The 57671-nt window shown below is 38.1% G+C and carries 53 protein-coding genes, 1 tRNA gene and 1 riboswitch (1 of these 55 running past the window's edge); of the genes, 23 read left to right on the plus strand and 31 right to left on the minus strand.

What is annotated here, in order from left to right:
* Nucleotides 1-299 precede the first annotated feature (299 nt).
* Nucleotides 300-839, minus strand: coding sequence for a chromate transporter (locus FCI53_RS15145; protein ID WP_138419898.1), 540 nt, complete (start codon nucleotides 837-839; stop codon nucleotides 300-302).
* Between the two features lie 15 nt (nucleotides 840-854).
* On the minus strand, nucleotides 855-1508 hold the full coding sequence (locus tag FCI53_RS15150; RefSeq protein ID WP_138419899.1) for a chromate transporter: 654 nt from the start codon (nucleotides 1506-1508) through the stop codon (nucleotides 855-857).
* A gap of 279 nt (nucleotides 1509-1787) precedes the next feature.
* Between FCI53_RS15150 and FCI53_RS15155 the strand changes: the two genes are divergently transcribed.
* On the plus strand, nucleotides 1788-3035 hold the full coding sequence (locus FCI53_RS15155; RefSeq protein WP_138419900.1) for an anaerobic sulfatase maturase: 1248 nt from the start codon (nucleotides 1788-1790) through the stop codon (nucleotides 3033-3035).
* A gap of 57 nt (nucleotides 3036-3092) precedes the next feature.
* Here the strand turns inward: FCI53_RS15155 and FCI53_RS15160 are convergent, their stop codons facing one another.
* Nucleotides 3093-3434: a cupin domain-containing protein gene (locus tag FCI53_RS15160; RefSeq protein ID WP_138419901.1), complete on the minus strand. Its 342-nt coding sequence runs from the start codon at nucleotides 3432-3434 to the stop codon at nucleotides 3093-3095.
* A 191-nt stretch (nucleotides 3435-3625) separates the two neighbouring features.
* Here FCI53_RS15160 and FCI53_RS15165 point away from each other — a divergent pair, with 191 nt between their 5' ends.
* Entirely contained in the window at nucleotides 3626-4825 is a 1200-nt protein-coding gene (locus FCI53_RS15165; RefSeq protein WP_138419902.1) for an MFS transporter, read from the plus strand.
* 29 nt (nucleotides 4826-4854) lie between these two features.
* On the opposite strand, the gene FCI53_RS15170 is transcribed toward FCI53_RS15165, so the two are convergent.
* The 3 genes from FCI53_RS15170 to FCI53_RS15185 form a co-directional block, all read right to left on the minus strand.
* The gene (locus tag FCI53_RS15170; protein ID WP_138419903.1) at nucleotides 4855-5178 is read right to left on the minus strand and encodes a DUF4870 domain-containing protein; all 324 of its coding nucleotides are present in this window, start codon (nucleotides 5176-5178) and stop codon (nucleotides 4855-4857) included.
* 787 nt (nucleotides 5179-5965) lie between these two features.
* A complete protein-coding gene (gene cyoE / locus FCI53_RS15180) occupies nucleotides 5966-6886 on the minus strand; it encodes a heme o synthase (protein WP_138419963.1) in 921 nt (306 codons plus the stop codon).
* Between the two features lie 89 nt (nucleotides 6887-6975).
* A tRNA-Ser gene (locus FCI53_RS15185) sits at nucleotides 6976-7066 on the minus strand.
* A 278-nt stretch (nucleotides 7067-7344) separates the two neighbouring features.
* On the opposite strand from FCI53_RS15185, the gene FCI53_RS15190 reads away from it, so the two are divergent.
* Both FCI53_RS15190 and FCI53_RS15195 read left to right on the plus strand, forming a co-directional pair.
* A complete protein-coding gene (locus tag FCI53_RS15190; RefSeq protein ID WP_138419905.1) occupies nucleotides 7345-8247 on the plus strand; it encodes a nuclease-related domain-containing protein in 903 nt (300 codons plus the stop codon).
* An 830-nt stretch (nucleotides 8248-9077) separates the two neighbouring features.
* Entirely contained in the window at nucleotides 9078-9797 is a 720-nt protein-coding gene (locus tag FCI53_RS15195; RefSeq protein ID WP_138419906.1) for a metallophosphoesterase family protein, read from the plus strand.
* Nucleotides 9798-9955: 158 nt separating this feature from the next.
* Here FCI53_RS15195 and ddpX read toward each other — a convergent pair whose 3' ends face one another.
* On the minus strand, nucleotides 9956-10771 hold the full coding sequence (gene ddpX / locus FCI53_RS15200) for a D-alanyl-D-alanine dipeptidase (protein WP_171038205.1): 816 nt from the start codon (nucleotides 10769-10771) through the stop codon (nucleotides 9956-9958).
* A 177-nt stretch (nucleotides 10772-10948) separates the two neighbouring features.
* Here ddpX and FCI53_RS15205 point away from each other — a divergent pair, with 177 nt between their 5' ends.
* Nucleotides 10949-11179: an excisionase family DNA-binding protein gene (locus FCI53_RS15205; RefSeq protein WP_138419908.1), complete on the plus strand. Its 231-nt coding sequence runs from the start codon at nucleotides 10949-10951 to the stop codon at nucleotides 11177-11179.
* Nucleotides 11180-11438: 259 nt separating this feature from the next.
* On the opposite strand, the gene FCI53_RS15210 is transcribed toward FCI53_RS15205, so the two are convergent.
* From FCI53_RS15210 to pxpB, 3 genes are read right to left on the minus strand one after another with little or no spacing between them, the layout of a single operon-like run.
* Nucleotides 11439-12200: a LamB/YcsF family protein gene (locus FCI53_RS15210; protein WP_138419909.1), complete on the minus strand. Its 762-nt coding sequence runs from the start codon at nucleotides 12198-12200 to the stop codon at nucleotides 11439-11441.
* Nucleotides 12201-12210: 10 nt separating this feature from the next.
* Nucleotides 12211-13209 (minus strand): 5-oxoprolinase subunit C family protein, encoded by a 999-nt coding sequence (locus tag FCI53_RS15215; RefSeq protein ID WP_138419910.1) that lies wholly within the window; start codon nucleotides 13207-13209, stop codon nucleotides 12211-12213.
* Nucleotides 13206-13910, minus strand: coding sequence for a 5-oxoprolinase subunit PxpB (gene pxpB, locus FCI53_RS15220; protein WP_138419911.1), 705 nt, complete (start codon nucleotides 13908-13910; stop codon nucleotides 13206-13208). The genes FCI53_RS15215 and pxpB overlap by 4 nt, the downstream gene beginning before the upstream one ends.
* A 432-nt stretch (nucleotides 13911-14342) precedes the next feature.
* On the opposite strand from pxpB, the gene FCI53_RS15225 reads away from it, so the two are divergent.
* A complete protein-coding gene (locus FCI53_RS15225) occupies nucleotides 14343-15608 on the plus strand; it encodes an L-lactate MFS transporter (protein WP_138419912.1) in 1266 nt (421 codons plus the stop codon).
* A gap of 256 nt (nucleotides 15609-15864) precedes the next feature.
* Here the strand turns inward: FCI53_RS15225 and FCI53_RS15230 are convergent, their stop codons facing one another.
* From FCI53_RS15230 to FCI53_RS15240, 3 genes are read right to left on the minus strand one after another with little or no spacing between them, the layout of a single operon-like run.
* A complete protein-coding gene (locus FCI53_RS15230; RefSeq protein ID WP_138419913.1) occupies nucleotides 15865-16968 on the minus strand; it encodes a 5-methyltetrahydropteroyltriglutamate--homocysteine S-methyltransferase in 1104 nt (367 codons plus the stop codon).
* A gap of 42 nt (nucleotides 16969-17010) precedes the next feature.
* A complete protein-coding gene (metC, locus tag FCI53_RS15235; RefSeq protein ID WP_138419914.1) occupies nucleotides 17011-18207 on the minus strand; it encodes a cystathionine beta-lyase in 1197 nt (398 codons plus the stop codon).
* Complete coding sequence (locus tag FCI53_RS15240) at nucleotides 18204-19325, minus strand: methionine biosynthesis PLP-dependent protein (RefSeq protein ID WP_138419915.1); 1122 nt, start codon at nucleotides 19323-19325, stop codon at nucleotides 18204-18206. Before FCI53_RS15240 ends, metC begins: the two co-directional genes overlap by 4 nt.
* Nucleotides 19326-19588: 263 nt before the next feature.
* Nucleotides 19589-19706: riboswitch (SAM riboswitch) on the minus strand.
* A 578-nt stretch (nucleotides 19707-20284) separates the two neighbouring features.
* On the opposite strand from FCI53_RS15240, the gene FCI53_RS15245 reads away from it, so the two are divergent.
* The 3 genes from FCI53_RS15245 to FCI53_RS15255 all read left to right on the plus strand — a co-directional run bounded on the left by FCI53_RS15245 (nucleotide 20285) and on the right by FCI53_RS15255 (nucleotide 22861).
* Complete coding sequence (locus FCI53_RS15245) at nucleotides 20285-21073, plus strand: ABC transporter ATP-binding protein (protein ID WP_138419916.1); 789 nt, start codon at nucleotides 20285-20287, stop codon at nucleotides 21071-21073.
* Nucleotides 21057-21806 carry an ABC transporter permease gene (locus FCI53_RS15250; protein ID WP_138419917.1) on the plus strand — a complete coding sequence of 250 codons (750 nt, stop codon included), beginning with the start codon at nucleotides 21057-21059 and terminating at the stop codon, nucleotides 21804-21806. Before FCI53_RS15245 ends, FCI53_RS15250 begins: the two co-directional genes overlap by 17 nt.
* 62 nt (nucleotides 21807-21868) lie before the next feature.
* Nucleotides 21869-22861 (plus strand): aliphatic sulfonate ABC transporter substrate-binding protein, encoded by a 993-nt coding sequence (locus tag FCI53_RS15255; protein WP_138419918.1) that lies wholly within the window; start codon nucleotides 21869-21871, stop codon nucleotides 22859-22861.
* 78 nt (nucleotides 22862-22939) lie between these two features.
* Here FCI53_RS15255 and cysK read toward each other — a convergent pair whose 3' ends face one another.
* On the minus strand, nucleotides 22940-23857 hold the full coding sequence (gene cysK, locus FCI53_RS15260) for a cysteine synthase A (protein ID WP_138419919.1): 918 nt from the start codon (nucleotides 23855-23857) through the stop codon (nucleotides 22940-22942).
* Between the two features lie 114 nt (nucleotides 23858-23971).
* Nucleotides 23972-25003: a YeiH family protein gene (locus FCI53_RS15265; protein ID WP_171038206.1), complete on the minus strand. Its 1032-nt coding sequence runs from the start codon at nucleotides 25001-25003 to the stop codon at nucleotides 23972-23974.
* A gap of 403 nt (nucleotides 25004-25406) precedes the next feature.
* On the opposite strand from FCI53_RS15265, the gene FCI53_RS15270 reads away from it, so the two are divergent.
* Together FCI53_RS15270 and FCI53_RS21545 are read left to right on the plus strand one after the other, a co-directional pair.
* Entirely contained in the window at nucleotides 25407-25907 is a 501-nt protein-coding gene (locus FCI53_RS15270) for a hypothetical protein (protein ID WP_138419920.1), read from the plus strand.
* A gap of 9 nt (nucleotides 25908-25916) precedes the next feature.
* Nucleotides 25917-26279 carry a hypothetical protein gene (locus FCI53_RS21545; protein ID WP_171038207.1) on the plus strand — a complete coding sequence of 121 codons (363 nt, stop codon included), beginning with the start codon at nucleotides 25917-25919 and terminating at the stop codon, nucleotides 26277-26279.
* Between the two features lie 117 nt (nucleotides 26280-26396).
* Here the strand turns inward: FCI53_RS21545 and FCI53_RS15285 are convergent, their stop codons facing one another.
* Both FCI53_RS15285 and FCI53_RS15290 read right to left on the minus strand, forming a co-directional pair.
* Nucleotides 26397-27266 (minus strand): aldose epimerase family protein, encoded by an 870-nt coding sequence (locus tag FCI53_RS15285; RefSeq protein ID WP_138419921.1) that lies wholly within the window; start codon nucleotides 27264-27266, stop codon nucleotides 26397-26399.
* 134 nt (nucleotides 27267-27400) lie between these two features.
* Nucleotides 27401-29092: a formate--tetrahydrofolate ligase gene (locus FCI53_RS15290; RefSeq protein WP_138419922.1), complete on the minus strand. Its 1692-nt coding sequence runs from the start codon at nucleotides 29090-29092 to the stop codon at nucleotides 27401-27403.
* A 439-nt stretch (nucleotides 29093-29531) separates the two neighbouring features.
* Between FCI53_RS15290 and FCI53_RS15295 the strand changes: the two genes are divergently transcribed.
* Complete coding sequence (locus FCI53_RS15295; protein ID WP_138419923.1) at nucleotides 29532-30044, plus strand: sigma-70 family RNA polymerase sigma factor; 513 nt, start codon at nucleotides 29532-29534, stop codon at nucleotides 30042-30044.
* 225 nt (nucleotides 30045-30269) lie between these two features.
* Nucleotides 30270-31796, plus strand: a complete 1527-nt coding sequence (locus FCI53_RS15300) for an AbgT family transporter (RefSeq protein WP_138419924.1) — start codon at nucleotides 30270-30272, stop codon at nucleotides 31794-31796.
* A 54-nt stretch (nucleotides 31797-31850) separates the two neighbouring features.
* Here FCI53_RS15300 and FCI53_RS15305 read toward each other — a convergent pair whose 3' ends face one another.
* A complete protein-coding gene (locus tag FCI53_RS15305) occupies nucleotides 31851-32969 on the minus strand; it encodes a glycerate kinase (RefSeq protein ID WP_138419925.1) in 1119 nt (372 codons plus the stop codon).
* Nucleotides 32970-33217: 248 nt separating this feature from the next.
* On the opposite strand from FCI53_RS15305, the gene FCI53_RS15310 reads away from it, so the two are divergent.
* Both FCI53_RS15310 and FCI53_RS15315 read left to right on the plus strand, forming a co-directional pair.
* On the plus strand, nucleotides 33218-33715 hold the full coding sequence (locus FCI53_RS15310; RefSeq protein ID WP_138419926.1) for a PTS sugar transporter subunit IIA: 498 nt from the start codon (nucleotides 33218-33220) through the stop codon (nucleotides 33713-33715).
* Nucleotides 33716-34218: 503 nt separating this feature from the next.
* Nucleotides 34219-34758: an HD domain-containing protein gene (locus FCI53_RS15315; protein WP_138419927.1), complete on the plus strand. Its 540-nt coding sequence runs from the start codon at nucleotides 34219-34221 to the stop codon at nucleotides 34756-34758.
* Nucleotides 34759-34919: 161 nt separating this feature from the next.
* Here the strand turns inward: FCI53_RS15315 and FCI53_RS15320 are convergent, their stop codons facing one another.
* Nucleotides 34920-37559, minus strand: a complete 2640-nt coding sequence (locus FCI53_RS15320; protein WP_138419928.1) for a cation-translocating P-type ATPase — start codon at nucleotides 37557-37559, stop codon at nucleotides 34920-34922.
* Between the two features lie 1208 nt (nucleotides 37560-38767).
* Here FCI53_RS15320 and FCI53_RS15325 point away from each other — a divergent pair.
* From FCI53_RS15325 to FCI53_RS22065, 4 genes are all read left to right on the plus strand, one after another.
* On the plus strand, nucleotides 38768-39292 hold the full coding sequence (locus FCI53_RS15325; protein ID WP_138419929.1) for an RNA polymerase sigma factor: 525 nt from the start codon (nucleotides 38768-38770) through the stop codon (nucleotides 39290-39292).
* Complete coding sequence (locus tag FCI53_RS15330; RefSeq protein WP_138419930.1) at nucleotides 39289-40521, plus strand: hypothetical protein; 1233 nt, start codon at nucleotides 39289-39291, stop codon at nucleotides 40519-40521. Before FCI53_RS15325 ends, FCI53_RS15330 begins: the two co-directional genes overlap by 4 nt.
* A 227-nt stretch (nucleotides 40522-40748) precedes the next feature.
* On the plus strand, nucleotides 40749-41396 hold the full coding sequence (trhA, locus tag FCI53_RS15335; RefSeq protein WP_138419931.1) for a PAQR family membrane homeostasis protein TrhA: 648 nt from the start codon (nucleotides 40749-40751) through the stop codon (nucleotides 41394-41396).
* A gap of 66 nt (nucleotides 41397-41462) precedes the next feature.
* Nucleotides 41463-42644, plus strand: coding sequence for an SEC-C metal-binding domain-containing protein (locus FCI53_RS22065; protein ID WP_281279545.1), 1182 nt, complete (start codon nucleotides 41463-41465; stop codon nucleotides 42642-42644).
* A 496-nt stretch (nucleotides 42645-43140) separates the two neighbouring features.
* Here FCI53_RS22065 and FCI53_RS15345 read toward each other — a convergent pair whose 3' ends face one another.
* The 8 genes from FCI53_RS15345 to FCI53_RS15380 form a co-directional block, all read right to left on the minus strand.
* Complete coding sequence (locus tag FCI53_RS15345) at nucleotides 43141-43392, minus strand: beta-galactosidase trimerization domain-containing protein (RefSeq protein WP_246050127.1); 252 nt, start codon at nucleotides 43390-43392, stop codon at nucleotides 43141-43143.
* 476 nt (nucleotides 43393-43868) lie between these two features.
* Nucleotides 43869-45092 (minus strand): NAD(P)/FAD-dependent oxidoreductase, encoded by a 1224-nt coding sequence (locus tag FCI53_RS15350; protein WP_138419932.1) that lies wholly within the window; start codon nucleotides 45090-45092, stop codon nucleotides 43869-43871.
* A gap of 329 nt (nucleotides 45093-45421) precedes the next feature.
* Nucleotides 45422-46213 carry an SDR family oxidoreductase gene (locus tag FCI53_RS15355; RefSeq protein WP_138419933.1) on the minus strand — a complete coding sequence of 264 codons (792 nt, stop codon included), beginning with the start codon at nucleotides 46211-46213 and terminating at the stop codon, nucleotides 45422-45424.
* Between the two features lie 361 nt (nucleotides 46214-46574).
* Nucleotides 46575-47549, minus strand: coding sequence for an N-acetylglucosamine kinase (locus tag FCI53_RS15360; RefSeq protein ID WP_171038208.1), 975 nt, complete (start codon nucleotides 47547-47549; stop codon nucleotides 46575-46577).
* A gap of 300 nt (nucleotides 47550-47849) precedes the next feature.
* A complete protein-coding gene (locus FCI53_RS15365; RefSeq protein ID WP_342774222.1) occupies nucleotides 47850-49289 on the minus strand; it encodes a PTS transporter subunit EIIC in 1440 nt (479 codons plus the stop codon).
* Nucleotides 49290-49307: 18 nt separating this feature from the next.
* Nucleotides 49308-50216 carry an N-acetylmuramic acid 6-phosphate etherase gene (gene murQ, locus FCI53_RS15370; RefSeq protein ID WP_138419936.1) on the minus strand — a complete coding sequence of 303 codons (909 nt, stop codon included), beginning with the start codon at nucleotides 50214-50216 and terminating at the stop codon, nucleotides 49308-49310.
* Nucleotides 50217-50218: 2 nt separating this feature from the next.
* Nucleotides 50219-51076 (minus strand): MurR/RpiR family transcriptional regulator, encoded by an 858-nt coding sequence (locus tag FCI53_RS15375; RefSeq protein WP_138419937.1) that lies wholly within the window; start codon nucleotides 51074-51076, stop codon nucleotides 50219-50221.
* Nucleotides 51077-51324: 248 nt separating this feature from the next.
* Nucleotides 51325-51762: an Rrf2 family transcriptional regulator gene (locus FCI53_RS15380; RefSeq protein ID WP_138419938.1), complete on the minus strand. Its 438-nt coding sequence runs from the start codon at nucleotides 51760-51762 to the stop codon at nucleotides 51325-51327.
* Nucleotides 51763-51992: 230 nt separating this feature from the next.
* On the opposite strand from FCI53_RS15380, the gene hmpA reads away from it, so the two are divergent.
* Nucleotides 51993-53219 (plus strand): NO-inducible flavohemoprotein, encoded by a 1227-nt coding sequence (gene hmpA / locus FCI53_RS15385; protein WP_138419939.1) that lies wholly within the window; start codon nucleotides 51993-51995, stop codon nucleotides 53217-53219.
* Between the two features lie 160 nt (nucleotides 53220-53379).
* Here the strand turns inward: hmpA and FCI53_RS15390 are convergent, their stop codons facing one another.
* The 3 genes from FCI53_RS15390 to FCI53_RS15400 form a co-directional block, all read right to left on the minus strand.
* A complete protein-coding gene (locus FCI53_RS15390; protein WP_138419940.1) occupies nucleotides 53380-53832 on the minus strand; it encodes a hypothetical protein in 453 nt (150 codons plus the stop codon).
* A 44-nt stretch (nucleotides 53833-53876) separates the two neighbouring features.
* A complete protein-coding gene (locus tag FCI53_RS15395; RefSeq protein ID WP_138419941.1) occupies nucleotides 53877-54446 on the minus strand; it encodes a nitroreductase family protein in 570 nt (189 codons plus the stop codon).
* Between the two features lie 150 nt (nucleotides 54447-54596).
* Complete coding sequence (locus FCI53_RS15400; RefSeq protein ID WP_138419942.1) at nucleotides 54597-55058, minus strand: chemotaxis protein CheW; 462 nt, start codon at nucleotides 55056-55058, stop codon at nucleotides 54597-54599.
* 486 nt (nucleotides 55059-55544) lie between these two features.
* On the opposite strand from FCI53_RS15400, the gene FCI53_RS15405 reads away from it, so the two are divergent.
* Entirely contained in the window at nucleotides 55545-55700 is a 156-nt protein-coding gene (locus tag FCI53_RS15405; protein ID WP_138419943.1) for a DUF1540 domain-containing protein, read from the plus strand.
* Between the two features lie 200 nt (nucleotides 55701-55900).
* A complete protein-coding gene (gene corA, locus FCI53_RS15410; RefSeq protein WP_138419944.1) occupies nucleotides 55901-56845 on the plus strand; it encodes a magnesium/cobalt transporter CorA in 945 nt (314 codons plus the stop codon).
* A gap of 141 nt (nucleotides 56846-56986) precedes the next feature.
* Here corA and FCI53_RS21550 read toward each other — a convergent pair whose 3' ends face one another.
* Nucleotides 56987-57136: a hypothetical protein gene (locus FCI53_RS21550; RefSeq protein ID WP_171038209.1), complete on the minus strand. Its 150-nt coding sequence runs from the start codon at nucleotides 57134-57136 to the stop codon at nucleotides 56987-56989.
* 381 nt (nucleotides 57137-57517) lie between these two features.
* Here FCI53_RS21550 and FCI53_RS15415 point away from each other — a divergent pair, with 381 nt between their 5' ends.
* A protein-coding gene (locus tag FCI53_RS15415) for an LCP family protein (RefSeq protein ID WP_138419945.1) crosses the window boundary here: on the plus strand, nucleotides 57518-57671 show its start. The gene runs 887 nt beyond the window's last position; the window shows 154 of its 1041 coding nt (coding positions 1-154); the start codon lies at nucleotides 57518-57520; its stop codon lies off the right edge, out of view.

The raw sequence follows: 57671 nt of genomic DNA on the forward strand, positions 1-57671 counted from the left end.
AGCTGATCCAGGGCACGTTTAGCCCGTAATCGTGTACTGGTTTTATGCTTTTGAGCTGATCCAGGGCACGTTAGATCGTAATCGTGTACTGGTTTTATGCTTTTGAGCTGATCCAGGGCACGTTTAGCTCGTAATCGTGTAATGTTTTTATGCTTTTGAGCAGATACAGGGGCTTAGACCTTGGTCCATACGAGACGGATTATTCTATTGAAGCGACCTCATAGTGTTTTTTTCAATAGCGTAAACAACGCAGTATACAACTTTTATTCCTAATAACTTTTCCATTAAACCAGTCTTTCTTAATACAATAATACACCACAAATTCCTGCTAGCATAATCACAAAGATTGGGTGCATGCGCAGTTTGATTAGGGAAAACAATGAAATACTAAAAATGGCAAGTAAACTAATCATCTGCCAAGAGATAGTACCACCTAGCACATTATTTGTAATCGCAAATCGCAATGCTGCATAGATAATTAAACCTGTTATAATTGGACGTAATCCGTAAAAGGCCGATTTCACAATCCGATTTTCATTAAATTTAAAAAAGAATGTCGCAATCATTAAAATAATCAGTAACGATGGGATCACCATGCCCAACGCAGATACAATCGCACCAGGTAGTGCTGCCGTTTTATAACCAACAAAAATAGCACTGTTGGTTGCAATCGGTCCGGGTGACATCCCGGCAATCGCTATCACATCCGTGAATTCTTGTGTTGTCATCCACCCATGTGCAGAAACTTCCCGTTCAATAACTGGAATCATCGCATACCCACCGCCAAAGGATACAAAACCAATCATTAAAAATGTCCAAAACAACTCAACTAATACCATCTCAGCAGCTCCCCCTTATCCCTCTGACACTTGTTTACTTGTTCGTTGTTCATTATCACTCTGTTGATCGTGTATTTCCTGTTCCAATGGTTCGCCCTTTTCTAATTTAGTCGTAATCCCCATCCAGTCGCGAATTTTCACAACGGTAATGCCAACAACGATTCCACTGAAAATAATGAACACTGGATGAACATGTAATACGAGCAAAATGCCTGCTGTAATCCCTGCAATCACCAAAGTTGTTTTGTCATAAACAGCTGTTAAGCCAATTTTATAAGCTGCATAGGCAATAAGCGCAACGATAGCTGCTCGTATGCCAACAAATGCTGACTCGATGATTGGATTATCTTGAATGAACAAAAATAAAATGCTTAACACAACGACGATTAAAAAAGTAGGAAGTAATACACCAAACATCGCTGCAACAGCACCTTTAACTTTAGCAAGTCGATAGCCAATAAACGTTGCAGAATTAATCGCAATTGCACCTGGTACCGATTCAGCAACTGCAAAAACTTCTGTAACATCCTTCGTTTTTACCCACTTTTTTCGCTCGACCACTTCTCTTTCGATCATCGGAATCATCGCATACCCACCACCAAATGTGACCGGACCAATTTTTAAAAACGTCAAAAAGATTTGCACAATAAACTTCCAGTCTGTTTTCATCAACAAACTCTCCTTCGCTTTTCCATTTATCTCCAAGTATAACACACTTTCATCCTTTTTGGATAAAAGTTATCGACCAAATTTTAATTGGGGGGGATTAGGTACTTTCTAATTCTTTGCGTTAGGAAACAAACGCGAATCATCAACCAAATGTCACATGAACAGTTGATAACACCCTTTACAATCAAATGAATCCCACCACCTATGTGACTTTCATCATAGACACATTTCGTCTACTATTCTACGATTTTGTTAAATGAACGAAGAGGAGTTGTAATGATGGCAGCGTGTGGAACAACGACAGCAACGACGGGATTTTCAGGTGTTATGTGGAAAACAGTTTCAGAAGCATGTAACCTTGCTTGTGATTATTGCTACTACAGCCGATGTAACGGGCGACCTGGAAGAGTGAATCGAATTGAAGATAGACTGTTAGAAGCATTCATCAAACAATATATGGCGATGTCAACAGGAGTTGTATCGTTTGTTTGGCAAGGTGGTGAACCATTATTAGCAGGAATGGATTTTTTCAAAAAGGTTGTACAACTTCAGGCGAAGCATGCACCTCCAAATACCATCATTAGTAATTCCATTCAGACCAATGGTACGATGATCAACAAGGAATGGGCAACCTTCTTTAAAACATATAATTTCTTTGTCGGTGTAAGTATCGATGGTCCAGAATATATAAATGATGCAAGAAGAGTAACTGGAACAGGAAAAGGTAGCTACAAGGCCATTATGAAAGGTATTCACCATTTAAAAGAAGCTGGTGTGCAGTTTAATATATTGACCGTGTTACATGAAAACAATGTAACCAAAGCAGCAGAGTTGATGGAATTTTATAAACAAGAGGAATTACACTATGTACAATTTATTCCTTGCATGGATTTCCAATCACAAAATGTGAATCAACCTGGTGCGTTTTTAATCACACCTAAACAATATGGTGATTTCTTATGCGAGGCTTTTGATAGCTGGTATAACGATGGACAACCTCAAATTTCGATACGTTTTTTTGATAATTTGGTAGCAATGAATCTACATCAAACAGCTGAGCTATGTATTCATCAAGAAACATGTCCAAAAACACTCATTTTAGAACAAAATGGTGATGCCTATCCTTGTGATTTTTTCATACATGAAGATTATCGTTTAGGTAATGTAGGGACAGATTCACTTGAAAGTATTTTAAACAATGAAAAATGGGATCAATTTTTAACGATGAAACCCAATCTCCCTGAGCAGTGTAAAAGTTGTGAGTTTTTGCATTTGTGTCATGGAGGATGTCCAAGAAATCGCCTAAGAACTAATAATCAAGTGGATGTAGAATATTTTTGTGAAAGTTATAAACAGATTTATCGGTACGCTGAAAGACGAATTAATGAAGTAACAACAAAGATTAAGCGGAGAAATATTAAGGAGTATCAACTGGCAGGCCATTCGTTACCAGCTAGAAATGATGCTTGTATTTGTGGAAGTGGTAAAAAGTTTAAAAAATGTTGCGGTACTTTAGTAGAAGCATAAATATGAACCCCGAAAAAACAGGTAATAATTGTTGTCCTTCGGGGTTCATTAATTCTCTTAAATCTCTTGCACATACTTTTCACTTGGGATTTTACTTAATGTTACATAAAGACTTACATTTTCATTGCCGTTATTAGTAAATGCCAGTTCTTCATCACCTTCCACCGTGATGGCATCACCTTTTACAACAGATACTTCCTCTCCATCAATTGTAAACATTCCCTCGCCTGTTAGTACAAGTAAGTACACATTTGCACCTGGGTGTTTGTGTGCTGGTAAGGTCTGTCCTGGTTGAAAGTTTAATACAAAGGTTGAGCTATTTTTATCTTTAAAGATAATCCTTTTCGTTAATTTCTCATCACTATATTCGATAAAATCATGTACATGCTGTTTTTGCATTGTTAAAACTCCTTTTTTCTAGGTTATCTAAAGTATAATTGATAACCTTTCTCATCTAAGTGATTGTTATCACAGTTTATAAATCTTCAAAAAACCGCCACTAATTCTTACCAGTATTCGTTATCGTGTTTTCAAATCCTCGCAACTCCTGTATAATGTACTTCGATTGTCAACAGAAAGAAGGATCACTTATGAACAATGAAGGCCTAGCAAGAGCATCATCAAAAAAAGAACCAATATGGACAAAGGATTTTGCACTTATTTGTGTTGCGAACTTCTTTATCTTTTTAGGATTCCAAATGACACTTCCTACTATTCCATTGTTTGTCCAACATTTAGGTGGGAATGACCAATTAATTGGAATCATCACTGGTATTTTTACTTTTTCCGCACTAGTATTTCGGCCATATGCTGGGCATTCGCTAGAATCAAAGGGTAGACAATTTGTCTATATGCTAGGATTAGGGATTTTTGTCCTTTCCGTTGGCTCTTATGCGATTATTCCAAGTATTGCGTTTCTAGTTATTATGCGCATGGTTCAAGGGATTGGCTGGGGTTTTTCTACAACGGCAACAGGTACGATTGCGACCGATTTAATTCCGCCAAAGCGTCGAGGCGAAGGAATGGGTTATTTCGGCTTATCAGGAAATATTGCGTTAGCATTTGGTCCTGCATTAGGATTAACCTTAGTAGGTCATATTTCTTTTACTAGTTTATTCTTGATCTGTGCTGCATTAGGATTGACAGCACTAATTTTGTCCACACAGATCACCTATAAAAAAGTGGAAGCACCCAAACATAGGTCCACTACTGTAAAATTCGATATTTTTGAAAAAACTGCCATCCAACCAGCCCTGTTACTCTTTTTCATTACAACTGGATTTGGTGGGATTGCCTCTTTCCTTCCGTTATATACAGCCCAAGAAGGCATCGGTGGAATTGAGACCTATTTTCTCATCTATGCGTTATTTCTAATGATTTCACGAACCTTTGCTGGAAGAGTCTATGATAGGAAAGGGCACATTTTTGTGTTTTTACCTGGTACCACAATGATCCTAAGTGCCATGATATTGTTAGTATGGTTACCAAACTCTTTCGTACTATTTACAGCAGCTGCTTTGTATGGCCTCGGATTTGGTAGTGTCCAACCAGCCCTACAAGCGTGGGCCGTTGATCAAGCACCAGCGCACCGTAAAGGAATGGCAAACGCAACCTTTTTCTCTTTCTTTGATTTAGGTGTCGGAATCGGGGCAATGACATTTGGCCTCATTGCTGCTTGGTTCGGCTATAGTGCCATCTATATGACTTCCGCTAGCTTTGTCTCATTATCAATGATATTGTATCTATTTTTACTTATCCGTACTCATAAAATAAAAAAGTCGGAAACCTAGTCATGCTAGTGTTTTCCGACTTTTTTTGTCTATTTAATAAAATGAATAATCAAAGGAATCCGATAGCGGTCCCCATTATAGGATTTCACCGCAGCAACAATCGTAAAGATCGTTAATAACAACCCGACAATTGGTAATAATATCAGTCCTATTAATACTAGTGATAAAATACCGCTCACAATAAAATAAATCGTATAAGAAATTAAAAAATTAAAGTATTCTTTGCCATGATAATCTACAAACTCTGAATTTTCTCTCTTAAGCAACCAAATGATCAATGGAGCTAGAACAGGGAATGGAAAGCTTAGTAAGTAGATCAACATCGCATACAGTCTTTCATCTTTATCGCTCATTTTGACACCTCCTTCTTTCATTATACGTTTTTTTCTTTATATGATACGAATGAAATGACACTGTGGTTCCGTTCGTTAAAGATTGTTACAGAAAAAACATAAAATCCGACGTAACCCAATCGGAATTCCTATCATTTTAAGAGTGAGTGCTAAATTACCGCTGCGGAAATACACTACGCTTTCCTGTGGGGGGCTGGTGAGCCTCCTCATTCGCACCTCACTGCGGGGTCTCACCGATGATTCTTAAGGATTACAGGCTAAAAACGTCCTTGTCGGACAACGCCTGCATAACCCTTGCCGGGCCTCGGGAGTCTCCGTGTATTTCCTTCGCTGGTATCATGCTTGGAGAAATTTGGGAAAAATGAAAATAAAAATATTAATTTAAGGGTTATAACAATCTTAAAATCAAAACTTCACTAATAGCGTAGGTAGAATACGGAGATCCTCGAAAATAAAGCCCAATTTTCTTCGTGCGATGTAACGCTGCCGAAGCCTTCCTTGTCCTATGGGAACAGCACGAGGTGAAGATCCCATGAATTAAGGAACGTAGGCTAAAATCGCCACGTCCTGTGGCAACGCCTGCGTGACCAACATCCTGTTGGCCCGAAGCCGTGCCCATGGAAAGCGGAGTATTCTACCGAAGCGACCGTTTAGCACTCAATTTAAATCAGGAAAAAGTAATTTTACAAAATCAGTTACGTCGGAGTTTCCATCAACTACGAAATTTGAAAGTAACAAAAGTTTCAAAATAATGCTCGCACCCTCAGTTAGATGCGAGCATCATATGTTAAAAAGTTGTTACCACAATCATTAATAGGAACACGAGCATTAAATAATTTAATGAATACAAAAACATCCGTTGTATCCACTGTTGATTCTTTTTTGTATATAAACCTGTAATTGCAAGGACAAGCCAGCCGATTGTCAGGACTAATGCGATCAAAACAAATGAAATTCCTAAGTCAATAAGGAAAAATGGTAACGGGAGTAAACAAGCTATATACAGCACCATTTGTCTTTTAGCAACATCAATGCCACGGACAACGGGTAACATAGCCACTTTTGCAGCTTTATATTCGTCATATTTTTTTATGGCAATCGCATAGGTATGTGGCATTTGCCAAACAAATAGAATCAAAAACAATATGATTGGAACAATATGGGACGCCGGTTCAACAGCAGCCCAACCAATTAATGGTGTAACAGCGCCTGATACACTACCAACCAATGTATTCCATGTATATCGACGTTTCGTCCACATCGTATAAAACACTACGTAGGTAATCCAACCAATAAAACCATAAACAGCCGCTTCTACAGTAGTAAACAATAATAGCAATTGGCCAATTACACTTAAACTAATACCTAGCCACAACACAACTCGAAGCGAGATATTACCTGTAACGGTCGGTCGGTGTTGGGTGCGCTTCATCACCGTATCAATATCAACATCATACCAGTTGTTCAAAATCAAAGCACCACCCATAAGAAGTGTGCTTCCAACGATGGTAATCAATAATAATTGCCACTGATCTGCTAACGACGTATTCGTAAAGTAGAGTGCCAGCCAAAAGCCTGTAAATACTGGTAAAACATTGGATATTAAGACAAGCCCTTTAAACAACGCTTTCAAATCAGCAAAAATACTGGTATCCTGCTGCCCAACTCCAACTGATTTATTTAACTGTAAGGATGCCTTCCTCACTATATTCACCTCTACCTCTCAAATAAGTAAAAAAACTTTGGTATACATACCAAAGCTCATTCATAATTTAACCACTCATAAATATTTTCATATGGCGGAGAAGGTGGGATTCGAACCCACGCGGGCGTTAACCCCTAACGCATTTCGAGTGCGTCCCCTTCAGCCGGACTTGGGTACTTCTCCAAATCGTTCGGTGCCGATGATACCCTTCATTACGAATGAAGTGCACTACCAACTGTACAACACCTACAAAATTATTAAACTAATGACAAACATTATGATAATATATTTTCATTAAATCTTCAAGTAGTACAGCATGTTTTTCGACAAAATCAGCATGAAGACTTAGTTTCTCCCACCTTGCATCAATGGGACCACATTCGTTAAAATTTTTTAAAACTATTAAGAATTCGATTATAATAGAATCGTATTCTAATTTGAAAAGGATGTGGAAAATGTAAATGATTAGCAAAATTCGCAAAAAATCAAAGGAATTAATAATCCTTGAATCATTAAACGATCGAATGAGTTTGCCCAGTAAGGATAAGCAACACTTTCATAGTTTAAAAAAAGGCTATGAAGGCGAGGTCAAATTTGACACGCTAACTGAAAAACTTCAATGTGACTGCATTATACTAAACGATTTGTTACTTGAAATAAATAACACTACTTTCCAAATTGACACGCTCATTATTTTTCAAGAACATGTTCATTTGTATGAAGTGAAAAACTATGATGGAGAATATTTTTTTGAACAAGAGAAACTTTATAAGAAACCCAACTTAGAAATCATTAACCCGCTACACCAATTGAGTAGAAGCGAATCCTTACTACGACAATTACTCCTTAGCCTCGGCTTCAACCCTCAAATCAATGGGTCTGTTGTTTTCATTAATCCTAACTTCAATTTATATCAATCACCACTAGACCAACCGATCCTATTCCAAAATCAAGTGAAGAAACATCTAGGTACATTAAGTGTCCAGCCGTTTAAACTAACAGCAAAACATAAAAACCTTGCTAGAAAATTAGCATCCATGCACATTACCAATCCAAAATTTGAGAAATTACCAACCTATGATTATGACGAATTGCGCAAAGGGATTACCTGTTTGAAGTGTCATTCTTTTTTTGTACTGGTTGGAAAAAACTCATGTAGTTGTGAAAATTGTGGTTTTATAGAACCATCTACCAATGCTATTAAGCGAAGTATTGAAGAGTTTAGAATACTCTTCCCTAATAAAAAAATCACAACTAAAATTATACAAGATTGGTGCCGAGTTAATTCAGAAAGAAAAATAAGAGCCGTTCTTTTAAAAAACTATTCTAAAATAGGAGAGCATCGATGGACTTATTACAAATAATGTGAAACTTCATGTTTTGAAGTGCGATTCTTTTATTAATTGAACAGATCGGACATTTGCTGGCAGTTATCTATCATCTTCAATTTTAAGTCGTAGATTGAAGTGGGGGGTTACTGCCAGTTACATACAAAAAAGTCCTTCAACTTTGGAGGACTTTTTGTTTTAACGACCTGTAAACACTTTTATCAGCTAATTCACCTTCTGAGTCTGTCCTGATCAAACCCTCTCGACACTTTCTTCCACTTTTTCTTTCCGGCACTGCCGTGACAACACTTCTCTCGACACTTTCTCCCCCTATTTCTTTCCGCAACTGTCGTGACAACACTTCTCTCGACACTTTCTACCTCTTTTTCTTTCCGCAACTGTCGTGACAGCACTTCTCTCGACACTTTCTACCTCTTTTTCTTTCCGCAACTGTCGTGACAGCACTTCTCTCGACACTTTCTCTCCCTTTTTCCTTCCACAACTGTCGTGACAACACTTCTCTCGACACTTTCTCTCCCTTTTTCCTTCCGCAACTACCGTGACAACACTTCTCTCGACACTTTCTACCTCTTTTTCTCTCCGCAACTGCCGTGGCAGCACTTCTCTCGACACTTTCTATCCCTTTTTCTTTCCGCAACTGTCGTGACAGCACTTCTCTCGACACTTTCTCCCCCTATCTCTTTACGCAACTGCCGTGACAGCACTTCTCTCGACACTTTCTCCCTCTATTCCTTTCCGCAACTGCCGTGACACACGCTCTCCCTGTCCAATCAGCTTGGGCGCCAACATTTTCACCCCAAACCCTCTACATGATATGATAGAGATAAACTAGAAGGAGTGATTGTATGAGGATTGCTTTCCTATCCGATATACACGGGAACGCTACTGCATTAGATGCCGTGCTACAGGATATTAAAACAAAACAAGTAGACAAAACAGTTGTTTTAGGCGACATCGCGTATCGAGGGCCGGAACCAAAACGGTCGATTGAGCTAGTACAGCAACTAGATGCGACAGTGATAAAAGGAAATGCGGATGAATGGATTGTTCGTGGAGTGAAACAAGGTGAGGTGCCTGAGCAAGCATTGGAATTAATGACAAAAGAGCGTGATTGGGCGGTTGCGCAGTTAGAGCAATCTGAAATGGATTACTTAGCCAACTTGCCTACCGAAACATATTTTACAGAACAAGGCGTCAACTTCCATGGCTTTCACGCGACACCGACGAGTTTGTTTGCAAATGTCCTTCCAGATGCAAAAGATGAAGAAATCGAATCAACCCTAATGGGAAACAACGATGCTGATGTCTATTTATATGGACATATTCATAAACCCTATATCCGCTATATTAATGGAAAAACCATTATGAATCTTGGTAGTGTTGGGCTTCCGTTTGATGGACTTGCCAAAGCTTCATATGCTCTAGTCGATGTAAATGATGGTAATGTTACAACTTCCATTCAACGAGTGGATTATGATCTACATAAAACGATTGAACTTTACGAACAAGTTGGCTATCCAAATACAGAAATGATGCAAAACGTTATCCGTAACGGTCATCTATAAAAAGAAGCTAAAAGAAAACGCCCAGTTAAACTGAGCGTTTTCTTTATGATCAACTTATCTTACCAAGATGAGGCACAAACTCTTTCAGCTCTTCTACATCAAACGACGCATCTATAAAAGCAAATCTTTGATAGATCCTCGATAAAATTAACCTCCAATCATTTAGAAGGGCTTTCCATCACAAAGTTTTCCAATGGCTCATTTAAAACCGGGTAACTTTTTGCTTGGCTATCATTATAATGCCACCATTCGATACTGATTGTTGAAAAACCACTATCCACCATTACTTCAGTAAGATATTCCATATTTTTCTGCGCTTGTTCAGAATTCCCTTGATAACTACGCCACGCTCGCTCGGAAAATTCATCAAAACCCGTCGGCATCTCAACTTCATTCCCTTGTTCATCTACCAACGTAACATCGACTGCCGCTCCACGGTTGTGATGGGAACCATGGCTTGGATCTGCTAAATAATCTTTATCAGGGGTAAGGTCCCAAAACACTTGTTGTACATCAAATGGACGATATCCATCCCAAACTTTAATGCGATAACCATCTTGTTTCACCCGCTGATTGGCTTCTTTTAACTTTTGTGCTGTATCTTTTTGCAACAGTGCAACTTCGACAGGGTACACTTGTTGATTCACAAAATTGTTATCCGTCGCATAACGCAAATCAATGATAATGGACTCATCCACATCCTTAATATTCACCAATCCTGTTTCTTCTTTTAGTTTCGATATTCTTTCCCGATGGAATTGTTCAAGTTTCTGCGTTAATTGGTTATTTTCATCATTTAATCGTTGTACCTCTTGCTCTAAGTGCTCGTTTTCTTGTTTAAGTGTTTCATTCTCTTGTTCCTGTTGACTATTCTGCTCTTGTAATTGATCTAATTGCTGTTGTAGTGTTTCTTGATTGGTTTGACACCCTGTTAGTAGGAATAAAGTACAGATGATTGCAATATAGTTTCTCATCATTTCCCTCCGACTTCATACTTTTCTCTATTATTAGCATACAACGAATGAAATAAGATATGTTGGAGATAGCCAATTTTTATTTTTTTTCAAACTTATGCTTTAGCAATTGCTATAATGTGTATAGTAAGTAGTAGAGAAACATTACATATAAGTTAGATGAAGGGGATGAAATAAGTGTATCTTACAATTGAAGAGACAGCTGAATTCCTAGAAATGCCTGAAACACAAATCACTCGCCTAGTTCAACAAGGTCGAATTCGCGCCCTTTATGATGGGGAACAATATGTGATTAACAAAGATCAATTTAATACACATTTAGAACAAATGGAGAAAATCAAAACACTTTTCGAAGAATTTTGGAGCGAGCCCATCCCTGAAGATATCGATGTGAAGGATGAAGATTAAATAATCATAATCAAACGGGGTACGAATCATGATTTGTACCCCATTTGATCATTACACGGACTTCTTATTCCTACAATAAATAGAAATAAAGAGTTGTTCGTCCATAGGCATTTCCATTAAATAGAATTGATTATTATCGATAAGTAACCGTTATATATTATCCACCAAATTGAGTTTGTTTCTTAGATCATAAATTATTGACTAACATTTTGTGGGCTCCACAAAAAAATTGTAGCCAACAAATACAATTCTACTATTTTCAATTAACCATTTTTTTAACTTCAATTCCAGCTTCCTGCAGTGCTTCTCGTATATAGGCTGCAAATTTTAAAGCATTTCTTCCATCCCCATGAATACAAATCGTCTCTGCTTTTATGGAGATATCGTTGTTCTGCACTGTGTTTACTTGTTGCGCTATTACCATACGGGTAACTTGCTTTACTGCCTCTGTTGCATTCGTAATAAGTGCACGCCCATCGCTTCTATCCGTTAAACTTCCATCTTCTTGATAGGTTCGATCCGCAAATACTTCACTCGCTGTACGCAAACCTATTCGCTCCCCCGCTTCAATCAATTCTCCTCCAGATAATCCATACAATATTAACTCAGGATTGACTTTATAAACTGCCTCAGCTATGGCTTCCGAAAGAACGGAGTCTTTGGCTGCCATATTATACAAGGCACCATGTGGCTTGACATGTTGTAACTTACCACCTTCAGCATGTACAAAGGCTTGTAATGCCCCGATTTGATAAACCATGATGTCATACGCTTCCTTTGGAGTAATCTCAATCTTCCTTCGACCAAATCCAACTAAATCTTGTAAACCAGGATGCGCCCCCACCGCTACATTTTTATCAAGTGCCATTTGAACAGTTTCCCTTATTGTAGATGGATCACCAGCATGAAAACCACAAGCGACATTTGCAGATGTTACATATTCTAGGAGTTCTTCATCCAATCCTTTCTTATATGGACCAAAACTTTCCCCCATATCACAGTTTAAATCAACGACATACATCTCCCTAACACTACCTCCTTGTTTTTAACAAAATGCCATTCGCAAGTTGTTGCATGTACGCTTCCCTAGCTAAATAGAGTTGTTGTGCTTCTTGGTAGGAAATCCACTCAAATCTCAATCGTTCCCCCGGTTTGGACTGAGAGACATGAGACAAGTCAACAGTAGCTATTTGCGCTATTATCGGATAACCACCTATTGTTTGTCGATCAGCCATTAAAATAATTGGTTTTCCATCAGCAGGAACTTGAATTGAACCAAAAGTAACCGCCTCCGAAACCATTTGTTGTTTATTTTCTAACTGTAAATGGGGGCCATTTAAACGATATCCCATTCGATCGGATTGAGGAGTCACCTTAAAATCTTCATTCGCAAAAAGTTGTTTTGTTTCATTGGTGAACCAATCAAATTGTCGCCCCTTCATCACTCGTATTGTTGAAGTTTGATACATATTCGCCAGGTCAGAAGAGGCAATTGACCAACTTGCTTCCTTTACACCATTAGCATGTTTAGTTAATTGTTCTGATAATCTCATAGAGTTCAAGCTTTTTTCTCCAATTGATACTTGATCTTCTTCTCGCAACGCTCGTCCATTATAGCCGCCCATTCCCGCTCGTAGATAGGTTGATTTGCTAGCCATTTGTCGAGAAACTTGAAACCCTCCTGCAATAGCAAGATATGCACGACATCCACTTTTTGCTGAACCAAACCTTAAAATACTACCTTTTGTAACATAAATAGGTCGCCACATATGAATCGGTTGGTCATTAATAATTGGAGAAAGGTCACCACCACAAATTGCTATAAGTACATCCTGCTCGAACACCATTTCCGGTCCGATTAACGTTATTTCTAATGTGGACTCCTTTTCTTCATTTCCAACTAACAAATTAGCAATTCGATGTGCATAAGGATCCATCACACCACTGGCAATCACTCCGTATTTTTGAAAGCCGTATCGGCCTAAATCCTGTATACTAGATAACAGTCCTGGTTTCTTGATTTTGATCATTCTTCTTTCCCCCACCGCTCATACTCGTCTTTTGTGATCGCATAAAACTTGATCTGATCACCTGCTTGAAGCAAACTTGGAGGTTGTTGATTGGGTTGGAACAGTTTCATTGGTGTATTGCCAATTAACTGCCAGCCACCAGGAGTATCAACAGGATACACCCCTGTTTGTTCACCTGCTATTCCAACAGACCCTGCAGGTATCGTAACACGAGGGGATTGACGTCGTGGGGTCGCTATTTCAGCTGACATTCCACCAATGTATGGAAAGCCAGGAGCAAAGCCAATTGCGTAAACTACATACTCCCCACCTGTATGAATGTCGATGACTTCCTGTTTTGTTAATTGATTATATTTGGCAACGTCGTCTAAATCAGGACCAAGCTCTCCACCATAACATACCGGTATATCAATAACTCTTTGCTCTTCAAATGTTACAGTTGTTTGATCTTTCATCACGTTATTAATTTGTTGACAAACAAGCTCATAGGGAAGCCTATTTGTGTCTTGGTACACTTTAACGGGATCATAATAAACTGTTACTGTTGTAAAAGAAGGTACATACTCAACCATCCAATCAAATGGATCATTGTCTAACAAAGTAGTAACAGTTTTGACTTTTTTATGAACTTCAAGATTGATTTCGTTTCCAAGTTCAATAATCACGGCATGATCATTTAGAGGAAATACATCAAAATCCATTACTTCACCTCTTACCTCGCAAAAATAGTTTCATTTTTTCCTACTTTACAAGAACAAATATCACTTGTCACACTTTTTCTTAAAATTCAGTATAGTCCAATCCACACTTGAAAGCTGTACATTTCTTAACAATAGTGAAACTTCGATCAGGAGGAGCTTTTTCCCCATCGACAGATTACTAGTATCACGAGCAGATCCCCGCCTCCCCCCAACTTAACTTGATTAACTTTTTCCTCATAAATCAAGGCGAAGTCTCACTGCCAGATACATTCGGAATAACAAACTACTAGGTTTAAAAAAGTTTATACAATAACAAACATCACAAATTCAAAATAAGTTCATCCACTTTGTTAAAACATTCACAGAAGTGTCAACCAATACAACTTATATGTATGATATATTTTTTATACAAACTACTTTTGAGGTGATTGAATGAAAAAAAATCGTTGGCTTATAGCGTTATCCGCCATAGCCATCCATTTATCGATTGGGTCCGTTTACGCTTACAGTGTTTTTAAAAACCCTCTCTCAGATTTATTAGGTTGGAACAGCAAGGAAGTAACGATGTCCTTTACGATCGCCATATTGTTCCTAGGACTATCTGCCGCAACTTTTGGAAAGTTTGTTGAAAAGTGGGGACCGCGTAAGTCTGCCACGATTGCCGCTATATTGTTCTCTGTTGGTACGATGGGGGCCGGTTTAGCTATTCAGCTAGAATCGTTAATCATGTATTACTTATCTTATGGCGTACTTGGTGGTATTGGACTAGGGCTAGGATACATCTCACCTGTCTCCACTTTAGTAAAATGGTTCCCTGATCGAAGAGGCCTTGCAACTGGAATGGCTGTAATGGGATTTGGTGCGGGTTCAATTATAACTAGTCCCGTTGCAGCGTCTTTAATACAGTCTGTAGGTATATCAACAACCTTTTATGTTTTAGGTGTTTGCTTTTTGGTGTTAATGCTTTCGGGAGCTTCTTATATTGTAAAACCACCTGAAGGATGGGTTCCAAAATCAATGGAAACAACTTCAAGAACAACTACGAATCAATCAAAAGCTAAGACTGACTTAGCGCAATTGACAGCACCAGAAGCGGCTAACACAAAAAGATTTTGGTTGTTATGGATTATGATGTTTATTAATATCTCATGTGGAATCATGTTAATCTCTGTTGCATCTCCAATGGCACAGCAAAAAGTTGGTATGAGTGTAGCAGCTGCAGCGACAATGGTGGCTGTAATGGGCTTCTTTAATGGATTAGGTCGTATTGCTTGGTCTTCAATTTCTGATTATATTGGGAGAAAGAATATATTCGTACTTTTCTTCTCTGTTCAATTAGTATTATTCCTATTACTTCCGAACGTTAACAATGCAATTTTATTCCAGGTCTTTATCTTTGTTATTTTATCGATGTACGGTGGCGGTTTTTCATCACTACCTGCATTTATTGGTGACCTATTTGGGACAAAACAACTGGGTGCGATTCATGGATACCTGTTAACTGCTTGGTCTGCTGCAGGAGTATTTGGACCGATGATCGTTGCTGCAATTCAAGATGCAACGCAAAGTTATAATGCTACCTTTTACATTTTTGCAGGTTTATTAGTCATCGCATTGATCACATCCATTGTCATGATCTTAAATATTAAACAAATCACTGCGACAATAACCCCTAGTCCGAAAAAAACAATTGCTTAACATAGCAATGAAACTAGTATATAAAGTGAGAAATTACAACAATGACTATTTTTCTACATCCCCACTTATCTTTTTGGTTACACATCATGAAAAGTGAAAAAACAACCCTCTTCTATTATCGGAAGAGGGTTGCTTTCTAATTCACACTCCTCTTATCTTGACCCTGACACTACTGGAATAAGCACAGATGATCCAGAGGGGGGCATGTGGCCAGTCCCCCATCTCTTTAGATAAGAAAATTTGCTATTTAATTTGCTTATTTCCAAATTTCTTTCGATGTATCTACAATGTATCGTAGCTTTTCCCATTGTTCTTCTTCAGTTAATATATTTCCATGATGAGTAGACGCAAAGCCACATTGTGGGCTAATGCAAAGGTTCTCCAATGGAACATAGTTTGCTGCGTCTTGCACTCGTGCTTTAATTGCTTCTTTATCTTCTAATTCACCGGTTTTTGATGTGAACACACCCAATACGACTCTCGGTCCATCATTTGGGATATGCTCTAAAGGTTTGAAGTCACCAGAACGTTCGTCATCATATTCAAGGAAAAAGCCGTTTACTTTTTCTTTTGCGAATAAGGTTGGTGCAATCAATGCATAACTTCCTTCAAATGCCCAATCGGATTGGTAGTTACCACGGCATAAGTGTGTCGTTACCGTTAAATCTTCTGGTTTATCTTCTAACACACCATTAATCACACGCAATGCTAAATCAATTAAATATTCTCTTGATAAGACGCCATCATTAAATGGAATATCTGGTGAAGATAGTCCGGCAATGTAAACATCATCAAATTGTAAGTAACGGACACCAGCATCATAAAATGCCTTGATGGCATCACGATACGTTTGAATCACATCTTGCGCATACTCTTCAATATCTGGATAGATGGTTTCATCACGAATTCCTCGATTAAATAATTGGTTCGGACTTGGGATCGTTTGTTTTGCGACCGCTCGACCACCAACAATTTCATTAAATTCTTTGAAGTCTTCGATAAAAGGATGATCTTGGTTAAAGGAAACTTTTCCAGTAATACGAACATCATACTTTTCCGTTTCGACATTATTAAATTTAAAACCAGTATCAGGAACATAACCCTCAACACCGTTTAAGTGTTCTAAGAAATCTGTATGCCAAAACCTACGTCTGAACTCCCCGTCTGTTACAGCTTCTAAGCCTACCTCAATTTGCTTATCAACAATTCGTTTAATTTCTTTTGTTTCTACTTCACGCAATTGCTCTGCAGAAATTGTTCCTTCTTGAAAATCTTTTCGTGCTTGATGAATTGATTCTGGACGCAATAAACTCCCAACGTGATCTGCTCTGAATGGTGCTTTTGTTGCTGTTACTGCCATTTTTTTATATCCCCTTTTTTTATAAATTTTATTGTAATCTAGTTATCTAGAAGAACCTACAGATGCTACTTGTTTACTAGCAACTTGCAATGCTTGCTCCAAATCAGCAATGAGGTCATCCACATGTTCAAGACCAACAGAGAGTCGTAACAAACCATCGGAAATACCTCGTTTTTCCCTTTCTTCTGGCGGCATCGCTGCATGGGACATGGTCGCAGGATACGATAGAATAGACTCAACCGCACCAAGACTTACCGCAAAAACAGGTAGTCGAGTTTGTTCCACCAACGCTTTCGCCGCACCTTTTGTTGGCAAACGGAAAGAAAGGACAGCTCCATGACCAGATGTTTGGTTGACATGTGTTTCATATCCTTGATGTGTGGTTAACCCTGGGTAAAAAACTTCTTCAATTAGTGGATGTCCATTCAGAAAATTCGCTATTTTTTCAGCAGATTCTGTCGATTGTTTTAAGCGTGCCCCTAATGTTTTCATGCCTTGAATCAGAACATAGGAATCCTGTGCTCCCAAAATCGAACCAAACGTATTTTGAATAAATTTTAATTGATCACCTAATGCTTCATCTTTGGTCACCGCTAAACCAGCAATCACATCACTATGCCCTGATAGGAATTTCGTTGCACTATGTAAGACAATATCTACTCCAAGTCCTAGTGGCTGCTGATAAAGTGGTGTCATAAATGTATTATCCAAGAATGTTAAGGCATCATTTGCTTTCGCGATTTCCACAACACCTTGAATATCCGTAATGTTCAAACAAGGATTCGAGGGTGTCTCGATATAGATGACTTTTGTGTTTGGTTGGACTGCATCCTTAATCGCAGCAAGGTCCGTCATATCAACAAACGTGTACTCAATATGAAACTTGTTTAAAATGTTCGTTACAAAACGATAGGTACCACCATAGACATCTTCTGTTACAACTACGTGATCACCAGCTGATAACAGCATAAAAGCGGACGTGATCGCGGACATCCCCGAAGCAAAGGCAAAACCGCGTGTACCACCTTCTAGCTGAGCAATTGTCTGTTCCAATGCTTCACGAGTCGGATTACCAGAACGACTATAGTCAAATGGACCAAATGCATCAAATTTATCTTGATGATAGGTAGAAGATAAATAGATTGGTACGTTTACCGCACCTGTTTTTTGCTCGTAAGGTCCACTCGTTGCACCGTGAATAAATTTTGTTTCTAATTGATCATCTTTGTTTAGACTCATGAATTCGTCTCCTCCCCTTCTAACCTTGCAAATGCTTGTTTCAGGTCTGCAATTAAGTCGTCCACATTTTCAATCCCAACGGAAAAGCGTAATAAATGATCGTCAACACCACGTCTCATCCGTTCTTCTACTGGAATATCTGCATGTGTTTGTGTTGCTGGATAGGTAATAAAACTTTCTGCACCACCTAAACTTTCTGCAAAGGTAATTACTTGTAAGTTTTGCAGGAACGGATCAACCCAGTCACTATGTTTGATGCGGAATGATAACATCCCACCTGTTCCTGAATACAAGACATCTGTTACCTTAGGTTCATGTTTTAGATATTCCACAATGTGTTTGGCATTGTTGTCATGTTGTCTCATTCTTAATGACAATGTTTTTAACCCGCGAATGAGCAACCATGAATCAAATGGAGATAACACAGCACCAGAAGCGTTATGGAAACTTCCTAACCTTTCAGAAATTTCCTCTCCCTTGGAAACAACTAGCCCTGCCAACACATCATTATGACCACCTATGTATTTCGTAGCACTATGAATCACAATATCTGCACCTTGCTTAATCGGTTGCTGGAAATATGGCGTTAAAAATGTGTTATCTACAATTAGTAGTAATTGATGTTTTTTAGCAAGTGCTGCATAGTCTTCAATACTGATTTCCTGCATTTGCGGATTCGTCGGTGTTTCAATAAAAATTGCTTTTGTTTGCTTATCAATTAGTTGCTCTGTTTCCTGCACACTTGAAAAAGTGGAATAGTTTGTTTGTACATCATAGACACCTGCGTAATGTTCGAATAAGCGATAAGTTCCACCATATATATCTTCTGGAGCAATTAAGTTATCGCCAGAACGGAATAAGGAAAGGACTAATTGAATGGCTGCCATGCCCGAACTACAGGCAAATGCTTGATCGCCATCTTCTAAATCCGCAATCCCCTCTTCTAATACTGCTCGGGTTGGATTTTTTGTACGTGTATAATCATACCCCGTTGATTGACCTAACCCTTTATGTTGATAGGCCGTAGAAAAATATACTGGTGGATTAACAGCACCAGTAGCTGGATCACTATGGTTTCCAATCTGTGCTAATTTGGTTTCAATATTTCTCTCTGTCATGTTAATCATCCTCCTGCGTTGTAAGTCAAACGTCCATCAGTAAAATACTGGCTACATGTTGTAAGTCACTCAGAACTTCTCCTTGGAAGTGGCTGTTCTCTTTATCCTTTGATAGAACGTTGAAATCAGTTAGCGTGTTACGTCCATCCCCCACATCCCTGTCCACCTTCTTTTTGTCATATAAATGAGAATATTCCAACTATAACACTAGAAAAATAAAGGACCTTCTCATAAGAAGAAGGTCCTGATAATCAAAAACAATCCTCTTATCTTCTAGGTTTCGAATAACACCTATTTGGAATTAGCACCGTACCTACATACTTCATAGGTTGGTTGCTGAGACATCAATGGGCCAAATCCCTCCGTCTCTCTTGATAAGAAACACTATTCACTTTTTCTGATAATTTATAACTTTTTTAAATCTTAATATAGATTCCCCAAAAATGCAATAGGATTTGTACAATCTTTTGTTAAATAAGTGAAAGTTCACTCAGTGGGGTTATCTATTTATTTCGTTATCGTCTATATCTAGAGCAAATTCCACTCTTAATGTACACGTTTCTCGCATTATCGTCTATATTTGGAGCAAAATCCGCTCTTAATGTGCATGTTTTTCACATTAACGTCTATATCTGGAGCATATTCCGCTCTTAACGTGCACGTTTCCCGCATTAACGGCTATATTAGCGGCTGAATTCCAGCCGAATGTGCATGTTTTTTTCGTTATCATCTATATCTAAAGCGACAACACTTGTTCAAATGCTACTTTCTAGAGTTTTTCCTCAATCCCCAGCTAAATCACGTTGGAGTTTCCATCAACGATGACAGACAAAACACCTTAAAATTAGGATAGTCATCTATTTTTCTGTCATGATATTGACAATTATTACATTATACTTTATTGTAATAATTAAATTCCGACTAACTTTATAAGAATTATTTGGATAGGTGTGAAAACGATGTTTATTTCAATTAATCAATTAAACAAACAATTTTTAGATAAAAATGATCAACCTACAACCGTACTAAAAGATATTGAATTAGATATTGAAAAAGGTGAATTTGTTTCCATCCTCGGTCCATCCGGATGTGGAAAGTCAACATTACTTTCAATTGTAGCAGGGTTAACGAGTGCAACAAATGGAGAAATCTTAGTAGAAGATAAAAAGATTACGAAACCCGGGAAAGACCGCGGCATGGTGTTTCAAGAGGCTGCCTTATTTCCATGGATCAATGTCATTGAAAATGTCATGTTCCCATTGAAAAAGGAAATGTCAAAACAGGAAGCAACCGCACAAGCTAAAAAGTATTTACAAATGGTTCAATTAAGCAATTACTTGGAGCACTATCCACATGAATTATCAGGTGGTATGCAACAGCGTGTATCGATTGCTCGCGCGTTGGCAATGGATCCAGAAATCTTATTAATGGATGAACCATTTGGTGCCTTAGACGAACAAACAAGAACAAGATTACATGGACAATTAGAAGAAATTTGGATCAAAACCAAGAAAACGGTCCTTTTCGTTACCCATAGTATCTCTGAATCTATTAAATTATCAGATCGCATTATTGTGATGGGAACGAGACCTGGAACCATTTTAACAGATATTAAAGTTGATATTCCGCGACCAAGAAGAGAACACAAAGAAGACATGTTGGAATTGGAAGAACATGTGATGAGTTACTTGAAAAAGGAAATCGATAAAGTTGTAAGTGAGGAATTAAATCATGAAACCAGCCATTAAACGAATCATATTTATTGTCATTTTAGTTGGATTATGGGAATTGGGTTCACGATTAGGGTTATGGACAGAATTAATCCTTCCATCACCAACAAGTGTATTTACGGCACTTTACCATGGATTTGCAGACAAAACATTAATTTGGGATTTAATTGCAAGTTTCAGACGTCTAGCAATCGGGTTAACATTAGCTTTAATAATTGGTACTAGTATTGGCATATTGATTGCGAAATCCAAAACAGCAGACGATACGATTGGGTCCATGCTACTAGCGTTACAAAGTGTTCCAAGTATTGTTTGGTTACCACTAGCAATTATGTGGTTTGGTTTAAATGATAAAGCTGTTATTTTTGTCGTTATACTTGGTGGAACGTTCGTTATGGCCCTTAACATTCGTACAGGAATTAAAAACGTTTCCCCACTTTATATCCGGGCAGCTCAGACGATGGGTTCTAAAGGAATTGATTTGTTCATTCGCGTTATTTTCCCTGCATCTATTCCCTATGTTGTTACGGGATCACGTCTAGCTTGGGCATTTGCATGGCGGGCATTGATGGCCGGGGAATTGCTAAGTACTGGACCAGGACTTGGTTACACACTAAGTTACGCTTCTGACTTTGGTAACATGAGCTTAGTGATTGGTGTCATTATTATTATTGGTATTATTGGTTCCATTGTCGATCAACTTATCTTCCAACGAATTGAAAAATCAGTAGCTAATCGTTGGGGGCTATAAGTTTAAAAAATAACATGTTAACTCCTCTAATGAGGTAAAAAAATATACAGGAGGTCATCCCAATGAAAAAAAGGTTATTATTTATTAGTATGATTATTGCTATAGCAGGTTTTCTAGCTGGTTGCGGAAGTTCATCCTCTGCAGCTGATGAAACCAAAACAATTACGCTTGGTTATTTCCCTAACATTAATCACGTCCCAGCAATGGTGGCAAAATCTGAAGGTTATTATCAAGACCAGTTTGGTGAGGATGTAGAAATCGAGTACCAAACATTCGCTGATGGTTCAGATTTCATGACTGCACTAAAAACTGGGGAAATTGAAGGTGGTTTAGTTGGACCTGGACCTGCAATGAACAACTATACAACTGGTACAGATGTGAAAATTATTGGTGCTGGTTCTACTGGTGGAACTGTTATCCTTGCTCGAGAAGGTAGTGGAATCGAAACAGTTGAGGATATCGACGGTAAAACGTTTATTACGCCACGAATTGGTTGCACACACGACGTTCAATTTGAAACGTATATGAAAGAACAAGGCATCACTTCCGAACGAATTGGTGGCGACATGACGCACCAAACAGGAAAGCCTGCAACGTATGAAGCAATGTTCGCAGATGGAAAAATTGACGTAGCCGTTGCTCCAGAACCATGGGCTGCCGTACTTCAGCAAGAAGCGAATGCAGAAGTGATTATCCCAACAAGCGAGATTTCTTTTGGAGAAACATTACCTGCATCTGTATTAGTATCATCTGGTGAATTAGTTGACGAAAATCCAGAAATGGTACAACAAATCGTTAATGCACACAAAGATGCAACAACTTTCATTAATGAAAACCCTGAAGAAGCAAAAACGATTGCGATCAATGATATTAAGGAAGTAACAGGCCAAGAATTAAGCAAAGAAGTTATCGATGGTGCATGGGAAAACATTGACTTTACAATTGAGGTTGATGCAGATGTTATCCAAGAATTTGGTGACTCTTCTTACGACCTAGATTTCTTAAAAGAACAACCAGACTTCTCCGATTTAATTGATACGCAATTCTTAGACTAAACTTATTAAAAAAGTGTCAGAGTTTGAAACTCTGACACTTTTTCATTGTTATAAATTTATTCGCACGCAGGACAAAACTTAGTCAAACAAGTTCATGCTCAAGTAACGCTCACCAGTATCAGGAGCAACGCAAAGTACCTTTTTGCCTTTTCCTAATCGCTTGGCAACATCGATCGCCGCATAAACTGCTGCACCACCGGATAACCCTACAAAAATCCCTTCCTTAGCCGCTAAGTCTTTAAAGGAATTCACGGCATCATCATCCGCAATTTGAATAATTTCATCATAGATATCTGTATTTAAAATATCAGGTACAAAACCAGGGCTTGTGCCAACCAATTTATGCTTCCCTGGTTTTCCACCAGATAACACTGGTGACCCTTGTGGTTCGACAACCGCTATAAATAACTCAGGAAGCCATTCTTTTAACATTTCGCCAGTGCCTGTCACTGTTCCACCAGTACCTGCTGTTGCAACAAATGCGTCTAGTTCCCCGTCCATTTGCTCATAGATCTCACGGGCTGTTGTGGTGCGGTGAATATCAGGGTTGGCACTATTTTCAAACTGTTGTGGGATAAAACTACCCGGAGTTTCTTTTTGTAATTCTAATGCTTTTTCAATTGCTCCTGGCATTTTTTTATCACTAGGGGTCAGTGTTACTTCTGCTCCAAATGCTTTTAAAATATTAATTCGTTCTTGTGTCATATTATCTGGCATAACAATGATCGCTTTATACCCACGAGCTGCTGCCGTCATTGCAATCCCAATCCCTGTGTTTCCACTTGTAGGTTCAATAATAGTGCCACCTGGTTTAAGGATCCCTTCTTCTTCCGCTACTTTAATCATATTAAAAGCAGCACGGTCTTTTACACTTTTCGATGGGTTAAACATTTCTAGTTTGACATAAACATCGGCGGCATCTTCTGGTACAAGTCGATTTAGCTTCACAACCGGCGTATCACCGATCAAGTCTGTAATATTATTTACAACCTTCATAGTAACCTCCACATGAATGTATTTAGTATCATTATACTCCTGTAAAGTATAATCCATAGTTAACTTATTTGAATTCTACCCTTATTTTATCAATTTCTATTCTTTTTTACCATCCTATAGTATTGCCAACATGTAGCCAACCATCGCTAGTAAGATCGAGCCGACCACACCAACAACAACTGCTTTAACCCCTACTTTTTTAAAATCCCGAAAATGAATGCTTAATCCTAAGCCAGCCATTGCCATCGATAGAAATAAAATACTTGTATCTATTAAAAAGTCAATCAACATGGTGGGTAGTATACCGGTTGAGTTGATTATACTCATAGCTAAGAAGCCAAAAATAAACCACGGTACAGGGAAATCACTAAACTTTTTCCCTGTTTCATTCGATTGGTTTTTCCTACTAAATATAGTTCCTAAAATAATCGCAACAGGTATAAGCAATGCAACCCGGCCCATTTTCACTAAAATAGCGATATCACTACTTACCGGTCCTCCTGGTAATGCAGCCGCCACCACATGCGCTAACTCATGGAGAGTAGAGCCAACGAGTAGGCCATAGACCTCAGAATCAAAATCAAGTCCAGCATATAAAATAGTATAAAAAATCGTTCCGATCGTACCAAGGATTGCAATAAAAGCAACGGCAATCGCAACATGTTCTTTCTTCGCTTTGATTAATGGAGCAACGGCGACAATTGCGGCAGCACCACACACCGCTGTTCCTACCGCTAACAAAGCAGAAAATTTTTCATCCAAATGAAAGAGTTTGCCGAGAACAATCATGACAATTAATGTAAATGTAACAACGATAATATCTATTAAAATGACAGTTGAACCCATTTCAATAATTTGATGCAGGTTAAGTCGAACTCCCATCAAAATAATACCTATGCGTAATAGTATTTTTGAACTAAAGTTTATTCCGCTCGTAGAAGAAACAGGAATCCCTAAGAGCTGTTTCCAACCAATCCCTAAAAAGATAGAAAGAATCATCACACCCATAATCGACAAAATTGGCAGTTTAGCCATACTCCCAGCTAAAATAGCTAATACAAGTGTTAGCAACAATCCTTTAACAAAATCTGACGTTACCTTTTGAGATATACGTTTCAACCAGTTATTATTTTCTTGTTGTGACATCCTGAACCTCCAAGTGTACAATTCAACCATTAATCTTAAAGCAAGAAGCAGGATAAGTAAAACGATTATTTCCATATTTTCTTGTTAGAAATAAGAAAAGCGCCCTATTATGTCAGCATTATCTAGCTTTTGTACGTGTTATTTCTTTTAGTGCATATTGCTATATGATGTGCAACCAATCATTAACTAATTTAACTACTGAAGTACAGTGATTTTCCAAAATACACGGAATTAAGGGGAAAAGCGCTGGATGATGTATGAAAAATCTGTAAATGCGCAAGATCTAGAGAAAAAGCGCTGGATGATGTATGAAAAAGCTGTAAATACGCAGGATCTTGAGTGAAAGCGCTGGATGATGTTAGAAAAAGCCGTAAATGCGCAGGATCTTGAGTGAAAGCGCTGGATGATGCGTGAAAAAGCTGTAATTGGGCAAGATCTAGAGAAAAAGCGCTGGATGATGTTAGAAAAAGCTGTAAATGCGCAGGATCTTGAGAAAAAGCGCTGGATGATGTTAGAAAAAGCTGTAAATACGCAGGATCTTGAGAAAAAGCGCTGGATGATGCGTGAAAAAGCTGTAAATACGCAGGATCTTGAGAAAAAGCGCTGGATGATGTTAGAAAAAGCTGTAAATGCGCAGGATCTTGAGAAAAAGCGCTGGATGATGTTAGAAAAAGCTCTAAATACGCAGGATCTTGAGAAAAAGCGCTGGATGATGTTAGAAAAAGCTGTAAATGCGCAGGATCTTGAGAAAAAGCGCTGGATGATGTTAGAAAAAGCTGTAAATACGCAGGATCTTGAGAAAAAGCGCTGGATGATGTTAGAAAAAGCTGTAAATGCGCAAGATCTAGAGAAAAAGCGCTGGATGATGTATGAAAAAGCTGTAAATACGCAGGATCTTGAGTGAAAGCGCTGGATGATGTTAGAAAAAGCCGTAAATACGCAAGATCTTGAGAAAAAGCGCTGGATGATGTTAGAAAGAGCTGTAAATACGCAGGATCTTGAGAGAAAGCGCTGGATGATGCGTGAAAAAGCTGTAAATGCGCAAGATCTAGAGAAAAAGCGCTGGATGATGTTAGAAAAAGCCGTAAATACGCTGGATCTTGAGAGAAAGCGCTGGATGATGTTAGAAAAAGCCGTAAATACGCTGGATCTTGAGAGAAAGCGCTGGATGATGTTAGAAAAAGCCGTAAATGCGCAAGATCTTGAGAAAAAGCGCTGGATGATGTTAGAAAAAGCTGTAAATGCGCAGAATCTAGATATAGCTAATACACAATAATAAATTCATTTTTAAATCAACCTTATCAAAATGAAAATGAGCGGGTTCACTCATTCGAGTGTTCCGCTCATTTTTCATTCAAACGATCGCAGTATAATACAATTAACTAGAGCAATCTTATTTATAGACAACTTGGAAAATCACGCCAGTATCCAATGTTTGTTTTGGTTCAATCATTAATAATTCCTGTTTCCTATTTAACTCACCTGTCAAAGCTGTCCAAGGTTCGATACAAACGAAATCCTTCCCTTGTTCCGTCCATAATACCGTATAGTTAAACTCTTGTTCTGTTTTTATTTTTATCTCCTTAGATGGGTCCATCTGGGCTGTTAGTTGTTTGTCCTCAGCATCAAGTAAAGCAACAGCCTCAATCATATTCTCCATATCGATCTCACCAGTAAAGTCACGAACTTCTCCATCATTATAGTCGATATATTTAGTTGCATCAGTTTGTAAAGTAACTTTTTTAGACTCTGTATAAAAATAAGGATGGAATCCAGGGTAAATCGGCATCGCTTTTTCTGAAGCATTATAATAGGATTGATCAATCAATAGACGATTACCTTTGACGGTATATGTAAATAATACCTCGAAGTCAAACGGGAAAACACTCTTTGTACCTATGCTACTTGCAAATCGGATTGTGATCGATGCTTGTTCTTCATCACATGTACTTTCAACAACTTCCCATGGCGTAATACGTGCCAAACCATGGTTGGGCATCTCATACGTTTTTCCTTCCCATTCATATTGTCCGTGTTTTAATTGACCTGAAATTGGGAAAAGAATAGGGATACCACCACGAACATTTTGCTTACGATCAAACAAGGTTTCTTTATTCAAATAGAGTTGCTGCTTCCCCTCTACTCCAAATTCCGTAATAATTCCACCTCGTTCTGGACATACGGTAATCCATGTTGATTCATCCGCATTACTTAGTTGATACATGGTAAATGATTGTTCTTCATATGATTCCATCTTGTACATAAAGAATGCTCCTTTACTAAAAGGTTAGTTTAATGAAAAAGAAAAGGATGACTCTTTTTATCTATTCTTCATTTATCACTAGATACGATTACAATGTTGGGATTGTGGGACAACAAACCTGTCCCCATGTCCCACTAAAATAATCCGGTTGCTCGTCCTTGTTTGTCTACGTCCATTTGTAGTGCTGCTGGTTGTTTTGGTAGGCCTGGCATCGTTAATACAGTTCCAGTTAAGGCAACGAGGAATCCAGCACCCACTGATGGGCGTACTTCTCGAACTGTAATATCAAAGTCATTTGGTCGACCAACGAGTGTCGGATCATCAGATAGAGAGTATTGTGTTTTTGCCATGCAAATCGGTAAATCACTCCATCCGTTATTCGTAATTTCTGCGATTTCTACTTTTGCTTGCTTCGTAAACTGAACAGATCTAGCACCATATACTTTTTGGGCAATGGTAGTGATTTTGTCTTCTATCGGCTGCTCCAAATCATATAACGGTTGGAATCGGGGTTGCTCCTCTTTAAGCAACTGTACTAATTTATTTGCTAAATCAGTCCCACCTTCACCGCCATGTTCCCAAACTTCTGTCAAAGCAACTTCCACATGATGTTCCCGGCACCAAGATTCAATAAAAGCTATTTCCGCATCACTATCTGTTACAAACTTGTTAATCGCAACAATAAATGGCAGGCCAAAAGCTTGAATCGTTTCGAGATGTTTCTTCAAATTACTGATTCCCGCTTTCAGTGCTTCCACATTTTCTGCTTTTAATTCGTCTTTGGAGACCCCACCATGCATTTTCAAAGCACGTACTGTCGCGACTACCACTACTGCTTGTGGATCAATCCCCCCCATGCGTGCTTTGATATTCAAAAATTTCTCAGCTCCAAGATCTGCACCAAATCCAGCTTCTGTAACCACATAATCTGCTAATTTACTGGCTACTTTTGTGGCAACTAAACTATTACATCCATGTGCAATATTCGCAAATGGCCCCCCATGGATAATTGCTGGTGTATTTTCTAATGTTTGTACTAAATTTGGTTTTAGTGCATCTTTCAACAACAACGTCAATGCACCTTCCACCCCAATGTCTGCTACTGTTACAGGTGTGCCATTCGCTTGATAACCAACCACAATTCGCCCTAGACGCTGGCGTAAATCCGTTAAATCCTCTGCAAGACAAAGAATTGCCATGATTTCAGAGGCAACTGTGATCATAAATCCATCTTCTCGTGGGACACCTTGTTTCACACCACCAAGTCCGACCATTACCTGCCTTAATGCTCGATCATTTAAGTCTACGACACGCTTCCATACCACACGCCTTGTGTCAATTTCACACGTGTTTCCTTGGTAAATATGATTATCAATAAAAGAGGACAACGCATTATTAGCAGTCGTTATCGCATGAATATCGCCTGTGAAATGAAGGTTGATTTCCTCCATTGGCATAACTTGAGCGTGTCCTCCACCACTTGCACCACCTTTTAGCCCCATCGTTGGGCCTAATGATGGCTCACGTAAAGCAACAATCGCTTGCTCTCCTATTTTATGTAAAGCTTGTCCTAACCCAACCGTTACTGTTGACTTCCCTTCACCAGCCGGAGTAGGGTTAATCGATGTAACTAAAATAACTTTTCCGTTTGGTTGATCTTGCAACCGTTCCAGTACTTCAAGCGAAATTTTCGCTTTGTACTTACCGTGTGGCTCCCATTCCTCTGCTTGCAAATCTGTCATGTTCACAATGTCTTCTATTGGTTTCATGTTTGCAAGATTTGCAATGTCAATATCTGATTGTACTCGTTTATTATTCGACTTCATATTAATCGCCTCATTTCGAGTAAAAATCTCAAATTTTGTCAAAATGAAATCAACATTGTCCATTATATCATGGATTGCTTCTTTTTAAGAAGTTGCGAACAAAAATAACCCGAATTTCACTAGTTCGTTCATTTTTAAATCTATTATTAATAGTATGAAAGAGATAGAATATTTACCACTTCAAACGCTTCTCTCCGTATATTCGAGCTGCCCCCTTCTTCACTTTTGAAACAACGACTTAATCAAACCTTATATGATTTTCCTAACTATTAGCTTCAAACCTTCCTCTACTGCTTAGAAACTTCCATTATCTCGAGAAAATTAAAGATATAACCGAAGAAACTTACATTTTCTCTATTCGAGTAACTGTCTAAAAATGATTATGCTTCAGTTACCGCGGAATTCCATTTAAAGGTGCCTTTAATGAAAGAGGCAAATTATGGTTGAACGGAACATGAATAATTTTGAAACGATTGTCAAAGATTATGAAAAAATGATCTATCGGATCATTCACAAACTAGGGATTCGTGATACTGATCATGCATTTTATCAAGAAGGACTGATTGCGCTGTGGAAGGCTGTTGAGAAGTATGATCCAGCTCGAGGGGCATTTTCAAGTTATGCTTACTTTTTAATCGAGAAAGCTATGATTAGTCTGATTCGTAAAAATAACCATCAAATCCAACAACAACATGACTATGTTACGAACCTACTTGTAAATAATGAGGATTATTGTACGTATGCTGAAATGGGGATGGATCCTTATCTCTTACAATCTATTCGTCAGCAATTAACCAAAAAACAGTGGTACTGGTTTTCATTATTCATACTAAAAGATTTATCCATTTATGAGATTGCTATCCAGGAAGACGTCACAATTGATGCCGTTAAAAACTGGGCACGTCTTGCAAAACCAAAACTTAGGAACCTATTAAAAGACTACCACGATTAATGTCTAGCGCTTTTCTATTTTTAAAAAATAACAAATTCAAAAAACATATGTGCGAACAGTCATAATCTTTACAATAATTTCACTATTCCTACTTATTGTACAGGTGTTTAAATTATCGCTGATGCCCTTTATAATGTATCTTGTTCTAAAAACACTTGTCTTACAATTCGAATTGTCAGAACATTTTTTATTCGATTTCCCCAAAGGACGAAAGGAGCTAGACCAATGAAAAATAAACGACCCGGATTTTTTCAGCGTTCATTAGACCGCGTTGAATATATTGGGAACAAACTTCCCCATCCAATTACATTGTTCGCCTTATTGGCAATTGCTGTTGTTGTGATTTCAGCGATCGTTTCCGCCACAGGGGTTCGTGTGGAACACCCTGGAGAGGAAGGAACGTTCGTTGAAGTCACAAACTTAATGAGCGCAGAAGGAATAAAATATATTTTCACGAGCATGGTGGATAACTTTATTAACTTCGCACCACTGGGCGTTGTATTAGCGACCATGCTAGGGATTGGTGTTGCTGAACGAACAGGGCTGATCAGTGCCTGTTTACGCGGATTTGTATTATCCATTCCGAAGAGTTTAATTACAGCAGGCTTAGTATTTGCTGGTGTTATGTCAAGTGTAGCATCTGACGCTGGTTATGTCGTGTTACCACCACTTGGAGCGGTAATCTTTGCGGCATTAGGTAGACATCCGCTTGCCGGACTTGCTGCTGCCTTTGCTGGGGTTTCTGCAGGATTTAGTGCCAACCTTCTATTATCTGCAACAGACGCGATGTTAGGAGAAATGACAATTGATGCTGCCGCTATTTGGGATCCAGCTTATGCAGAAACAATGAACATTGCAATGAACTATTACTTTATTATTGTATCTGTTTTCTTACTTACTCTTGTCGGTGCATGGGTAACAGAAAAGGTTATCGAGCCTCGATTAGGAGAGTATAAAGGCGAATATAAAGAAGACCTTAAAGGGCTTGATGGGATCGAGAAAAAAGGGCTATTGTTTGCAGCTCTATCCCTTTTAGTTGGATTAGTTCTAACTGCATTGTTAATTGTGCCAGAAGGTGCTCCATTACGTGGTGATAATGGCGAAATTATTCAATCACCATTTATGAGTTCGTTAGTACCTGTGATTATGTTCTTATTCTTTATTCCTGGTGTGGTATACGGAATTGTAACCAAGAATATTAAAAATGATAAAGATGTAGCAAATCAGTTAAGTGATACAATGGCATCGATGGGCATGTTTATTGTCTTAGCATTCACGGCTGGACAATTTGTTGCCTACTTCGCGGAATCAAACATGGGACTTGTCATTGGAGTTTATGGTGCTGAATTTTTACAAAGTATTAATCTTTCAGGAATTCCACTCATCATTTTATTCATTGTTATAGCCGGAATCATCAACTTATTCATTGGTAGTGCTTCGGCAAAATGGGCAATGATGGCACCTGTATTCGTACCAATCATGATGCAACTTGGGTATTCACCTGAAATGACGCAAATGGCTTATCGGATTGCCGATTCAACAACCAATATTATTTCGCCATTAATGACGTATTTTGCCATCATTATTGCATTTGCGCAAAAGTATGATAAAAATATGGGAATTGGTACATTAATTTCTGTTATGTTCCCATACTCTATCTTCTTTATGATATCTTGGACGTTAATGCTAATTGTTTGGATGTTATTTGGTGTTGACCTTGGACCAGGATCTGGAATTTTATATAATAATTAACTCTTTAAACACCCAAAACCGAGTTTGGTTATGGGTGTTTTTTTTATCGCCCATTTAACAATCTTCTAACGATCGAACCAGATACATCACATGCTTGGTTTGTTCGTATAATAGTTCCCCGGCATGTTCTATACACGCTTCTAATGTCATTGGTCTGTTCATAATGGAGAAACAACCTGTGAATTTATCATGTAAAGCCTCTGCCCCATTTCCAAGGCTGCCAGAAATTAACAGAACTTTCTTATTATGCTTTTTAGCTAAATCAGCAATATGAGCGGGCGCCTTTCCGTACAGTGTTTGTTCATCACTTTGGCCTTCTCCAGTAATGATGAGATCTGCTTGTCGGATCGCTTGTTCTACTTTGCCAATTTCGGCTATTACGTTTGCACCTGGTTTTAACGTAGCCCCTAAGGTTAACAACGCAAAACCTAACCCACCAGCCGCACCAGCACCAGGCAAATCCCGCTTCTCTTCATCCACTAATTTTGCAAAATATGCATGTGCATGATCATATCGTGTTACTTGTTCTGCGCTTGCTCCTTTTTGCGGACCGTACACTGCACTAGCACCTGTTTGCCCTGTAAGTGGATTATCCACATCACATGCTACTTGTATACTTACCTGCTGCAAACGCGGATCTAAACCTGTTAAATCTAACTGATCAATGTCCAATAAATCATGGCCTTTATAACCTAATTTGGCTCCAGTTCGTGACCATGCCTTCATTCCTAAAGCTTGAAACATGCCAAAGCCAACATCATTGGTTGCGCTACCACCCAAGCCTATAATAAAGGAGCGACACCCCTTATCTAAGGCATCCATCATGACTTGCCCTATCCCATATGTCGTAGTCCGATCTGGATCTCGTTGTTCACTTGGTACTTGCACAAGTCCAGCAACACTAGCAACTTCAATCACCGCTGTTTGATCATTTAATATGGCATAGTTTGTTTCAATGTCTGCACCTAATGGCCCTTTACAAGTTAGCTGGATGCGTCTTCCTCCAACTGAAGTTAAAAAGGCGTCAATCGTCCCTTCTCCTCCATCCGCCATTGGTTTCATCACACATCGATCATTAGCTTCTGTATCGTTAACTGCTTTGCGGATTATATTGGCAGCTTCCAGTGAGGTTAAACTTCCTTTAAATGAATCTGGTGCAATAACAATATTCAACAAATCCCTCCGTTTCATCCGTGCCTTTTTTCGTTTCTTATCTATAGCGTCTAGGTGTGGATTGACCTAAACAATAGACATGTTTTACATTAAATGCTGATTTTCAATTAGTCAAAGAACTTACTACTGAAAGTCAATTAGATGACAACATTACGAACAAAACTGTATAATTAAACTTTGGTTAAAAGCTAAATGAGTGTGTAAAATAAGTGAAGACACTCTCTTATTGAGTATAAGGAGGAAATAAAATGTTAAAAGGTTTATTTAAGAAAAAAGAGGATAATTCTCCTGTAGAATTAGTAGCTCCTTTAACAGGGGAAGCAATTGAATTAGAAAATGTCCCTGACCAAGTATTTTCTGAAAAAATGATGGGTGACGGCATAGCTATAAAACCTACAGATAGTAAAGTTGTATCTCCAATTGATGGAGAAGTTTACGATGTATTCGAAACGAAACATGCTATCTCTCTTCGTTCCGATCAAGGGATTGAATTATTAATTCACATGGGATTAGAAACCGTTAACTTAAAAGGGGAAGGTTTTGAAATCATGGTGTCTAAGGGACAAAAAATAAGTAAAGGTAGTCCATTAGCTAACTTCGACATTGATAAAATGAAAGAACTTGAAGTTGAAACAGTTACTCCTATCATCTTATTAAATGGAGATAACTTTAAAATTGATGAACGAAAGTCGAACGAAAATGTTGAAGCTGAACAAGCTGGACTATTGACGATTTCAAAGAAATAATGTTATATGAAAACGCAATCCCTTTGGCGGATTGCGTATTTTTACTAGTGAGCGATTATTTGTGATAATTGTTCACCAAATGCTGCCAATGGACAGAGTGGAGCGGACATTTGATCCTTTATTTACCCCAAAAAAAGTCTTTTTAGCCTTTGGACGGACATCTATTCCTTTATTTGCATACAATCAGGTTGATTTACTCTAAACTTGATCATTTAAGGAACTAGATGTCCGCTCGCCCACGACATACAGCCTAAATTGGAAAAATAACGCACTCTATGTCCTTTTCAAATGAACCTACTCCATCATTTCATCAATTTTGTCCAATAACCCAATATACAACCTTTCACCTATTAGTAGTGTATTCTAGTGTCAATTTTTGTATTTTTCTGAATATAAACGAAGATTTTCTTACTAGTCCATTGAATTACGATCTAAAACGTGGTATTTTATTAAACAATATACCAAATTTCCTAACTTAAAAATTATATGTAGGAGGGGTTTTGATGAATCGAAAGGTAACTTTAGAAAATCTCTTTGTACATCCAATTGTTCAAAAGTATGTTGGCCGGTCTGGCATGGCACATGCGATTCGCGTTGCAGAGAAAGCCTTTCATATAGCAATAAAAACGAATGTTAATCCTGACTTAGCAGCAAAGGCTGGTTTACTCCACGATATTGGGCATTATGAATGGTACCAAAATGGCAAATGGGATTATCAACAATACAAACAAAATGACATCCACGCCATCAAAGGATCCGCTCGTGCCCATAAGTTACTAGTTCGTTGTGGTGAGGACTTACAGCCAGCCAAGGAAATTGCGCTAGCCGTTCTGCTTCATACCGACTCTTATTTACCTGAGGGGGATTTACAATTAACACCGTTACAGAATGTTGTTGCTCAAGCCGACCATGCTGATGAAGAACCTGGTGGCAATCATCATTATCGTCGAATTGATGAAGCTACTGCACTAAGTCGCATACAGAAGTTGGATTTAAAAATTAATCAGCACCTCCTTTCACACGATCTTGAGCAAACGAGTTAATTTTGCTTCACACATCTTCCCCTTCTGTTTTTAAGTCCATCTCGGTTGATTCACTCTCTTTTTTCGGCCGAATCTGCCGGGACAGACTTTATCCCCTAGAAAATTCCTTAATAAATAAAGTGCGCATTCACTTTTTAAGCAAATGCGCACTTCCCCTTCATTTAAAACCGATTTCGAATTGCCTTTGCCACTTCCATTAAAATCACTGCACCCAGCGCAAGTCCTGTTGCAATCACCCATTGGTCAAACCCAAATGTAGTTGGAATCGCAAACACATCACGAGCAAATGGAAGAATGGTAATGCTGTATAGCCCAAAGCAAATGAGTACTGCGCCAATCACATATTTGTTACTGAAGAATCCTGCAGCAAATGCAGATTGGGTATTGGAGCGTGCTGCAAATGTTTGTAAAGTCCGTGACAAGATTAATGTGGTAAATGCCATCGCCACTCCCATTTCTGCTGAATGTTGCAGTCCAATAAATTGTGAAATAATGACGGCAATACCAATCAATAACCCACGTGTGATTACTGCCTGAAGGGTTCTACCAGAGAAAATTCCTTCATCAACATCCCGTGGTTTTCGTTTCATCACATCTGGTTCTGACTTTTCCATACCTAGAGCAATCGCGGGTAACGAGTCATTGACTAGGTTGATGAAAAGAAGTTGTAATGCTGTGAATGGACTAGACCATCCGATAATAACAGCGAATAAAATACCGATAATCGCCCCTAAATTACCTGCAAACAAGTAACTAATTGCCTTTTTAATGTTATCAAATACGGTACGACCAACCCCAACAGCATCCACAATCGAAACAAAGTTATCATTGGTCAAAATCATGGCAGAAGCATCTTTAGCCACATCGGTTCCGCTTCCCATTGCGATCCCAATATCTGCTTGTTTTAGTGCCGGTGCATCATTTACCCCATCACCAGTCATCGCTGTTATACGATTTTTATCTTGCCAAGCCTTAACAATTCGGATTTTGTTTTCAGGTGATACCCGAGCATAAACAGAGATATGCTCTAGCTTTTCTTTTAATTCTTGTTCAGACATATCGTCTAATTCTTTCCCTGTTAAGGCAATATCGCCTTCTTCCATTAAGCCAATGTCTTTTCCAATTGCTTGGGCAGTTGTCTTATGGTCACCGGTGATCATCACCGTGCGAATACCTGCTTCTCTTGACTGTTTAATCGATTCGTAAACTGCTTCACGTGGTGGATCCATCATTGCTGTGAGACCTACTAATACAAGATCTTGCTCATCGTCATGGTCTACTTCGGTTTTATTTTGTGGCAATGTTTTATACCCATAAGCTAACACACGTAATGCTTGGTTGGAATAATCTTCATTTGCCTTCTTTAAACGACTTTTCCACTCATCTGTTAAAGGTTGTTCTGTGCCATCAACTAAAATAGATGTTGCCCTATTGAATACTACATCAGGCCCACCTTTAGTTAATAACAATTTATCCCCATCAATCGTATTCACGGTTGACATCAATTTTCGATCTGAATCAAACGGAAGTTCTGCTTCACGTTCGAACGTATCACGAATCTCGTCGTAATCTTTGTTATTATCGTTAGCAAAATTAATCAGTGCTACTTCGGTTGGATCCCCTACTTCTTTTCCTTCATTGTTAATATAGGAATCATTACAAAGAACTGCAATTTTCACTAGCAATTCCTCTGCTTTATTCCAGTTATCTGGATTTTCAGGCAATGTTTCTTCCGCGCTATCTGCAGTGAAATATTGGGTAACTGTCATTTTATTTTGCGTTAATGTCCCTGTTTTATCGGTACAGATCACACTGGTAGATCCTAGTGTCTCCACAGCGGGAAGTTTACGGATGATGGCATGTTGTTTCGCCATCTTATTGGTACCAACTGACATCACAATCGTGACGATCGAGGATAATGCTTCAGGTATTGCTGCCACAGCTACTGCAACAGCAAACATTAAAGCATTAAGAACTGCGGTCATGGTATCGACATCCTCATTTCCACCTAGCCAAATTCTTCCTACTTCTACAGCAAAAATAGCAATACATAAGATCAAAATCCATATCCCTAATTTTTTACTAAACACATCTAGTTTGCGTTGTAGTGGTGTTAGTTTTTCTTCCGCTTTGTTTAACATGTCAGCGATTTTACCAACCTCGGTATTTTCACCTGTTCCCGTCACAACAAACGTGCCTCGTCCATATACAACAAGGGCACTACTATGTACCATGTTATCACGGTCACCAACCACTACTTCTTCCCCAATGGTATCGATGTTCTTTTCTACTGCTTCTGACTCCCCTGTCAACATCCCTTCATTGACTTTAAGGGAACCACTTTCTAGCAAGCGTCCATCAGCCGGTACAAAATCCCCTGCCTCAAGGTAGACGATATCACCTGGGACTAGTTCACGTGCTGGAATCGTTTGTTTCGTACCACCCCGAAGGACTTTCGCCTCTGGTGCCGACATATCACGTAAAGCATCAAGCGAACCTTCAGCTCTCTTTGTCTGAACAACGCTAAGAACGGCATTTAAAATTACAACTAAAAAAATGATAACTGATTCAACAATCTCACCTAACACCAATTGCACTCCAGCTGCAATTAAAAGGACAATTACCATTGAATCTTTAAATGTTGCTAAAAATAGCTCTAAGATGGTCGCTTTTTCTTTATCTTTTATTTCATTATATCCGTGTTTCTCAATTCGTTGTTTAGCTTCATCAACTTGTAGTCCATCTTTACTCGATTCTAATTGTTGCAACGCTTCTTCAGCTTGCTTTCTGTAAAAGTCCATCGTACACGCTCCTTTCCTGTTTAGTACTGTGTGTATTTAGAAAAATTATACTTAGCTATTAGATGGATCCTCTTTGAAACGTCCTATTGTGATAATGTACACAATGAATGGTAGATTTGTTAGATCCTTTGTAGTTCCAACCTTTACTATTGTTGTTACATAACACTGTTTTTTAATGCGTAGTTGCTATATTATACGACATAACTCCAAATGACTTCTTTCCATTCTAATAAGATTAGTGCTGAACGGCGCTGCGGAAATACACTACGCTTTCCTGTGGGGGGCTGGTGAGCCTCCTTGAAAATAAAGAACAATTTTCTGCGTGCGATGTAACGCTGCCGTAGCCTTCCTTGTCCTCGCTCGTCCCTCGCTGCGGGGTCTCACCGATGGTTCTTAAGGATTACAGGCTAAAACCGTCCTTGTCGGACAACGCCTGCATAACCCTTGCCGGGCCTCGGGAGTCTCCGTGTATTTCCTCCGCTTATTCCAGTACTCTGAAGTTTTATAGTGCTTTGCTTAATGAAGTCATATACTATATCTTTTTTATGTTAGTTAGTATGTTGTAACATAACCTTGCAGTAAATTCCGTATTTTTTCTTTTATAGAGTATTACATCTATCGCTAATCAGAAAACTTATATCAGCGTAGGTAGAATACGGAGACTCCTCGAAAATAAAGCCCAATTTTCTTCGTGCGATGTATCGCTTCCGCAGCCTTCCTTGTCCTATGGGAACAGCACGAGCCGAAGATCCACTTGGTAAAGGAACGTAGGCTAAGATCGTCACGTCCTGTGACAACGCCTACGTGACCAACATCCTGTTGGCCCGAGGCCGTGCCCATGGAAAGCGGAGTATTCTACCGAAGCGAGGTTATAACACTCGAATCATCTAGAACAAAAGAAAGCAAATCTACAAAATTGTTACTGCGTATAATAAAGCTTATATGCAAGTAACAACATCTTTATATTAACTTACACTTATTGTAACACGAGTTAATTTTTTACAAGTTTGTGGTACATAATAAAGTGAAACTTCACTCAGTGGGGTTTTTTTGCCGTTCCCCTTAAATCTTGAACTGCCTGTTAATGCGGGATAAATTACGATATGATTCGAAAGGCTTGCTTTTAGGAAGTCTTTTTTTGATACAAAGTGTCACAAATAAGAATTGCTTACGTCTAATAAGTGAAATCAAAAACGGAGGATAAAAACATGGCTACTAATAGGAAGATTATTTCCGAATGGTTTCATCAATATAGCAATGATATCTATAACTTTTTAGTTTATTACACGGGGACAACTGATGTAGAAGACCTTGTACAAGAAACATTTATTAAAGCTAGTAAGGGATTAGCTTCCTACAAAAATAAATCCAGTCCCAAAACATGGCTCATAAGCATTGCCCGTAACGTTGCCATTGATGAAGCAAGAAAAAAGAAAAATAAGATTTGGAAACAAACCACAGCATTTGATGAACAAAATGGCAGTTTTCAAAGTCAGGGTACCACCCCTGAGCATACTGTTCTGATGAATGAGGACAAACAACAACTTTATAACGCGATCATGCAATTGAAAAAGAACTATCGGGATGTGGTGATTTTGCGTGGAGTCAAGCAGTTTTCAATTGAAGAAACTGCCGACATCCTAAATTGGAAACAAGCAAAGGTACGAACTACTTACCATCGAGCATTGAAATCTCTCAGACAACAATCAGGACTGGAGGGTGATGATTTGTGAAAAAACATCAATCAAACAATGACATAGAGAATGAACTGCAAGATTTTCCAACACATCGTATGAGTAAGGAAACGAAGGAAATCATGCATCAAAATATTATGAATGCATTGGCACATGATCAAGAAAAAGAAAGGAGATGGATGAAAATGAGAAAATTTACAACTGCAATTGCAAGTGTTGCTGCTTTAGGGTTATTTGTACTGTTAGGATATAGCATGTTTCTAGACAATAATACAACACCAAATGGAAACGAAGACCAGACTAATCAAATCACAACTCAAGATGAGGAACAAGATGAAATCATTAATCTTGATAAAGAAACAGCCAAAGACATCATGGACCAATATAAACAGTCTTTAAACGTTTTATATGAAACATCAGGAGAAAATGGATTAATTACTATGTATGACTCGATTGATGAAGTAAGAGAACACTTCCGCCAAGTGATGTCAGAAGATTTGGCCGATTGGATGACTGATTCATATATTAAAGAAGAAAATGGAGAGGTTTACCTTATTGCTAAAGATGGTCCTACGTGGCTTGCGAATGACCAAGAATTCGAACTTGAGCAAGTAAACGAACAGCTTTATAACCTGAATCAAGAGCGAAATAATGAAATGCTCGGCCATGTAATGATGACGTATCAATTAAAATGGGCAGAAGATCGGTGGGTCGTCCATTCAATCGAATCGACACACCTTGATGATCAACAACAAAACGAAGAAGCAGAGCAACCTTCTGTAAAAGAGTTGGCCACAGATATTATTAACCTGTTAGATGACAGAAACACTAGTGACCTTGCTGATTATGTGCATGAACAACAGGGATTGCTGTTTTCCCCTTATGTATACGTCGAGGATGATGCATTGGTATTTACTAAAGAGGAGGTCGCATCGCTAATGGAAGACGAACAAATCTATGAATGGGGCACATATGATGGCAGAGGAAACCCAATTGAGTTGACACCTGGTGACTATTTTGATGAATTTGTTCAAGTCGAACCGCTTATTGACACAGAAGATATTTATACCGATCAAGCAAACCAACATGGAAATGTAACAAACAACATTAAGGAGATTTTCCCTGAATCAACAGTTATTGAATTCTATGATAATGGGTCAGAAGAGTATGGAAGCATGGATTGGTCTGCTGTCCATTTGGTATTTGAACAAAACGAACAAGAAGAGTGGAAATTAGTCGCCATTGTTAATGACGAATGGACGATCTAAAGCGCTATGAAGTTACGTCGGAATTTCTACAAATCAAATACGCAAAAAACTAGCAATATCCTATGAAACTGCCCCTCCTAAAAATTGACTATTTAGGAATAACAAGTCTATAATTAAAGAAACATGATCGATTCGCATGATTTCTTATAATGCAGAAGTAATCACTCTTCCTATTTAGAAGTGATTACTTCTTTTTATGCAATTGCAATCAGAAAGGAAGCGCATGTATGGCGAACACGCACGAATTTTCTAAAGGTGAAGAAATTGCTAATTCCGTTACTCATGGAATTGGCATGGCGTTAAGTATTGCAGGACTAGTTATTTTAATTGTTTTTTCTTCCTTACATGGTACAGCATGGCATGTCGTTAGTTTCACTTTATTCGGATCAACGATGGTTATGTTATATTCCTCCTCAACATTGGTACATGGTTTGCCTAAAGGGAAAGCGAAGGATGTATTTGAGATTCTTGACCACTCCTCGATTTATTTTTTCATTGCAGGCACCTATACCCCTTTTCTCTTTATCGTTGTGAAAGGGACACTTGGTTGGACTTTATTTGGAATTGTTTGGGGATTAGCAGTTGCTGGTACAATATTCAAAGCTTTTTTTGTAAAAAAATTCTTATTCACCTCCACCATTCTCTATGTCGTAATGGGCTGGTTAATCATATTTGCCTGGGACGCATTAACATCCACTTTAGCTCCTAACGGGATTCGGCTGTTAGTGATCGGTGGACTTGCTTATACAATTGGAGCGATTTTTTACATGTGGCGTGGATTTAAGTTCCATCATGCCCTATGGCACTTGTTTGTATTAGCAGGCTCTGTATTGCACTATTTCTGTATACTGTTTTATGTATTACCAATTCAATAATTTTTAAGAACAAAACAGTCTCGACCCGTTTTGTTCTTTTCTATCAACAAAAGGAAGGATACTAGAATGACATTTTCACAACAAATCGAACCTCATATTTTAAGTGACGATAAATATGTACGCGACTTTGCATTAAAAACGATACATACTGGACGACTGGGAAACGAGCACACTTTTTCACTTGCGTTTCAAGCACTTGATCGCATACCAATCGATCCGATGGTTAATCCCATCATTCCATATACGAAAAATTTGCCCATTACCGAGAACGTTTTACAGGAGCTTATCGAACGAATTGAAAGAGAAGATGGAAATGAAATATGGTATGCATCGATTATTTCTCATGCCTCCACGGAACTCATCGCTAAATATAAAGAGCGATTGCAGAAATTTACCAATGATGAGGTAGTAGAACAATTTATTGCTCTGCTTTCAATGGATTCAGAACAATTATTCACAGAACTCGGTGAAGTCATTGATGCATTGGAAAAAGATTGGTTTAATTCCCAATTCAATTACGGAAAGCGTATCTTGCATGAGTTAATAAAACGCGGCGAATATGATGCTGAAAACTATCAGGATATTGAAGCAGGAATTAAGGAAGATTTACAAGCAGATTTTTTCTCTTATAATAGTATTTTCCATGTTTACCTTGCTGGTGAACTAAAAGTTGCCTCACTTGTTCCAACTTTAGCTAGCTTGCTCGTTCGAGAAGATGAAGATATTCTACAGGAAGCAGTAGCTCAAGCTCTAATTAAAATCGGAACAGAAGCTGTAATAGATGAAGTTGATCGATACATCCAGCACGAAGATACCGCCTATTTTGCGATTGATATTGTGGAAAATATTAAGCACGATCGGGCAGAGCAATGTCTTTTAAAACACTTTAATGAAACCGATAATGTTTCAATTAAAACACTACTCGCGAATGCATTATGTAAACAATTGTCAACGGAAGCTATTCCATTGGTAGAAAAGTTAATGGAAGATGGTTACGATTCAACGCTCCTTGAATTGGAAGAGCCTCTCTACGCCAACTGTGTGATAAATAAAATAGATCACCCTAAATTACAAGAATGGAAACAACAATTAATCGATAAAGACCGATATTGGCAAGACCAAAAAATGAAGAACCTCCAACCTACTATTAAGGAACCTACCACTACCAAACAGCAAAAAAAGGTTGGCAGAAATGATCCATGCCCATGTGAAAGTGGGAAGAAGTATAAGAAATGTTGCGGAAAATAATACTTGAAGAAATGGTTCGCTTGTTCACACGAATAAGCGAATCTTTTTTAGCTATATTACGCGCAGTGTACTCAATTCTAGTTAATCATTCGACTAAAAAATACACTCCCCTTACGCTCCAAACGATAGAGCACAGACATTTTGACAAAAGCGGATAGTTCTCTCTGTTTCTCCCCCCTTATAACAATTAATTATCCAACCATTCGATTATTTCCATTCATTGCCTACAAATAAAATCGAATTTCCCAGGAAATATATCGAATGCTGACAAAATTATCATCCATTTGTAAGTTTAACGTATCTAGACATGAATTTTATTATATATTGGAATACCTTTCATGTCACCGTGCCATTTTCTATTCCACTTAAAGATTGCAAGGATCTATTTTAAATGAGAGGCCAAAGATAGATAGCCTGTAATTGTTCATTCATGAGAGCGTGCATCTGTCAAAACCAGTACACGCCACCACTTAAACGTTATTAATTAAACGTTTGATTAATTATCCTTCTCATGAACCCCAGCATCGTCACAAACGGTACTTAGGAAATCAGTCAAAAATTCACCATCTGCGCTTGAGGACACATACCATGCTTTTCCCTTTCCAAATGTGTTAGCCGTTAGCACTGGCATTCCCTTATAAAAGTCAGAACGATCCTTCGAAATCAATTCTGCATCTTCTGAGTGAATAAGATCGAAAAGCAAATTACAAGAATAGCTTCCACTTAAGTTTCCGCGATCTTGTTTCATGACAAGTTCATTTGTTCAGATATGTAAGGTATCAATTTCCTCTGACCAGATTCCTAACACATTACGTAATGCTCCTGGATTTAGCTTCATACTGTGCAACAAGTCATGTGGTATAATGAACCATTACGTGATACAGACAAAAAAGCGATTAATTACATAAGAAAAAGCAGTAAATATACGTTAACATGAGAAAGAAGCGCTTGATTATGTAAGAAAAAGCGCCTGATCTCGTAAACTGTTTTGTAATAGCAACTGCGCAGTAAAAAACAACAAGGATTGTGATTATGCTACAATTCATAGACAAAAAACCTGCCTTCCACCATTATAATGAAGGCAGGTTTTTTGTTACCTGAAATCTCTTGTATCTTCCATTGTTCGTGAAAATGCGACATATCCAATCGTTGTGATCAGTGTCATCAATATAACTAATAATGTATTTTTCATCATTCACCCTCCAAAATCTTTATGTTCATGTATTAAAACGGTCTGAATTTCCCTTTTTTAAGTACAAGGCCAGCTCCACCTAGTAAGAATAAGTAGCGATCGTCAATGACATTTTTCATCGCTTTCGCGGTCATGCCATATAGTTTCTTATCACCAAATACAACACCCATTCCTTCTCTGCCACCTAAGGATGCAACGGTACCTTTGTCATCAAAGATAAACTGTTCCATCTGTCCACCATAGAGAAGTGCCTCGATGTTGTTAGCGCAAGTATCTGCTTCTTGAATGGCGATTTGTGCGGTTGGTGGATATGGCTTTCCTGTTTCTGGATTCATAACCCATGCGCAATCTCCGAGAATAAAAATGTTAGGGTATCCTGGCGCACGTAAATCCGGGTCTACATTCACTTTCCCTTTTGTTAACTCAAAACCAGAATCACCGATAATGGAGTTCGCTTGCACACCACCAGTCCATACAATTGTTCCTGCCTTTATTTCTTCCTCTTCTTCCTCTTCTTTTCCAACAATCACAGCATCTGCCTTACATTCTTTAATCATCGTACCTGTTTTAAATTCAATGTCTCTGAATTCAAGTGACTTTCTAGCATAATCAACTAAGTCTTGGTCAAAGCCTGGTAAAATAGTTGGTGCTGCTTCAATATTAATGACACGAACTTTGCGCCGATCAATATCATATTTTTTGCAAAGCTGTGGCACCTTTTCTGCGAGTTCACCAATAAACTCAATTCCAGTAAACCCACCTCCACCAACGATGATCGTTAATAAATGATCATTTTCTGCTTCTTCCACTTTGTAACGGGCAAATTGGTATTCGATATGTTCTCGAATCATTCGACTACTATCCACACTTACAATTGAAAATGCATGTTCATCCATACCTGGAATACCAAATGTGGCTTTTTCAAATCCAAGACCGATGACTAAATAATCATAATCAATTTCATCATTTTCTAAAACAATACGTTGGTCATTTTTATTAATCTTTACTACTGTATCATGAATAAGATTCACTCGATTTTTATCAATTACATCACTTATCATAATTCTTGATCGGTTTTGATTAATCGTACCTGCTGCCACTTCATGTAACCATGTTGTTTGATAATGATAGTTATGTTTATTAACTAGAGTTATTTCTGCTTCTTCAGGTTGCAATTTCTCTGTTAGTCTTTTCGTTGTCATCATTCCAGCATATCCTGCACCAAGAACGACAACTTTTGGTTTAGTTACCTGCATGTAAATCCGTCCTTTCTAACAGTCTTGTTCTATTTTAGTATACCCATTACCAAAAGGATTACTTACCAAGTTCACTTATTCACAAAAATTGATAGAATAAATTGCTTCTTCACTCTGTGGGGTTTTTGCGTCTCCCTCCACTGAACGTTAGCCTAAACCAATCGAGCGAAAGCAAAAGTTTACTCCCGCTTAAACATCTCCATGTCATTTCATGTTTTGAAGCGGAAGTCTTTACGGACGTTGCACCGGAATAAACTTAGGAGTTAGAATAAAAAAAATAGAAAAGGAAGAGACATCACTTCACGATAGAAAATACTCCCATATTCATTTTACAGTGCTTTTACAAGTCCACCGTCAATTACTAGATTTTGGCCTGTCATATATGTATTGGCACCAGAACTTAAAAATACCACAATACGAGCAAATTCTTCTGGTGAACCATAACGCCCGATTGGGATTGTGTTTTCTGATGCTTGGCGGACTTGGTCATAGGTTTGGCCTGTACCTTGTGCTGTATTCTCGTCTAATGATGCCAACCGTTCCGTATCAATGCGTCCTGGACCAATAGTATTAACCATAATATTGTCATTCGCATATTCTCGAGCTAACGTTTTCGATAAGCCAACCATCCCTGCTCGGAAAGTATTGGATAGAATTAAATTATCCAATGACTGCTTAATTGATGACGAAGCGATATTGATAATACGTCCTTGTTGTTGCGCTTGCATCGAAGGTAACACTTCGCGAGCCAATCGGATATAGCTAAGTAAATTCAACTCAAAGGCAGCTTGCCAATCTTGATCATCAAACTGTTCAAATTTCCCTGCAGGCGGGCCACCGGCATTATTGATCAACACATCAACTTTTCCGTTCCAATCAAGCGCTTTTTTCACAAACGCGGTTACCGAATTAGGGTCGGTTATATCACATACACGATAATCAACTTGTTGATTTCCACTTTCCTCTTTAATAAAGCTGACCGCTTCTTTTAATGCTTGTTCCTCTCTACTGCCAATCAAGACGTGTGCACCTTCTTTGGCAAACTCCAACGCTGTTGCTCTCCCAATTCCTTTACTTCCTGCCGCTACAATGACAGATTTTCCTTTTAAATCAAGATCCATGTTCATTCCCCCCTGTCTCTTTGTATTCAATTATAGGATGAATCCGTTAACATTTCTAGGAATACCCCTTAAGCAAATAGCATTCAAAGTTATTAGAGAGTAAGCGTATGACTCAATGTATGCCATTTCACTTTCGACCGGTCTGTCATTCCTTTATCCTCCCTTTTTAAGCCCTTTTTGGCGGTTAACCGGTTCCTTATTCCGTTATCAACCTAAACTGTAGCCATTTTGCTTAAATTTGGTGCATTAGGGGAACAAGAGACCACTTGTGCCTATTATTACGGCTGTTTGGTCATTTAGCGGAATTAGGAACCGATTTCCTCCACCTTCAACCGATCGCATACACTTCACCTATTGCTACTTAATGATTCAATTGCTGTATGAGTTTTTCGACAATGCTTTTTTCTATCTGATCTTTTTGATAGGCACCGATTACGGAACCGCCAACTGGTGGAAGGTTTGGAATCACCAAGTTTACATCGACATGATCATTGATCATTTCTTGTCTCATTAGCGGAAGTAATAGTTGATTTGTCTTTTCATTAAAAACGCCTCCACATAAGATTACTTTCACCTTTTCGTTTGGGTCAAATAGTTTTTTATGCAATGTTGCGATACTTAAGCATATCTCCCTTACAATACAATGAATAATATTTGTTGCGACGGCATCTCCATCCAAACTAGCTTGAAAAACTAGCTTACTTAACCTAGCAATTTCATGTTTGGGAGTAGTTGCTAGATAAACTTTATCCACTAATTGTCTACCAGTTTCAACTTGAAAATGATCATACAGTAGGTGTAAAAGGGTCGTTTTCGGTCCACGTTGATCATAGTATTTCAGTGCTGCAATCAGCCCTTGTTTGCCAATATCATAACCACTTCCTTCATCTCCAAGCAAATACCCCCATCCTCCAACTCGATCATGCACACCATTTGCATTCACCCCATAGGTAACCGATCCTGTTCCACAGATTTGTACCATACCAGGAGCACCATACGTACCAGAATAAAGCGCATTAATCGTATCTGGTTCCACTTGAACTTCTATATTGGAGGGGACTAATCCAGCAATTACTCGATACACCTTTGCTTTTGTCTCTACACTAGCCGCTCCTGAAATACCGGCAAAAATACGAATTACTTGAAGAAATTCAGTAGGCACTTGCTCTCGAAACTGAGTAAATAGTTGTTCGAATGTTTTCTCTAATTGCTCATCAGTTAGACTATTAGGATTTGTAGGACCAACGACAACTTCTTTTAAAACATATCCTTCTTGATCCGCTAGTACAGCATGTGTTTTTGTACCTCCACCATCAACACCAATTACATATGTCATTTGAATCTCCCCTAATTCCATTTTACATTGACTTAATCTATGAAAATGCATACTCTAACTTTTCATTAGAAAGTAAGCAATACATTTCTATCTATAACTTTTTAACTTCATTAATTATATGCATGTAATCGTCCCTTTATGGATAGTACTTCTAAACGTTGGCGGAGTGTTTTAACAGACTAACATAAAGTAAAAAAAAGAACCTTCATCCGAAGAAAGGGATGAAGGAAGATAATCTTTAGTGTATACGGATGTTTTCGTGACAAAACTCCGCTAGTCTATTCGTTGCAGATTTATACATTATGCTGATTTCTTTTGTGTTACTGGTTGATCACCATAAAGCTTTTCGACCATCTCTTGTTTAAATCCAAACAAGTAAGTCATACCGAAACCACCAATATAAGAAATGATTAATCCCACAATATAAATAAGATAGTTACTATCAGCAATTAATGGAATCAGCGCTAATCCTGATGGACCAACAGTAATGGCACCAATACTTTGCATAGACAAGAATGCTCCACCAAATCCTGCACCTAGACAAGCAGTGATAAACGGGCGTCCTAAAGGTAAGACAACACCATAGATTAGTGGTTCCCCAATACCTAAGATCCCAATTGGTAACGCATTACTTACTGTTTTACGCATACGCTGATCCTTTGTTTTTAAATAGATCGCAATTGCAGCACCAACTTGACCAGCACCCGCCATTGCTAGAACAGGTAATAAGGTTGTGGAACCAATGTTTTCAATTAGATCAAGGTGAACTGGAATTAAACCTTGGTGTAGTCCCAACGTTACTAATGGTAGGAATGTTGCAGCTAGTACATATCCACCGAGCACGCCGCCAACTTCAAGCATCACATCTACTAAGAACCAAGTAAGACCACCCATTACCCAGCCTGCAATTGGCTGAATAACAACAAGTGTAATGACAGAACCGACTAAAATTGTTATTAATGGTGTGACTAATAGATCCAGTGCATCTGGCATTCTTTTACGAACAGATTTTTCAATTTCAGCAAATAAATAAGCAGCAATAATAACACCTAGTAAACCACCAAGCCCCGTACTAATTTGTAAATCTAATCCGAATAATTGCAAAGCACCAATATCACTTAATACGGGAGCATAAATTATAAGACCGGCAATACCACCGAGCACCTGGGTTCCCTTAAATTCCTTGGCCGTGTTGATACCTACAAATATACCTAATGAACCAAATAACAGCCCACCAATCGCACTTAATAACTGATACCAGCTAGTATCTAAAATAGCTGGGTCAAGCACACCTGCTTCTGGATTCGCTAAGTTTAGAATAATATTCGCAATCCCAAGTATTAAACCAGAAGCAACGAAGCCCGGGATTAAAGGAACAAAAATATTACCAATATGCTTTAACATACGATGCACTGGGGATGTTTGTTTAGCTTTAAACGATGCTTTCGTGTCATCTGCTAAATCGAATTCATCCTCCTCAAGTTCACTACTCTCAATTCCAGTGATCTCAGCAAATTCATTTGTAACCTTCGTAACTTTCCCTGGTCCTAACACAACTTGGATGGCTTCATCGTCAACTACCCCTAATACGCCATCTAATTGTTTAATTGCATTAATATCGATGTTAGAGCGATCCCGTACTGTCACTCGTAAACGGGTAATACAGTTTGTAAAACTAACAATATTTTTCTTCCCTTGTAGTTGTTCTAGTATCGCTTCTGCTAATTGTTTATTATTCATCATTACACCTACTTCCGTTTAATAAAGAACTTTATCTTCTATATCAATAGCATGGCGAACAAATCCATTTGCTTCTTCCAGACACTGTTCCGCTTCTTCCAATGAACATTGTTTTTGAATCATGACAATAGCTACTTTCGGTTTATTATTTGATCGTTCCAAATAAGTCGCTGCTGTCTCATAATCTACTCCTGTAGCAAGGCTTATAATTTTTTTAGCACGTTCTATTAATTTTTTATTTGTCAATTGAACATCAACCATTAAATTGCCATACACTTTACCAATTCCGATCATGGCCGAGGATGAAATCATATTAACGACTAATTTTTGTGCCGTTCCTGATTTTAGTCTTGTTGATCCTGTTATCACTTCAGGTCCAACAATAACCTCTATTGGCACATCGGCATATTCACTAATTGGTGCATTATCGTTACAACTTACCGCCACTGTATTCGCCCCAAGTGTTCGAGCATATTTTAATCCTCCAATCACATAAGGCGTTCGACCACTTGCTGCCAGTCCAATAACCGTATCATTCTCCTTTAAATGAATCGCTTTCAATTCTTCTGTTGCAAGGTCTGGATCATCTTCAGCTCCTTCTACAGCTTTAATCAAAGCGCCTTGTCCTCCCGCAATCAGGCCTTGGACTATTTCAAAATCCGTGCCAAATGTTGGGGGGCATTCAACCGCATCTAATATACCTAGTCGACCGCTTGTCCCAGCCCCAATATAGATAAGTCTCCCACCTGTTTGGAATGAGTCAACCACAAGTGAAACCGCTTTATTTATAGAACCAATTTCTTTGCTGACCGCTAATGGAACTGTTTGATCTTCTTCATTCATTACCTTCAACACGTCATACGTAGACATATCATCTAACTTCATTGTTTTTTCATTTCTTTTTTCTGTTGTCAATTTATCAAGCACGATTAATTGCCTCCCTTTTTACTCTGTTGAATCACTTGATGCGTGCGATTTAAATGGGAGAGAGTACTTTCATACTCCTCATGTGCGCAAGCTGTGTACAACATATCAATTACATTAAGCTGTGCAATTCTTGATGTCATTGCTGCGCTTCTAAATTCATCTTCTTTTGCAGCCACGAATAAAACCGCATCCGCCATTTTACTTAAGCTTGTGTCTGCGTATTTTGTAATCGCAATCACTTTAGCCCCTCGTGACTGTGCAATTTTCACACAATCAATAATATGGGGAGTTTCACCCGAATAAGAAATCGCCACAGCTACATCTTGATCACTAAGGTTAATTGCAGATACTTTTTGCATATGAAAGTCACTGAAAGCCGAACAGATTTTATTAATTCTTGTAAACTTTTGAATGGCATCATATGCAATTAAATAACTTGACCCAACACCATAAAAATCAATTTTTTTCGCATCAACTAAATAGTTATAGGCCTTTTTTAGCTGATCTTGATTGAGAAGATGTAACGTATCGTGTAGGGATTGAATGTTATTATTCGTTATCACAGTCATAATGTTATCAATGGAATCTCCAGGTTCTAACGTGTCCTTATCAACCTCATGAAGATTAATAACAGTAAGATCCCCCGATAGCTTCAATTTAAAATCTTTGAATCCCTTAAACCCTAACGATTGACAATATCTCATTACAGCAGCCGCGCTAGTATACGTTTTTTCTGCAAGTTCTTGGACAGTCATTGACACGACCTCATCCGGATTTTGTATGATATACTCCGCTACCGATCGCGCCGATGGCTTTACATAATTAAGTGATTCTCTAACTTTATAGATTACTCCATCCATGCATGTACACCCCAATTGAGATGAATAATAAGTACTTATACATAGATTGTAATGTCTATGAAATTAAAATTCCATAGTTTCTCAAAAACTGAAATTTAGTTTCAAAAACTGAAATTATTGAAACCGCTACCAACGATTACTCGGTTGGTTTAAAGCACTTTCTCAAAAAACAAACAAGCCGACTCAATAATCGATCGGCTTGTTCATATTAGAACTCTATTAAAGTTTTGTATATACTCTTAACTAATCTATTCCAATGCCAATAGTGCTCTTAAATCCTGTTTGTTCACAATTAAATCTGCTAATGTATAGTCATCTAACACATGTAAAAATGCTTGTAATGCTTTATTTAATGCATGCTTTAATTTACATTTAGGCAATAATACACACTGATTCCCTTCTGCATCAAAGCACTCCATTAATACAAAATCATTCTCCATTTCACGAACGACTTGTCCGACACAAATTTGTTCCGGTGATTGTGCAAGTTGAATCCCACCATTTCGTCCGCGAATAGTATGAATATATTCTAATTTGTTCAATTGATGGACTATTTTGCGTACATGTTCGGTTGAGATCTCGAATGTTTCTGCAATTTCTTTAATGCTTGTTAGTTCACCTGCAGATTTCGATGCTGCAATGATTAACACACGTAAGGCATAATCCGTATATTTTTTTAAACGCAACAAAACCCCTCCTACCACCCATTTTAGTCCAACTTCCTTCAATAATCTATAACTAAATTGTATATACTAGCTTCTATTATATCTAAAATTACGGTTCGAGTTAACAGAATTGTCATAAACTTCTTCAAAATCCTATTGAAATAGTTACCTGTTGTTGAGTAACATTAAACATGTATAGAAAATACACTTTTTAAACATTTTAGTATATTAAATTAAAAGGAGATGTTTGAATGTCTACTCAAACGACCGAACCTTTACTAGACCAACAGACAATTGACACAGTAAAAGCTACTGTACCAGCACTTGAACAACATGGAGAAGATATTACGAAACGTTTTTACCATTTATTATTCAAAAACAACCCAGACTTAAAAAACATTTTTAACCAAACGAACCAACGAAAAGGTCAACAACCAAAAGCACTTGCCAATACTGTTTATGCCGCTGCCCAACACATTGACAATTTAGAAGCTATTTTACCGACCGTGAAACAAATTGCCCACAAACATCGCAGTTTAAATATTAAGCCTGAACACTATCCAATTGTTGGAGAAAATTTACTAACAGCTATTAAAGATGTACTTGGGGATGCAGCTACCGATGATATTATTGAAGCTTGGGGAAAAGCCTACGGGGTGATCGCTGATGTCTTTATCCAAGTTGAAGATGACATGTACAAAGAAACCGAACAAAAACCTGGTGGCTGGGTAGGCTACCGTGATTTCAAAGTAGTGAAAAAGGAAGTAGAAAGCGATGTCATTACATCCTTTTACTTAAAACCAGTCGATGACGGGAAGTTGCCAACTTATCAACCTGGTCAATATATCACCGTCAAAATTGAAGATGAAAGTGCGCCGTATAACTTCTTGCGTCAATACAGTTTATCATGCAAGCCAAACCAAGAATATTTTCGAATTAGTGTAAAACGAGAAGATGGTATCGGGGATTACCCTAATGGGGACGTGTCCACCTACTTACACGACAATGTTGATGTGGGAGATATTATTCCTGTAAGTGCTCCTGCTGGTGACTTTGTATTAGAAAAAGAAGAAAAACCACTTGTCCTACTCAGTGGTGGTGTTGGATTAACGCCATTAGTAAGTATGTTGGAAACCGTTGTGGAAGAACAACCAAATCGCCCTGTTTATTTCATCCATGCAGCCCAATCAAGTGCAGTTCATGGCTTAAAACAAAACGTCCAAGATATTGCAGACGCTCATAGTCAAGTTCATAACTATGTCGTTTATGAAAAACCGACTGAAGATGACACGTATGACAAACAAGGGTATGTTGATCTAGAATGGTTACAATCCGTTCTTCCAACCAACGACGCTGCATTCTACTTCTGTGGGCCTGAACCATTTATGAAAGCAATCAATCGCGCATTAAAAGACTGGAACGTTAGTGAAGAAGATATTCATTTTGAATTCTTTGGCCCAGCTCGTAATCTTGAATAATCAAAAACCCCTATTGGAACAGCCTTTGTTCCGATAGGGGTTTTGTGTATTTAAGTCGTAAAATAGTAATACGTTTCTTAATGATTCTTTCTTTATGTTTAGTTGATGGTGATGAGGAAAAATCTTATTCTCATTCTTGCACAGTCAACTCCATGAATACTTACTTGTATCGATCCATTCGCGACGTGGTCCTAGGATCTTGATTTTTATTATGATCCCGCTTTTGTTTCTGTCGTCGAATAAAGTAAATTAGAAGTCCGATCACAGCATAAACAAAAAAGAATACAATAAATCCCCATAAACCTATCACCGCATCCGCAAATTCCATATTGCCACGATTAGTAATAGCTTGTTGAATTTCAATTGCAAAAACAAGTACAATCATCACGGTAAAGGTATAAATAAAGGAGAAAATCGTTATATTCCATTTGACTTTCTCTAATAATTTGAAGAAAAAATGAACAACAAAGAAAGTAACGATTCCAATAGCCCCCATAATCCAAAAGTGGAGATCTTTATCGGACAACTCAAAACCAACTAGATCAAACAATGCAATTAAGGCATCGTGTAACTCATTCACTATGTCTGCTAATAATAGAATAACTTCTTTCATTCCGTAATTCCCTCATTCCCCATCAACAATAGTCTGAATTCCTATTATTCCATTTTCCCCTCAAAAATAGATTCTTGAAGTGGGCGACGGTCACTAGGTTGTTCTCTTTCTTGTATTTGTTCTGGTAATGCTTGTTTTTCACCTTGATAACCAATAGCAATCACAGCGTGCAGTTCATAATTGTCAGGGATGTTTACTACCGTTCTAGCTTTTTCTTTATCAAAACCACCCATTGCATGTGTGATGAGGCCGCTTTTAGCAGCTTGAATAGAAAGATTTCCCCAAGCAGCCCCTGCATCAAAGCTGTGTGAAGCCCCATTGTCCTGATCCGATACAACTAAAACGAAGGCAGGTGCTTTCTCACACCAAACCTGATTACCTTCATTAATAAATGAAAGAAATCTTTCCCGGTCTTGCTTGTTCCTAGCTACAATAAAGCGCCATGGTTGTTTGTTTAACGATGATGGCGCCCATCTTGCTGCTTCCAACACGCCCATGAAAGTTTCTTCTGGGATTTCTTTTTCTAAAAAGGAACGCGGAGACCAGCGCTCAATGAAAACTGGATCAACTGGATAATCTGCCTTTCTAATTTGCTTTGCATTTGTTATACCCATTTCCTTACCCCTCCTATTAATGACGATTGATCTCATAATTTAGTGTAAATTTTGCTTTAGAAAAATTCAACTATCTGCGCCTTTGTCAACGTAGGTCAAAGGTATACAAAAACAGATTACCAACATAGGCAATCTGTTCTTCTTGTGGGTTTACCGTTCCACAGCCGCTTTCACTTCATTTAACTGTTCAAAATCAAGCACATGTTCTAAATCAAGTAATAATAATAATTGATCTTTTAATTTTGCTACTCCTTGTATGTAATCTTGAGACACGCCAGCGATCATGTCTGGAGCTGAATCCATTTCATCCTGGTTGATGTCAATTACATCGGTAGCAGAGTCAACGATTAAGCCTATTTGATAGGAATGAACCTGGACGACAAGTATCCGCGTTTTATCTGTGTACTCCGTTTTCCCAAGATCTAGTCGCTCTTTCAAGTCCAAAACAGGTGTGATTTCACCACGTAAATTTATAATACCTTTAATAAAGTCAAACGTTTGGGGAACTTCTGTTATTGCTTGTGTTTTTTCAATTGAAAGTACTTGTTGAATGTTCACTCCATATTGTTGCTGTTTCAGTTGGAATAAGATTACTTTTAATGTTGTATCCATATCTAACCCTTCTTTCCCCTCTTCTTTATACATAAATCGTATTTCTAACGGACTAAAACAAAATGACTACTATACTCTGAATGGTATCGTATCACCATTGATAAATCAATATTTATTGAAAGGCTATTTTGTTACAGAAGGTTCCCTCTAATACAAGCGCCGCAGCTGTGAACGGTCTTATTTTTGCTTAATTTTTCGTGACAAGGGCTCTCTGGACAGTTACAACCACAAATTTTTCCTCTAACTGTCGTGACAAGGACTCTCTCGACAGTTCGGACTCTTAATTCTGCTGAACCAATCATTACATCCAATTCAGATGAGGAAGAAGGTTACCTCATGTAAATCTTACGTCGGATTCTATAGTTACTGCGACAAAACAACAACCTTTTAAAAAACAACCATCCTTTTTCCAATCATTACTTATACACAGTATGCATGATTGTGCTTGTAAATCGGAACAACTATAGCTACAGGAGGTGTGCCAGAATGGCTCAAGATGTATTATGCGAAGTAAGCAACTGTAAGTACTGGGCAAGTGGCAATAAATGTATGGCAGACGCTATTTATGTTGTTAGTCACCATGGAAAAAGAGCAGCTAACCAGGAAGAAACAGACTGCAAAACATTCGAGCCAAAAATTTAAAGCACGACCTTCTTTAATGGACCTGGCCTCCACATGAACGAGGTCGGGTCTTTCCACCATTTAAGCACCACCATATTTTATTCCACCACCGTTTACATACGTCTAAAAATGGGAATGGTCATATGATATTCACGTTTAAAGATACAAACAGAAGCAGGAGAACCGTCCCCTGCTTCATGGATAGGTAAGGTGTTCAATTTATGATAGAAATACTTGCAATTACCAATAATCAAGTTTTAACCGTTAACCATATTGATGATCTGAAAGGCCTTCATGTCGACTGGTACTGGATCGATTTTAATCAGCCATCCAATCAAGAAATTCAGCTAATGGATGAAAAGTTACATTTCCATCCATTAGCAATCGAAGACTGTATGTATAGTAGACAACGGCCAAAATTAGATTATTATGATGATTTCACCTTTTTCGTTACCCATGCCATTAATGAAGCTGACCTAACAAAAGAAGAACATAATATATTTGTTGGTGCTCATTTTATCGTCACCTTTCACCAACGGAAATCAAAAGAAATCTCCCAAGTATGGAATCGCCTACTCAACCTAAACAATCCTAGTAAATGGGATGAATACCGTGTTTTTTATGAAATAATTGATAAGATAGTGGATAATTACTTTCCTATTGTTTACCGTTTAGAAGATGAAATTAGTTATGTAGAGGATAATACCAATGAAGAATCAATGGACGTGTTGCTTGATCGATTGTTTGATTTGCGACACCAACTATTACAATTAAGACATACGATTAACCCTGTGCGTGATTTACTTTATCGAATGTTAAATTCCCATCATCTGAAAGGCATTCGTGAGAGGAAGGAATATTTTGTTGATATTTACGACCACTTGTTAAAGCTATCAGAAATGGTTGCATCTAACAGAGAAATAACCAATGATATTAGGGATAATTACTTGTCGATCAACACTCATCAAACTAACCAAGTAATGAAAGTACTCACCATTATTACCTCGATATTTGCACCACTGACCTTTATTGCAGGAATTTATGGTATGAATTTTGTTAACATGCCTGAATTAGAGACGAGATATGGTTATTTCATTACCATTGGCGTGATGGCGCTAGTTTCCATTCTCATGTTCCTTTGGTTTAAACGAAGAGGATGGTTTTAAGCCTACACGTTTTATAACCTGTATAAGGATCTGTATAAGGATTAAAAAAATGCTTGAATTAGATAGGATCATGTCGATAAGATCAGTCTACTCAAGCATTTTGACTATAAATTAAAACTATTTAAACATTTCATCCTTGCATTACTTTGCAAGGTCTATGTGATGAACAATTTTTGGTAATTCTTTCTGCAATTCTTGCATGACATCCTGTAAAGATGCACCATTATTCCCTTTTAAATGTATATTTGTCAAAATCAATTTCAGCTTTTCCGCATCCGTCTTTGCTTCCATATATTCACCGCCAATTCATTGAATATTCGACCACATATAAGCAGTATTATATCATATGATACAACTAATGTAACCATATGTTGTTATAACCTTTATAGACTCAATACATCTAAACTACCCTTAGATAGCACAACCACCAGCATCCCTAATAACAAAGAACTAAATGTAATTTTTACCAACCAGAGTGCATAGTTTTTTGAGTGAAACACTATTCATATATAGATTACTGTAACTTTTTATAAATTTAGATCGTCAATAATATAGACAATCTTCTACACTTTTTCACAAAATATATTTTACCTTCTTGGCATTTCGTAGTAAAATATGTTTTAGTGTAAAATTCTAAACATTTTCGCCGAAAGGTTTGAAGGAGATAAATCTATGTCGAAAGTAACCCATAACTCTAGATTGGAAAAACGAAAGTTAAGAAAACGGAAGCGTAAAAAACTTTTATTTATATTAATCCCATTCCTTCTTTTAATAGCAGCGGCAACCGTTTATGGAGCTTCTTTAGTGAACAAAGCTCAACAAGCGG

Origin of the sequence: Aquibacillus sediminis, from assembly GCF_005870085.1 — a bacterium.
Classification (GTDB): Bacteria; Bacillota; Bacilli; order Bacillales; family Amphibacillaceae; genus Aquibacillus_E; species Aquibacillus_E sediminis.

Bases quoted from the DNA above. Each gene is read 5' to 3' on its own strand.
- FCI53_RS15405 (WP_138419943.1), top strand. From the start codon at position 55,545: ATGGCTCAAGATGTATTATGCGAAGTAAGCAACTGTAAGTACTGGGCA.
- FCI53_RS15225 (WP_138419912.1), top strand. From the start codon at position 14,343: ATGAAAAAAAATCGTTGGCTTATAGCGTTATCCGCCATAGCCATCCAT.
- FCI53_RS15245 (WP_138419916.1), top strand. From the start codon at position 20,285: ATGTTTATTTCAATTAATCAATTAAACAAACAATTTTTAGATAAAAAT.
- FCI53_RS15350 (WP_138419932.1), bottom strand. From the start codon at position 45,092: ATGCAGGTAACTAAACCAAAAGTTGTCGTTCTTGGTGCAGGATATGCT.
- corA (WP_138419944.1), top strand. From the start codon at position 55,901: ATGATAGAAATACTTGCAATTACCAATAATCAAGTTTTAACCGTTAAC.
- FCI53_RS15345 (WP_246050127.1), bottom strand. From the start codon at position 43,392: ATGAAACAAGATCGCGGAAACTTAAGTGGAAGCTATTCTTGTAATTTG.
- FCI53_RS15320 (WP_138419928.1), bottom strand. From the start codon at position 37,559: ATGGACTTTTACAGAAAGCAAGCTGAAGAAGCGTTGCAACAATTAGAA.
- pxpB (WP_138419911.1), bottom strand. From the start codon at position 13,910: ATGGATTTTGATGTATTTCCTCTAAATGATCATGCCGTGATTATTGAA.
- FCI53_RS15310 (WP_138419926.1), top strand. From the start codon at position 33,218: ATGTTAAAAGGTTTATTTAAGAAAAAAGAGGATAATTCTCCTGTAGAA.
- FCI53_RS15365 (WP_342774222.1), bottom strand. From the start codon at position 49,289: ATGAATAATAAACAATTAGCAGAAGCGATACTAGAACAACTACAAGGG.
- FCI53_RS15325 (WP_138419929.1), top strand. From the start codon at position 38,768: ATGGCTACTAATAGGAAGATTATTTCCGAATGGTTTCATCAATATAGC.
- FCI53_RS15295 (WP_138419923.1), top strand. From the start codon at position 29,532: ATGGTTGAACGGAACATGAATAATTTTGAAACGATTGTCAAAGATTAT.
- FCI53_RS15170 (WP_138419903.1), bottom strand. From the start codon at position 5,178: ATGAGCGATAAAGATGAAAGACTGTATGCGATGTTGATCTACTTACTA.
- FCI53_RS15190 (WP_138419905.1), top strand. From the start codon at position 7,345: ATGATTAGCAAAATTCGCAAAAAATCAAAGGAATTAATAATCCTTGAA.
- FCI53_RS15145 (WP_138419898.1), bottom strand. From the start codon at position 839: ATGGTATTAGTTGAGTTGTTTTGGACATTTTTAATGATTGGTTTTGTA.
- FCI53_RS15270 (WP_138419920.1), top strand. From the start codon at position 25,407: ATGATGCGTGAAAAAGCTGTAATTGGGCAAGATCTAGAGAAAAAGCGC.
- trhA (WP_138419931.1), top strand. From the start codon at position 40,749: ATGGCGAACACGCACGAATTTTCTAAAGGTGAAGAAATTGCTAATTCC.
- FCI53_RS22065 (WP_281279545.1), top strand. From the start codon at position 41,463: ATGACATTTTCACAACAAATCGAACCTCATATTTTAAGTGACGATAAA.
- cysK (WP_138419919.1), bottom strand. From the start codon at position 23,857: ATGAAGGTTGTAAATAATATTACAGACTTGATCGGTGATACGCCGGTT.
- FCI53_RS15360 (WP_171038208.1), bottom strand. From the start codon at position 47,549: ATGACATATGTAATTGGTGTTGATGGTGGAGGTACAAAAACACATGCT.
- FCI53_RS15400 (WP_138419942.1), bottom strand. From the start codon at position 55,058: ATGGATACAACATTAAAAGTAATCTTATTCCAACTGAAACAGCAACAA.
- FCI53_RS15155 (WP_138419900.1), top strand. From the start codon at position 1,788: ATGGCAGCGTGTGGAACAACGACAGCAACGACGGGATTTTCAGGTGTT.
- hmpA (WP_138419939.1), top strand. From the start codon at position 51,993: ATGTCTACTCAAACGACCGAACCTTTACTAGACCAACAGACAATTGAC.
- FCI53_RS15290 (WP_138419922.1), bottom strand. From the start codon at position 29,092: ATGAAGTCGAATAATAAACGAGTACAATCAGATATTGACATTGCAAAT.
- FCI53_RS15250 (WP_138419917.1), top strand. From the start codon at position 21,057: ATGAAACCAGCCATTAAACGAATCATATTTATTGTCATTTTAGTTGGA.
- FCI53_RS15300 (WP_138419924.1), top strand. From the start codon at position 30,270: ATGAAAAATAAACGACCCGGATTTTTTCAGCGTTCATTAGACCGCGTT.
- FCI53_RS15395 (WP_138419941.1), bottom strand. From the start codon at position 54,446: ATGGGTATAACAAATGCAAAGCAAATTAGAAAGGCAGATTATCCAGTT.
- FCI53_RS15150 (WP_138419899.1), bottom strand. From the start codon at position 1,508: ATGAAAACAGACTGGAAGTTTATTGTGCAAATCTTTTTGACGTTTTTA.
- FCI53_RS15285 (WP_138419921.1), bottom strand. From the start codon at position 27,266: ATGTACAAGATGGAATCATATGAAGAACAATCATTTACCATGTATCAA.
- FCI53_RS15240 (WP_138419915.1), bottom strand. From the start codon at position 19,325: ATGACAGAGAGAAATATTGAAACCAAATTAGCACAGATTGGAAACCAT.
- FCI53_RS15255 (WP_138419918.1), top strand. From the start codon at position 21,869: ATGAAAAAAAGGTTATTATTTATTAGTATGATTATTGCTATAGCAGGT.
- FCI53_RS21550 (WP_171038209.1), bottom strand. From the start codon at position 57,136: ATGGAAGCAAAGACGGATGCGGAAAAGCTGAAATTGATTTTGACAAAT.
- FCI53_RS15230 (WP_138419913.1), bottom strand. From the start codon at position 16,968: ATGGCAGTAACAGCAACAAAAGCACCATTCAGAGCAGATCACGTTGGG.
- FCI53_RS15315 (WP_138419927.1), top strand. From the start codon at position 34,219: ATGAATCGAAAGGTAACTTTAGAAAATCTCTTTGTACATCCAATTGTT.
- FCI53_RS15355 (WP_138419933.1), bottom strand. From the start codon at position 46,213: ATGGATCTTGATTTAAAAGGAAAATCTGTCATTGTAGCGGCAGGAAGT.
- FCI53_RS15160 (WP_138419901.1), bottom strand. From the start codon at position 3,434: ATGCAAAAACAGCATGTACATGATTTTATCGAATATAGTGATGAGAAA.
- FCI53_RS21545 (WP_171038207.1), top strand. From the start codon at position 25,917: ATGATGTTAGAAAAAGCCGTAAATACGCAAGATCTTGAGAAAAAGCGC.
- metC (WP_138419914.1), bottom strand. From the start codon at position 18,207: ATGAGTCTAAACAAAGATGATCAATTAGAAACAAAATTTATTCACGGT.
- FCI53_RS15390 (WP_138419940.1), bottom strand. From the start codon at position 53,832: ATGAAAGAAGTTATTCTATTATTAGCAGACATAGTGAATGAGTTACAC.
- ddpX (WP_171038205.1), bottom strand. From the start codon at position 10,771: ATGAGAAACTATATTGCAATCATCTGTACTTTATTCCTACTAACAGGG.
- FCI53_RS15165 (WP_138419902.1), top strand. From the start codon at position 3,626: ATGAACAATGAAGGCCTAGCAAGAGCATCATCAAAAAAAGAACCAATA.
- FCI53_RS15210 (WP_138419909.1), bottom strand. From the start codon at position 12,200: ATGTATGTCGTTGATTTAAACTGTGATATGGGGGAAAGTTTTGGTCCA.
- FCI53_RS15265 (WP_171038206.1), bottom strand. From the start codon at position 25,003: ATGTCACAACAAGAAAATAATAACTGGTTGAAACGTATATCTCAAAAG.
- FCI53_RS15195 (WP_138419906.1), top strand. From the start codon at position 9,078: ATGAGGATTGCTTTCCTATCCGATATACACGGGAACGCTACTGCATTA.
- FCI53_RS15375 (WP_138419937.1), bottom strand. From the start codon at position 51,076: ATGGATGGAGTAATCTATAAAGTTAGAGAATCACTTAATTATGTAAAG.
- FCI53_RS15215 (WP_138419910.1), bottom strand. From the start codon at position 13,209: ATGATCAAAATCAAGAAACCAGGACTGTTATCTAGTATACAGGATTTA.